The organism is Yokenella regensburgei ATCC 49455, assembly GCF_000735455.1.
In the GTDB taxonomy this organism is placed as follows: domain Bacteria; phylum Pseudomonadota; class Gammaproteobacteria; order Enterobacterales; family Enterobacteriaceae; genus Yokenella; species Yokenella regensburgei.
In genome coordinates, this window is record NZ_JMPS01000087.1 from 1 (window position 1) to 57,671 (window position 57,671).

At 53.9% G+C, this 57,671-nt stretch carries 50 protein-coding genes (1 of these 50 running past the window's edge); 23 read left to right on the forward strand and 27 right to left on the reverse strand.

Annotated elements, in window-relative coordinates:
• Positions 1-246: 246 nt before the first annotated feature.
• Genes GYRE_RS21875 through GYRE_RS24670 form a run of 3 tightly spaced genes read right to left on the reverse strand, consistent with a single transcriptional unit; the run spans position 247 to position 2,677 of the window.
• Positions 247-1,050: an abortive infection system antitoxin AbiGi family protein gene (locus GYRE_RS21875; protein WP_038258478.1), complete on the reverse strand. Its 804-nt coding sequence runs from the start codon at positions 1,048-1,050 to the stop codon at positions 247-249.
• A 12-nt stretch (positions 1,051-1,062) separates the two neighbouring features.
• Positions 1,063-1,773: a hypothetical protein gene (locus GYRE_RS21880; RefSeq protein WP_038258481.1), complete on the reverse strand. Its 711-nt coding sequence runs from the start codon at positions 1,771-1,773 to the stop codon at positions 1,063-1,065.
• 13 nt (positions 1,774-1,786) lie between these two features.
• A complete protein-coding gene (locus GYRE_RS24670) occupies positions 1,787-2,677 on the reverse strand; it encodes a RipA family octameric membrane protein (protein ID WP_146748679.1) in 891 nt (296 codons plus the stop codon).
• 362 nt (positions 2,678-3,039) lie between these two features.
• Here GYRE_RS24670 and GYRE_RS21890 point away from each other — a divergent pair, with 362 nt between their 5' ends.
• A complete protein-coding gene (locus GYRE_RS21890; RefSeq protein WP_038258486.1) occupies positions 3,040-3,612 on the forward strand; it encodes a recombinase family protein in 573 nt (190 codons plus the stop codon).
• Positions 3,613-3,717: 105 nt separating this feature from the next.
• On the opposite strand, the gene GYRE_RS21895 is transcribed toward GYRE_RS21890, so the two are convergent.
• Together GYRE_RS21895 and GYRE_RS21900 are read right to left on the reverse strand one after the other, a co-directional pair.
• The gene (locus GYRE_RS21895) at positions 3,718-4,446 is read right to left on the reverse strand and encodes an AraC family transcriptional regulator (RefSeq protein WP_050812375.1); all 729 of its coding nucleotides are present in this window, start codon (positions 4,444-4,446) and stop codon (positions 3,718-3,720) included.
• Positions 4,447-4,517: 71 nt separating this feature from the next.
• Complete coding sequence (locus GYRE_RS21900) at positions 4,518-5,075, reverse strand: kinase inhibitor (RefSeq protein WP_038258493.1); 558 nt, start codon at positions 5,073-5,075, stop codon at positions 4,518-4,520.
• 206 nt (positions 5,076-5,281) lie between these two features.
• Between GYRE_RS21900 and rlmI the strand changes: the two genes are divergently transcribed.
• Both rlmI and hspQ read left to right on the forward strand, forming a co-directional pair.
• Positions 5,282-6,493: a 23S rRNA (cytosine(1962)-C(5))-methyltransferase RlmI gene (gene rlmI, locus GYRE_RS21905; RefSeq protein WP_038258496.1), complete on the forward strand. Its 1,212-nt coding sequence runs from the start codon at positions 5,282-5,284 to the stop codon at positions 6,491-6,493.
• Between the two features lie 60 nt (positions 6,494-6,553).
• On the forward strand, positions 6,554-6,871 hold the full coding sequence (gene hspQ, locus GYRE_RS21910; RefSeq protein ID WP_006819366.1) for a heat shock protein HspQ: 318 nt from the start codon (positions 6,554-6,556) through the stop codon (positions 6,869-6,871).
• 29 nt (positions 6,872-6,900) lie between these two features.
• Here hspQ and GYRE_RS21915 read toward each other — a convergent pair whose 3' ends face one another.
• On the reverse strand, positions 6,901-7,314 hold the full coding sequence (locus GYRE_RS21915) for a CoA-binding protein (RefSeq protein ID WP_038258499.1): 414 nt from the start codon (positions 7,312-7,314) through the stop codon (positions 6,901-6,903).
• Between the two features lie 172 nt (positions 7,315-7,486).
• On the opposite strand from GYRE_RS21915, the gene csgI reads away from it, so the two are divergent.
• A complete protein-coding gene (gene csgI / locus GYRE_RS21920; RefSeq protein WP_006819364.1) occupies positions 7,487-8,146 on the forward strand; it encodes a curli synthesis inhibitor in 660 nt (219 codons plus the stop codon).
• Between the two features lie 91 nt (positions 8,147-8,237).
• Complete coding sequence (gene mgsA, locus GYRE_RS21925; protein ID WP_006819363.1) at positions 8,238-8,696, forward strand: methylglyoxal synthase; 459 nt, start codon at positions 8,238-8,240, stop codon at positions 8,694-8,696.
• A 35-nt stretch (positions 8,697-8,731) separates the two neighbouring features.
• Here mgsA and helD read toward each other — a convergent pair whose 3' ends face one another.
• Complete coding sequence (helD, locus tag GYRE_RS21930) at positions 8,732-10,786, reverse strand: DNA helicase IV (RefSeq protein WP_038258845.1); 2,055 nt, start codon at positions 10,784-10,786, stop codon at positions 8,732-8,734.
• Positions 10,787-10,908: 122 nt separating this feature from the next.
• Here helD and GYRE_RS21935 point away from each other — a divergent pair, with 122 nt between their 5' ends.
• Both GYRE_RS21935 and yccS read left to right on the forward strand, forming a co-directional pair.
• A complete protein-coding gene (locus GYRE_RS21935; RefSeq protein ID WP_006819361.1) occupies positions 10,909-11,355 on the forward strand; it encodes a YccF domain-containing protein in 447 nt (148 codons plus the stop codon).
• Positions 11,356-11,373: 18 nt separating this feature from the next.
• A complete protein-coding gene (gene yccS / locus GYRE_RS21940; protein ID WP_038258503.1) occupies positions 11,374-13,515 on the forward strand; it encodes a YccS family putative transporter in 2,142 nt (713 codons plus the stop codon).
• On the opposite strand, the gene GYRE_RS21945 is transcribed toward yccS, so the two are convergent.
• Entirely contained in the window at positions 13,451-14,116 is a 666-nt protein-coding gene (locus GYRE_RS21945) for a TfoX/Sxy family DNA transformation protein (RefSeq protein WP_038258847.1), read from the reverse strand. The genes yccS and GYRE_RS21945 overlap by 65 nt on opposite strands.
• 219 nt (positions 14,117-14,335) lie before the next feature.
• Here GYRE_RS21945 and sulA point away from each other — a divergent pair, with 219 nt between their 5' ends.
• Together sulA and ompA are read left to right on the forward strand one after the other, a co-directional pair.
• On the forward strand, positions 14,336-14,842 hold the full coding sequence (sulA, locus tag GYRE_RS21950; RefSeq protein ID WP_038258506.1) for an SOS-induced cell division inhibitor SulA: 507 nt from the start codon (positions 14,336-14,338) through the stop codon (positions 14,840-14,842).
• A 353-nt stretch (positions 14,843-15,195) separates the two neighbouring features.
• A complete protein-coding gene (ompA, locus tag GYRE_RS21955) occupies positions 15,196-16,248 on the forward strand; it encodes a porin OmpA (protein ID WP_087943298.1) in 1,053 nt (350 codons plus the stop codon).
• A 90-nt stretch (positions 16,249-16,338) separates the two neighbouring features.
• On the opposite strand, the gene matP is transcribed toward ompA, so the two are convergent.
• Positions 16,339-16,791 carry a macrodomain Ter protein MatP gene (gene matP, locus GYRE_RS21960; protein ID WP_006819355.1) on the reverse strand — a complete coding sequence of 151 codons (453 nt, stop codon included), beginning with the start codon at positions 16,789-16,791 and terminating at the stop codon, positions 16,339-16,341.
• Positions 16,792-16,975: 184 nt separating this feature from the next.
• Between matP and GYRE_RS21965 the strand changes: the two genes are divergently transcribed.
• Together GYRE_RS21965 and fabA are read left to right on the forward strand one after the other, a co-directional pair.
• Positions 16,976-18,736, forward strand: coding sequence for an AAA family ATPase (locus GYRE_RS21965; protein WP_038258510.1), 1,761 nt, complete (start codon positions 16,976-16,978; stop codon positions 18,734-18,736).
• A gap of 69 nt (positions 18,737-18,805) precedes the next feature.
• Positions 18,806-19,324, forward strand: a complete 519-nt coding sequence (fabA, locus tag GYRE_RS21970; RefSeq protein WP_006819353.1) for a bifunctional 3-hydroxydecanoyl-ACP dehydratase/trans-2-decenoyl-ACP isomerase — start codon at positions 18,806-18,808, stop codon at positions 19,322-19,324.
• 72 nt (positions 19,325-19,396) lie between these two features.
• On the opposite strand, the gene rmf is transcribed toward fabA, so the two are convergent.
• From rmf to rlmKL, 6 genes are all read right to left on the reverse strand, one after another.
• Complete coding sequence (gene rmf, locus GYRE_RS24100) at positions 19,397-19,564, reverse strand: ribosome modulation factor (protein ID WP_043084742.1); 168 nt, start codon at positions 19,562-19,564, stop codon at positions 19,397-19,399.
• A 256-nt stretch (positions 19,565-19,820) separates the two neighbouring features.
• On the reverse strand, positions 19,821-20,384 hold the full coding sequence (gene pqiC, locus GYRE_RS21975; RefSeq protein WP_006819351.1) for a membrane integrity-associated transporter subunit PqiC: 564 nt from the start codon (positions 20,382-20,384) through the stop codon (positions 19,821-19,823).
• Positions 20,381-22,021 carry an intermembrane transport protein PqiB gene (gene pqiB / locus GYRE_RS21980; protein WP_038258512.1) on the reverse strand — a complete coding sequence of 547 codons (1,641 nt, stop codon included), beginning with the start codon at positions 22,019-22,021 and terminating at the stop codon, positions 20,381-20,383. Before pqiB ends, pqiC begins: the two co-directional genes overlap by 4 nt.
• A complete protein-coding gene (pqiA, locus tag GYRE_RS21985) occupies positions 22,011-23,279 on the reverse strand; it encodes a membrane integrity-associated transporter subunit PqiA (RefSeq protein ID WP_038258515.1) in 1,269 nt (422 codons plus the stop codon). Before pqiA ends, pqiB begins: the two co-directional genes overlap by 11 nt.
• Before the next feature lie 12 nt (positions 23,280-23,291).
• Positions 23,292-25,199, reverse strand: coding sequence for an ABC transporter ATP-binding protein (locus tag GYRE_RS21990; protein WP_006819348.1), 1,908 nt, complete (start codon positions 25,197-25,199; stop codon positions 23,292-23,294).
• Positions 25,200-25,211: 12 nt separating this feature from the next.
• Entirely contained in the window at positions 25,212-27,320 is a 2,109-nt protein-coding gene (gene rlmKL / locus GYRE_RS21995; RefSeq protein WP_006819347.1) for a bifunctional 23S rRNA (guanine(2069)-N(7))-methyltransferase RlmK/23S rRNA (guanine(2445)-N(2))-methyltransferase RlmL, read from the reverse strand.
• Between the two features lie 99 nt (positions 27,321-27,419).
• Between rlmKL and GYRE_RS22000 the strand changes: the two genes are divergently transcribed.
• The gene (locus tag GYRE_RS22000) at positions 27,420-28,538 is read left to right on the forward strand and encodes a YcbX family protein (protein ID WP_038258517.1); all 1,119 of its coding nucleotides are present in this window, start codon (positions 27,420-27,422) and stop codon (positions 28,536-28,538) included.
• Here GYRE_RS22000 and zapC read toward each other — a convergent pair.
• Together zapC and pyrD are read right to left on the reverse strand one after the other, a co-directional pair.
• On the reverse strand, positions 28,526-29,068 hold the full coding sequence (gene zapC / locus GYRE_RS22005) for a cell division protein ZapC (RefSeq protein WP_038258520.1): 543 nt from the start codon (positions 29,066-29,068) through the stop codon (positions 28,526-28,528). The genes GYRE_RS22000 and zapC overlap by 13 nt on opposite strands.
• A 191-nt stretch (positions 29,069-29,259) precedes the next feature.
• Complete coding sequence (gene pyrD / locus GYRE_RS22010) at positions 29,260-30,270, reverse strand: quinone-dependent dihydroorotate dehydrogenase (protein ID WP_038258523.1); 1,011 nt, start codon at positions 30,268-30,270, stop codon at positions 29,260-29,262.
• A 227-nt stretch (positions 30,271-30,497) separates the two neighbouring features.
• Here pyrD and ssuE point away from each other — a divergent pair, with 227 nt between their 5' ends.
• The 5 genes from ssuE to ssuB are packed head-to-tail and all read left to right on the forward strand — an operon-like array spanning position 30,498 to position 34,751.
• Positions 30,498-31,073 (forward strand): NADPH-dependent FMN reductase, encoded by a 576-nt coding sequence (gene ssuE, locus GYRE_RS22015; protein WP_038258525.1) that lies wholly within the window; start codon positions 30,498-30,500, stop codon positions 31,071-31,073.
• The gene (locus GYRE_RS22020; RefSeq protein WP_038258527.1) at positions 31,066-32,040 is read left to right on the forward strand and encodes a sulfonate ABC transporter substrate-binding protein; all 975 of its coding nucleotides are present in this window, start codon (positions 31,066-31,068) and stop codon (positions 32,038-32,040) included. The genes ssuE and GYRE_RS22020 overlap by 8 nt, the downstream gene beginning before the upstream one ends.
• A complete protein-coding gene (gene ssuD, locus GYRE_RS22025; RefSeq protein WP_038258530.1) occupies positions 32,037-33,182 on the forward strand; it encodes an FMNH2-dependent alkanesulfonate monooxygenase in 1,146 nt (381 codons plus the stop codon). Before GYRE_RS22020 ends, ssuD begins: the two co-directional genes overlap by 4 nt.
• Before the next feature lie 10 nt (positions 33,183-33,192).
• Positions 33,193-33,984, forward strand: coding sequence for an aliphatic sulfonate ABC transporter permease SsuC (gene ssuC, locus GYRE_RS22030; protein WP_038258534.1), 792 nt, complete (start codon positions 33,193-33,195; stop codon positions 33,982-33,984).
• Positions 33,981-34,751, forward strand: coding sequence for an aliphatic sulfonates ABC transporter ATP-binding protein (gene ssuB, locus GYRE_RS22035; protein ID WP_038258537.1), 771 nt, complete (start codon positions 33,981-33,983; stop codon positions 34,749-34,751). The genes ssuC and ssuB overlap by 4 nt, the downstream gene beginning before the upstream one ends.
• Positions 34,752-34,842: 91 nt before the next feature.
• On the opposite strand, the gene pepN is transcribed toward ssuB, so the two are convergent.
• A complete protein-coding gene (pepN, locus tag GYRE_RS22040; RefSeq protein ID WP_038258540.1) occupies positions 34,843-37,455 on the reverse strand; it encodes an aminopeptidase N in 2,613 nt (870 codons plus the stop codon).
• A gap of 328 nt (positions 37,456-37,783) precedes the next feature.
• Between pepN and pncB the strand changes: the two genes are divergently transcribed.
• The 4 genes from pncB (at position 37,784) to GYRE_RS22060 (ending at position 43,621) form a co-directional block, all read left to right on the forward strand.
• On the forward strand, positions 37,784-38,986 hold the full coding sequence (pncB, locus tag GYRE_RS22045; RefSeq protein WP_038258543.1) for a nicotinate phosphoribosyltransferase: 1,203 nt from the start codon (positions 37,784-37,786) through the stop codon (positions 38,984-38,986).
• Positions 38,987-39,149: 163 nt separating this feature from the next.
• Entirely contained in the window at positions 39,150-40,550 is a 1,401-nt protein-coding gene (asnS, locus tag GYRE_RS22050) for an asparagine--tRNA ligase (RefSeq protein WP_038258545.1), read from the forward strand.
• 601 nt (positions 40,551-41,151) lie between these two features.
• Positions 41,152-42,246: a porin gene (locus GYRE_RS22055; RefSeq protein ID WP_006819333.1), complete on the forward strand. Its 1,095-nt coding sequence runs from the start codon at positions 41,152-41,154 to the stop codon at positions 42,244-42,246.
• A gap of 184 nt (positions 42,247-42,430) precedes the next feature.
• Positions 42,431-43,621 carry an amino acid aminotransferase gene (locus tag GYRE_RS22060; protein WP_006819332.1) on the forward strand — a complete coding sequence of 397 codons (1,191 nt, stop codon included), beginning with the start codon at positions 42,431-42,433 and terminating at the stop codon, positions 43,619-43,621.
• A 54-nt stretch (positions 43,622-43,675) separates the two neighbouring features.
• Here GYRE_RS22060 and GYRE_RS22065 read toward each other — a convergent pair whose 3' ends face one another.
• The 7 genes from GYRE_RS22065 to cmoM all read right to left on the reverse strand — a co-directional run bounded on the left by GYRE_RS22065 (position 43,676) and on the right by cmoM (position 54,296).
• Positions 43,676-44,323, reverse strand: a complete 648-nt coding sequence (locus GYRE_RS22065) for an MBL fold metallo-hydrolase (RefSeq protein ID WP_006819331.1) — start codon at positions 44,321-44,323, stop codon at positions 43,676-43,678.
• Between the two features lie 16 nt (positions 44,324-44,339).
• A complete protein-coding gene (gene mepK, locus GYRE_RS22070; protein ID WP_038258549.1) occupies positions 44,340-44,891 on the reverse strand; it encodes a peptidoglycan L,D-endopeptidase MepK in 552 nt (183 codons plus the stop codon).
• A 178-nt stretch (positions 44,892-45,069) separates the two neighbouring features.
• Positions 45,070-46,869: a L,D-transpeptidase gene (gene ldtD, locus GYRE_RS22075; protein WP_038258551.1), complete on the reverse strand. Its 1,800-nt coding sequence runs from the start codon at positions 46,867-46,869 to the stop codon at positions 45,070-45,072.
• Between the two features lie 184 nt (positions 46,870-47,053).
• Positions 47,054-51,502: a chromosome partition protein MukB gene (mukB, locus tag GYRE_RS22080; protein ID WP_038258554.1), complete on the reverse strand. Its 4,449-nt coding sequence runs from the start codon at positions 51,500-51,502 to the stop codon at positions 47,054-47,056.
• Positions 51,502-52,206: a chromosome partition protein MukE gene (gene mukE / locus GYRE_RS22085; RefSeq protein ID WP_038258557.1), complete on the reverse strand. Its 705-nt coding sequence runs from the start codon at positions 52,204-52,206 to the stop codon at positions 51,502-51,504. Before mukE ends, mukB begins: the two co-directional genes overlap by 1 nt.
• Complete coding sequence (mukF, locus tag GYRE_RS22090; RefSeq protein ID WP_006819326.1) at positions 52,187-53,509, reverse strand: chromosome partition protein MukF; 1,323 nt, start codon at positions 53,507-53,509, stop codon at positions 52,187-52,189. Before mukF ends, mukE begins: the two co-directional genes overlap by 20 nt.
• Positions 53,502-54,296, reverse strand: coding sequence for a tRNA uridine 5-oxyacetic acid(34) methyltransferase CmoM (gene cmoM, locus GYRE_RS22095; protein WP_038258560.1), 795 nt, complete (start codon positions 54,294-54,296; stop codon positions 53,502-53,504). Before cmoM ends, mukF begins: the two co-directional genes overlap by 8 nt.
• 121 nt (positions 54,297-54,417) lie before the next feature.
• Here cmoM and elyC point away from each other — a divergent pair, with 121 nt between their 5' ends.
• On the forward strand, positions 54,418-55,194 hold the full coding sequence (elyC, locus tag GYRE_RS22100; protein WP_038258563.1) for an envelope biogenesis factor ElyC: 777 nt from the start codon (positions 54,418-54,420) through the stop codon (positions 55,192-55,194).
• Here elyC and GYRE_RS22105 read toward each other — a convergent pair.
• A complete protein-coding gene (locus GYRE_RS22105) occupies positions 55,174-56,067 on the reverse strand; it encodes a YcbJ family phosphotransferase (protein WP_006819323.1) in 894 nt (297 codons plus the stop codon). The genes elyC and GYRE_RS22105 overlap by 21 nt on opposite strands.
• Positions 56,068-56,378: 311 nt before the next feature.
• Here GYRE_RS22105 and GYRE_RS22110 point away from each other — a divergent pair, with 311 nt between their 5' ends.
• Positions 56,379-57,140 (forward strand): class I SAM-dependent methyltransferase, encoded by a 762-nt coding sequence (locus GYRE_RS22110; protein WP_081874692.1) that lies wholly within the window; start codon positions 56,379-56,381, stop codon positions 57,138-57,140.
• On the opposite strand, the gene GYRE_RS22115 is transcribed toward GYRE_RS22110, so the two are convergent.
• A protein-coding gene (locus GYRE_RS22115; RefSeq protein ID WP_006819320.1) for an AbrB family transcriptional regulator crosses the window boundary here: on the reverse strand, positions 57,141-57,671 show its 3' portion. 495 nt of this gene lie beyond the right edge of the window; the window shows 531 of its 1,026 coding nt (coding positions 496-1,026); its start codon lies off the right edge, out of view; its stop codon occupies positions 57,141-57,143.

Consider the following 57,671-nt stretch of genomic DNA (forward strand, 5'->3'; position numbering starts at 1 on the left):
AGTATTTGGACTGACTTCAAGCATCGTGGTTTATATATTAATATCTCTCAAACCCAATTTATCTTTAGGTATCGCACAAATAATTTTTATTCATATTCTCTAACATTAGGTATTTTAGTGATAATATAGCTATTTATGACCTCAAGAATTCAAAGGCTAACTCCTGAGGTAGGAAATTTAATATTCTTGCATATATCTTAACAACGCCCGTATGCAATCACATCCAGGCGATGCTACCACTTCATCTCATAAATCATTAAAAATTTGTCGAGATATAAATAGCTTAGATATTAAATGAGTATAATCATCACCGCCCGCAACATCTCCAAAATATTCAATTAATTGAGAGGCATAATTCTCGTTAGGTACTAAAATGTATTTTATATCGCTTATTTCAAATTTTAACCGTGACGAGTCTGATTTCCACATTCTTTGGTTAGCTTTTGTTTTCCATTCCGGATCACTATCTCGTGCAATTTTTATTGGTACTATGTCTGCCTGAATGTCAGGAACATATCTCCATTCATTCTCATTAGCAAATCTATAATTTTCATTTACAAGCTCGCCTTTTCTTACAAGTGGCCCCTCATAATTCTTCATATATCGCAAAATATTTATAAGGTCGCGGTACTTTGCCTTCTCTAAAGAATAAACTTCCTCGTATGCTTTCAAACTGCGTAGTTCTCTATTCATTTCTCTAAGGCGTTCATTAAAGGCCGTGAACATAGAGCAATTTTTATTCAGATAGCTCACAGGGTTTAATCCATGTTTTATTGCCCACTCTTTTTTTAATCCAACCCCGAACCGCCCATACTTCTTAATATGCTCATACAGATGTGATAATCTAATATCACAGAATGAAACCATTGGTATACCAAACTCCCGTTTTGAATCAGGTCCTATAATAGATTCCTTCGCATAAGAGGCTCGAAAATAGCCACTGCTAAGTATACTTTTCAATGACTCGATCTCTTTAGTAAAATGTAATATTGTACTGGGATAAAGGCTTTTCTCGATCCGGCATGTTGTTTTCTTTGCTCTAAACTTCATAATAAACAACTCCTAAGTTACATCTTTACCAAATGAATAATCACAATCAATATTTCTTATTCCCAACTTCTTTTCGAAAATAGTGGCTATTTTCTTCTGTAGTTCAACAACTTGGGATTCAGCTTTTTTTACCTCGTCACACTCTATAAAATCTATATCTTTTGCAAGTAATAATAAGTATTCATAATGTGAATTTAAATAATCACTACGTAGTGATAATATTTCCATAATCACTTTATTAAATGAATCATTTACTGTAACATTAAATCGTCCTAAAAGGGTTCTTTCATTATATATCTCACTTAACTCATCGAGGTCAGAAGTTGTAATCTTGGCGATCTCAGAGATTATTTTTTCATTGACATCCACATTGGAACTCTTATTAATAATGTCATTAATAAGCTTTTTTCGAAACAATACATCAGCATAAAGGCGATGATTTATAGACCACAATTTCTTATCAAATTGAATTGCAATTTGATGTGCTGAGTCAAGAGTATTCATTCTTTTCTTCTGCTTTAACCAATTATTGGTGATACTCCCGGCCCAAAAGGCAGCACATAAAAGCCCTATATTGCATACTGCACTGACCCAATCACTAATTGATCCCCACTCTATTTCTTTTTCACCTGTAACCAGTACCTTCAACAACACCAATCCGGTCAAAGATAAGATGGCTACAGTTAACCCTAACAAACCACGATTCCAATACTTTAATTCCATATCATAACCTCTTTTAGAATAATGAAAATAAAAAATCGACGCTAAAAATGACATTACCTAATTTATAATACATAATGCTTAAGAATATTATTAAACCGTAAGTAGAGGTGAACAAGGAAATAACGAGAAATTTATTTATGAATTTCTTGAGAGAACCACTTATATTATCTTTATGTGTTATACGAACAAAATAAGATGTGACAAACACATCTTGAGTTTTATTTTTAGAGAAAGTAAAAATAACTATATATACTACGGATGCTATCAAAATAACGAACAATGGGATGATGAAGTTTTCATTTTCTTTTAGAACAAAGCCTAAAATAACTAACCAGCATACATATATAGCCATAAAGAAAAGAAGTAACATTCTTGAAATGGATGTTCTGTTTTCGGATGAGACCAGATGTGTAGAATATATCCTTCCTGAAAAAAGTGGTTCCAGCATTGAGATATGAAGTTCCCAATTTCTTTTCCAGTACTCGCCACTAACCATCATTAAATGTGACATTATAGTAAAAACCACACCAAGGAAAGATATGAAAGCTATGAGTAACAGAAGATTGTGATCACGTTCACTTATATTTGGTTTAAAATATGTTGATGCAAGTACACCGCATAGTGTTATTAACGCCGCAATTATAGTGAAGCAATAACTTGCCCTCTTCCAAAAAAGTTCTATTTCAAAGTTTCTTATCGAATGAGCTTTATCATATGCTTCCTTAAGAATGGCAATATCAGATAACGTTACTTTTGATTTTCCACTTAATCGGGAACCTAATAGTTTGTTAAAGTAGATTCTGTTCTGGTCAATATATTCTTGATGGTAGGGGTCAACATCACTGGTCTCTTGATATGTAGAGCTTGCTGTCTGGACAGAATGAGGCTTAATACATTTCCACAAAACATGCGACTTCCTATCTGATAGTTATGTTCCTAATACTTTACTACTGTGTCCGATAAAACTCACTAAAAACAAGTCTCTAATCAGTAACATCATACTATGGGTATAATTGCATCCAGGATGATGAAACTTGTAATCGTAAAAGTTCAAGCAAAGACATTGCGTTATGGGAATCACAATTTTAAAGAAAATATCCATATTTGATGTGTAGCGATTAAGCATCCTTAATCGCTACACATCAAACCTCCCTTTAAACTTGATAAAACGTAGCGATTTGCCTTGAATTTCCATCGCTACACGCTACACGCTACACGCTACAATAAATCGCAACATACATATCGAAACAACGCAGAGATTTTGACATGGCACACGTCGCTTATATTCGCGTTTCGAGCTTGCAACAAAACAGCGATCGACAATTAGCAGATACAGGGGTCAGCTTTGACAAAGTATTCACTGAGAAAGTAAGTGCGAAAGATACCAATCGTGAAGCATTCTTAGCGATGATGGAGTACTTACGCGAAGGTGATACATTACATGTGCATGACATCAGCCGCCTTGCTCGTAATACAGCAGACCTTCTATCTACCGTAGATACATTGACTAAACGAGGTGTCGCAATCCAGTTTCATCATAAAGGTATTAAGACGGGAGATAGCTCACCAACAGGTAAACTGGTTTTAACTCTGTTAAGTGGAATCAGCCAAATGGAACGTGAGCAAATGCTACTGCGACAACGTGAAGGTTATGAAGCGGCTAAAGCCGCTGGTCGTATTTCCGGACGTGGAAATGGCAGGAACATCCCTCGTAATGAGATAGTAGCAGCATTAGCTTCTGGTGGCAGTGTCCGCTATGTGGCTTCTGAATTCGGTGTGAGTACCAACACCATTAGCCGAATCAAGAAAGAAGCAGTGCAACGTCTTAAGTTACAATAAGAAAATGATTTCTTTCACCCAAGCAGAAAAGATTTTGCACGACCTAATGCACCCACGCAAGGGTGCAGACGTTTGCCATCATAGTTCTCCTCTGACCGTTGACTATCAGCGCACCGTTTTAGGCAGGCAGCCGTAGTGCTGGCGAAACCGTGCGGTGAAACGAGAACTGGAAAGATACCCACAACGCACCGCAATTTCACCAATGGGTAATCGGGTCGACTGCAGCTGGGACAGCGCCGCCGCCATGCGCACTTCTTCAACGATTTGCCGAAAGCTCTGGGATTCCAGCTGTAATCGTCGCCGCAGGGTCGACGCGCTGACCGCGAGGGTTGCCGCGATATCCTGCGCGGTCCATGCCTTCGCCGGTGACAGCATAACCATCTGCCGTACCTGCTCAGTCAAATTAAGCCGGGGCTCAATCAGTAATGGCCCTGCCACACCGTCATGCAGCAGCGCCAGCAAAAGCCCAAAGGCCTGGTGTTTTTGCAGCGCCTCAGGTAAATCATGACGAACAGCATGCAGCAAACTTTCCCACATAAATGCCAGGCTCTCGCTGTAAGGAGCACACAGTGAAGAGGCATTTGCCGGGGGATAAGCCTGAACGTAATGCGCTTTAAATTCCGCCATCACGTCCGCTGATAATAATAGCAAATCGGAACGAAACGTCCCTCGCGCTGGCTGGTTAATAATCTCAAGCGAGGTATTCGCCGGGATGATAATTATGTCTCCGGGCGTGGCAACCAGGCGATTATCCTGCTGGATAATCACCTTGCTTCCCTGAGTGATATGGCAAATCGCGGCGCTAAAAAGCTTAACACGGTGCAGACGATGCATCTGGCCAGAAGTGACCTCCGCCGCCGTCAGATGTTTATGTTGCAACTGAACTTTCTGCACCCTGTCACCTTCTATCTTCCGTAAGTGGCAATTAACTGCGTTTTCGCAATCACATGGCTGTTAAGCATAAACCCAACCAGCGCGCCGCTGGCCTGGTTATCAATAGGCAGTTTATCCGTATTCAACGCCCAGACGGTAAATTGATACCTGTGCGGTTTATCCCCCTCTGGTGGACAAGCCCCGCCGAACCCCGCATAGCCGAAATCATTTCGTCCCTGGACCGCCCCCGCCGGCAGCTTGCTGTTATTCGCGTTCCCGGCATCTGAATCGAGACGATGCGTCTGCACCGGGATATTCACCAGGGTCCAGTGCCACCATCCGCTGCCGGTCGGCGCATCCGGGTCGTAGACCGTTATAGCAAAGCTTTTACTGCCTGCCGGTGGATTTTTCCAGCTCAGCTGCGGCGATATATTACCGCCTGCACAACCGAAACCGGCAAAAACCTGCTGCTGGGCTAAACGGTGGTTTGCGGGAATATCCGCGCTCGTAAGGCTAAAAGTTTCACTCGCCAGGGCGTTAAAGCTCATGACCGTCAGGATCCCGGCGATCAGGGTTACACGTTTTTTCATTGTATGTCCTCGCTGGTGTAGAGAAATACAATGTAAGGCACAACCTGTTTTCGTAATGTGCCTGTACGATTTGATTTTGTGCCGAAACGCGCAACATCACACGCTGATGATTGCGAATGGCTTCTGTGCTACTCTACGCGCCATTTTATTTTTAACAATGCAGGCGCTGGCGCAGTTATTCCCCCCGGTGCCAGAGGTTATCCGGAATGACTGAATCTACTTTTACAAACCTTCCCCGTTTAGTGCTGGCCAAAGGACGTGAGAAATCGTTACTCCGCCGTCATCCCTGGGTCTTCTCCGGTGCCGTTACGCGTGTGGAAGGTAAACCCCGTCTCGGTGAGACCATCGATATTTTTGATAGCCAGGGGAAATGGCTGGCTCGCGGTGCTTACTCACCGGCCTCGCAAATTCGCGCCCGCGTCTGGAGCTTTGACGCAAACGAAAGCATCGATACTGAATTCTTTATTCGCCGCCTGCAGCAGGCCCAGCAGTGGCGCAGCTGGCTTGCTGAGAAAGACGGTTTAGACAGCTATCGCCTGATTGCCGGCGAGTCAGACGGTATGCCGGGTGTGACCATCGATCGTTTCGGCAACTTCCTGGTTCTCCAGCTGCTGAGCGCCGGAGCGGAGTATCAGCGCGCCGCGCTTATCACCGCGCTGCAAGCGCTGTACCCGGAGTGCGCCATCTACGACCGCAGCGACGTCGCAGTACGTAAAAAAGAAGGGATGGAGCTGACCCAGGGCCCGGTCACCGGCGAACTGCCGCCTGCCCTGCTGCCGATTGAAGAGCACGGCATGAAGCTGCTGGTGGATATCCAGGGCGGACACAAAACCGGCTACTACCTCGATCAGCGCGACAGCCGCCTCGCAACGCGTCGCTATGTTGCCGACAAACGCGTGCTGAACTGCTTCTCCTACACCGGCGGCTTCGCGGTTTCTGCGCTGATGGGCGGCTGCCGTCAGGTAGTGAGCGTGGATACCTCTCAGGAAGCGCTGGACGTCGCAAAGCAGAACGTCGAGCTGAATAAACTCGATCTCAGCAAAGCAGAATTTGTCCGCGATGACGTCTTCAAGCTGCTACGCAAATATCGCGACCAGGGCGAGAAATTTGACGTTATCGTCATGGATCCGCCGAAGTTCGTCGAAAACAAAAACCAGCTGCAGGGCGCCTGCCGTGGCTACAAAGATATCAACATGCTGGCTATCCAGCTGCTGAATCCAGGCGGTGTGTTGCTGACTTTCTCCTGCTCCGGACTGATGACCACCGATTTATTTCAGAAAATCATCGCCGATGCCGCTGTAGATGCTGGTCGTGATGTACAATTTATAGAGCAGTTCCGTCAGGCGGCCGATCATCCGGTGATCGCTACCTACCCGGAAGGGCTGTATCTGAAAGGGTTTGCCTGTCGCGTCATGTAACTTGAAAAGTGAGACATTGCCCTCATATCTGAGGCATGAAATGTTTCCCGGGAGGTGACTATGATTGCCAGCAAATTCGGTATCGGCCAGCAGGTCCGCCACTCCCTGTTGGGCTATCTGGGCGTTATCGTCGATATCGACCCGGAATATTCGCTTGAAGAGCCGTCTGCCGATGAAATTGCGGTAAACCCAGAGCTGCGTGCTGCCCCGTGGTATCACGTCGTGATGGAAGATGATGAAGGTCAGCCGGTGCACACCTATCTGGCCGAAGCTCAGCTGAGCGGTGAACTCACCGATGAGCACCCTGAGCAGCCGTCGATGGATGAACTGGCGCAAACCATTCGCCGCCAGCTTCAGGCGCCACGCCTGCGAAATTAATAAAAACCCCGCCGAGGCGGGGTTTTTTGTTACTTCGCGAGCCCAAGACGGGGGATTTCAATCGCCGGGCAACGGTCCATTACCACGTTCAGACCCGCATCGCGCGCCAGCACGGCGGCCTGATCGTTAATCACCCCTAGCTGCATCCACAATGTCTTCGCCCCGATGGCGATGGCCTCTTGTGCTACACCCCACGCGGCCTCTGAATTGCGGAATACGTCAACCATATCAACCTTCTCTGGGACGTCGGCGAGAGTGCCATAGCCCTGCTGGCCGAGTAGCGTTTTACCGGCAACCTTTGGCGAGACCGGAATGACGTGGTATCCCTGGTCGAGAAGGTATTTCATTACCCGGTAGCTCGGACGATCGGGTTTATCACTTGCCCCCACCAGCGCGATGGTGCGGGTCGATGTCAAAATGCCTGCAATATCGTTCTCTTTCATCATTTTCCTCCGGATGCTTTAGCCAAGTGTACGCCATTGTCGTCACAGCAACCATTGATCCATACAGAAGCATGAGGGCAGGACCGGGCACAGTGGCTATATGTTAATAAAATTGCGATTAGTAAAATTTTGATACATTCTCAATGTAAACCCACTTTTTCAGGAGAAGATCATGAAAGCCGGGAGCCTGCTACTGAGCGCTATTCTCCTGTTACCGGGTATGCTTCACGCGACCACGCTACGCCTGTCCAGTGATATCGACCTACTGGTGCTCGACGGTAAAAAGGTTTCCAGTACGCTGCTGCGCGGTGCCGACAGCATTGAGCTGGATAATGGCCCGCACCAGATGGTTTTTCGGGTGGATAAAAGCCTCCCCCAGAGCAGCAATTATCAACATTATATTTCGCCGCCGATTATCGTCAGCTTCGATACCCGTTTAATCAGCCAGGTTAATATCAACCTTCCCCCGCTGGACAGCCCTGAGCAAACCCGCAAGTTCGACGTTTTTCCAGAAATCACCCTGGTCGATGGCAACGCGCTGCCTATCCCGCTTCGGCTGGATATTCTGACCACCAACGCCACGCCTTCAGGCATTGATTACGAGCAGGCGGCGGCAGCCTACAATCAGACAAGTAAAACGGCATCGCCCACAAAACCGAGCCTGCCGCTCCCGGATGATAGCGCCCTGCTGTCGAAAAAAAGTGAGCTTGATTTTCCTGTTGCACAGGCACAAAACCTGACCGAGCAGCGCCTGAAATACTGGTTTTTACAGGCCGATCCGGAGACCCGCCGTCGTTTTCTGCAGTGGGCGCATCAACAACCCTCCTCCTGAATCATTCATTTGCCATTTATTTGCGCTGGCTGCTTGCAGCGGCGAACGCATTCAGTAATCTGTCAGCATCATAAAAATTCGGAATATCATTATGGAACTGACCACACGCACACTCCCGGCGCGCAAGCACATTGCGCTGGTGGCACACGATCACTGCAAAGAGATGCTGTTGAAATGGGTGGAGCGTCACCGCGCACTGCTCGAAAAGCACGAGCTGTCTGCCACCGGTACCACCGGCAACTTGATTCAGCGCGCCACCGGCCTGAACGTGAACGCCATGCTGAGCGGCCCGATGGGTGGAGACCAGCAGGTCGGTGCGAAAATTTCGGAAGGGAAAATTGATGTGCTGATTTTCTTCTGGGATCCGCTGAACGCGGTGCCGCACGATCCGGATGTAAAAGCGCTTCTGCGTCTGGCAACCGTCTGGAATATTCCGGTCGCTACTAACCTCTCCACCGCCGATTTCATTATCCAGGCGCCAAACTTCAACGATCCGGTCGATATCCTGATCCCGGATTACCCGCGTTATCTCGCCGAGCGACTGAAATAGTCATGGCGCTGACGCCCGCGGGCGTCAGCGCTGCGCTAGGGTTTACGTACCACCGGTACTGAAAGATCTTTTAAAATCTCCACGAACGAAGATGGCTCCTCTTTGTTGTAAAGCAGCCAGACTCGCTGACGGGCGCGGGTTAATGCGACATACAGCAGACGACGCTCTTCGGCGTCCGGGAAGTCTTCCGGTTGCGGCAATAACGCCTGCTCCATCACCGATTCACGCGCCGGTGCCGGGAACGCATCCTGCCCCTCTTTCAGCCCAACAATAATCACGTAATCCGCCTGCTGCCCTTTACTGGCGTGAATAGTCATGAAATCTAACTGCAGCTTCGGCCAGCGGGTGGCCGCTTTTTCAAGACTTGCGGGCTTCAGGTGGTGATAGCGTGCCAGCACCAGAATTCGCTCATCCGGGGTGGCATAGCCGCTGAGCTTATCAAGCAGCGCGTCGAGCTGGTCGTCCGCCATCAGCGTGACGGCCTTTTTATCCCCGGCGCTCAGGCTGTTCAACGGCTTCGCCAGCTGGTGCGGGTTCTGCTGCACAAAGCGGTTAGCGATTTCGCCAATCCGCCCGTTGAAGCGGTAGGTGGTATCCAGCGCGCAGCTATCGCCTTCACCAAAGTAATGGTTGAAGGCGGTCGTCAGCGAGAGCTGAGCCCCGCTGAAACGGTAAATAGCCTGCCAGTCATCACCCACGGCAAACAGCGTGGTGCGCGAGTTCTGCTTACGCAGTGCCGCCAGCAGTGCCGCACGCTGCGGTGAAATATCCTGGAACTCATCCACCAGGATGTGCTTCCACGGGCTGACAAAGCGCCCTTTCTCCAGCACGCTTATCGCCTGATGAATTAGGCCGGAGAAATCGACGGCGTTTTCTGTTTTCAGCGCCGTTTTCCATGCTTTCAATAGCGGTGCCATGAGCTTAACGCGTTTACCGAACAGCGTTTTCACCTCTTCAGGTGCGCCCTCAATCATTTCCGCCTGCGAGCCACCGTGCATACGCATCAGGCTCACCCAACGATCGAGCCGCCCCCCCATGCGCCGAGCCAGCTTCTCGTCCTGCCAGTACTGGCCTTCAGGCAGGTTCCAGCCCATCTCTTCCTCAAGCCACAGGCGCCAGCCGTTAGCCTGAGCTTTTTTCTCACCGCACTGTTGCTGCCAGGTTTTTACCAGCAGCGCCTGGCGGGCTTTACTGTCGTTTTCAAGCTTACTGATAGCAGGGACTTTTTTGCTACCCTGCTGAATAATGTGCAGCGCCAGCGAATGGAACGTTCTGGCGCTGATGGCATCGGTATTCAGGCGCTCGCGAATACGATCGTCCATCTCTTGCGCTGCCTGGCGGCCAAACGCCAGCAGGAGGATTTGATCGGCGGCAGCTTCCCCCCGCGTCAGTAGCCAACCAGCGCGAGCGACCAGCACCGATGTTTTACCGCTACCCGCCCCCGCCAGTACCAGCACCGACTGCTCGCCGTTTACCACCGCCCGCGCCTGCGCCGGATTCAGCGGTGAAGATTCAATGTTGGCGAAAAACGCCGAGTATTGCGTCAGCATTGCATCGGTAAAGGCCTGGTTATGCTTCAGGCGGCTGCGTTCAATATCTTTAAGCCATCCCTGACACTGCTGCCACAGCTCGCGGCAGTTGTCGAAGTCATTCAGCCTGCCAACCGGGATCGGCAGCGCCTGCAGGGCCAGCAAAATTTTTTCGCGGATCCCCTGCAACGCCTGGCGAGTAAGCCATTTACCTTCGGCGCTAAAGCGAGAAATCTCCGCTAATTGCTGCTCCAGTACGCCGGCCGCAATGCCACTCATCTCTTCTCCCCACTGTTCCCAGAGAGAATTAAGATGATGATGGAAGCGTTGGGTTTCTGCCCATTCGGTGCCGTGCAGGCGGACGACTTTATTTTCCGGCAGGACGAACTCCAGTTCGCCCCATACCAGCCCGCGTTTGCACTGAATCGACAGCAATTGATTAAAAGGAATGAGAAATTCGTGGCGATCGCCAGAGACTTTCACCCCAGCATTGAGGATTTCGACCCGATCGTAAGGGTGCTGCGCCATGCGCTTGCCCAGTGTTGTTGCTTTTAGTTCCATGTCTTGCCAAATCCCGGCCATATTGGTTATTACCAGTTTAACCGCCAGATACCAGGTGCTCCAGCGCAAAAAAACGTTACAATTGCCGTGTCTGAATAATTTTAAGGAAGAACAGAGGGTTTATGCGTACCGTTCTGAATATTTTGAATTTTATCCTGGGTGGTTTCGCGACGACGCTCGGCTGGCTGCTGGCGACGGTGGTCAGTATTGTGCTCATCGTCACACTCCCCCTGACCCGTTCCTGCTGGGAAATTACCAAACTGTCGCTTCTGCCGTACGGCAATGAAGCTATCCACGTCGACGAACTGAACCCGGAGAGCAAGAGCAGCCTGATGAACGCAGGTGGAACATTGTTGAACATCTTCTGGTTCGTCATCTTCGGCTGGTGGCTGTGCATCATGCATATTTTTGCCGGTATCGCCCAGTGCCTGACCATCATTGGTATCCCGGTGGGTATCGCCAATTTCAAAATTGCCGCGATTGCCTTGTGGCCGGTGGGCCGCCGCGTCGTGACCGTTGAAACAGCCCGCGCCGCGCGTGAAGCCAACGCACGTCGTCGTTTCCAATAATCTGGACTGATTACCAATATGCTAAGCCCGTTGCTTCGCCGCTATACATGGAACAGTTCATGGCTGTACAACGTCCGGATTTTCATCGCCCTGTGCGGCACCACCGCGCTACCGTGGTGGCTCGGTGAGGTCAAGCTGACCATACCACTGACCCTCGGCGTGGTGGCTGCGGCGCTGGCCGATCTTGACGATCGTCTGGCTGGTCGTTTGCGTAACCTGGTCATCACCCTGATCTGCTTTTTTATTGCCTCGGCCTCGGTAGAGCTGCTCTTTCCCTGGCCATGGTTGTTCGCCCTCGGCCTCACCCTTTCAACCAGCGGATTTATTCTGCTTGGTGGTCTTGGCCAGCGCTACGCCACCATCGCCTTTGGTGCGTTACTGATTGCCATTTACACCATGCTCGGCGTATCGCTCTATGAGCACTGGTATCAACAACCTTTATATCTGTTGGCCGGTGCGGTCTGGTATAACGTGCTGACGCTGACCGGGCACCTCATCTTTCCCATTCGTCCGCTGCAGGACAACCTCGCCCGCAGCTATGAACAGCTCGCACACTATCTGGAGCTTAAATCCCGTCTGTTCGACCCGGATATTGAAACCGAAAGCGAAGCACCGGTGTACGAACTGGCGCTGGCAAACGGCCAGGTGATGGCCACGCTCCACCAGACCAAGGCGTCGCTGCTCACCCGTCTGCGCGGCGATCGTGGCCAGCGTGGTACCCGGCGAACCCTGCACTATTACTTTGTCGCCCAGGATATTCACGAGCGGGCCAGCTCCGCGCATATTCAGTACCAGACGCTGCGCGATAGCTTCCGCTACAGCGACGTGATGTTCCGATTCCAGCGGCTTCTCTCCATGCAGTCTCAGGCCTGCCAGCAGCTGTCACGCTCAATCCTTTTGCGTACCCACTACCAGCATGACTCCCGCTTTGAGCGCGTGTTTGCCCACCTGGATTCCGCGCTCGACAGAGCACGGGCGAACGGGGTATCGGCTGAGCAGGTCAATGCCCTCGGCTATCTGCTCAATAACCTGCGGGCCATAGATGCTCAGCTGGCAACCATCGAATCTGAACAGGCACAGAACCAGCCGCGCAGTGAGACGGAAAACCTGCTCGCCGACGACCGACTGCACGGATTCAGTGATATCCGTTCGCGCCTGGGCCGTAACATGGCCCCGGAATCCGCGCTGTTCCGCCATGCGGTGCGCATGTCGCTGGTGCTGTGCGCGGGTTATGCCATCATCCAGTTTACCGGGATGCATCATGGCTACTGGATCCTGCTGACCAGCCTGTTTGTCTGTCAGCCGAACTACAACGCCACTCGTCACCGCCTGGCGCTGCGTATTATCGGGACGCTGGTCGGGATCGCGATTGGTCTGCCGGTGTTACTGCTGGTGCCGTCCGTTGAGGGACAACTGCTGCTGATAGTGGTGACCGGGGTACTATTTTTTGCCTTCCGTAACGTGCAGTACGCCCATGCAACCATGTTCATTACCCTGCTGGTGCTGCTGTGCTTTAACCTGCTGGGGGAAGGTTTCGAAGTGGCGCTGCCGCGGGTGGTTGATACGCTCATCGGCTGTGCTATCGCCTGGGCGGCGGTCAGCTTTATCTGGCCCGACTGGCGATTCCGCAATCTGCCACGCGTACTGGCGAGAGCGGTTGATGCTAACTGTCGCTACCTGGATGCGATTCTTGAACAGTACCATCAGGGGCGGGACAATCGCCTGTCCTATCGCATTGCGCGCCGTGACGCCTGGAATCGCGACGCGGAGCTGGCCTCGGTTATCTCGAATATGTCGACAGAGCCAAAAGTCACTCCAGAAATGAAAGAGACGGCATTTCGTCTGCTGTGTCTGAACCACACCTTTACCAGCTACATCTCTGCCCTCGGAGCACACCGGGAACAACTGACGAATCCCGAAATCCTGGCGCTGCTGGACGACGCCGTATGCTATGTCGATGATGCTTTTCATCATATGCCGGCTGACGAAGCGCGAGTACAGCAGGCCCTTGCAGGCCTGATGCAGCGTATCCATCACCTGGAGCCACACGCGGACAGTAAAGAGCCGCTGGTACTCCAGCAAGTTGGGCTACTGGTTACTCTTCTGCCTGAAATATGTCGTCTTCAGCAGCAGGTGGCTCCTCTGGAGCCGGGTATTTAATCCCCGGTAATGCATGTACCCAATCCATCAGCTCCTGGCGCCTTTGCGCCGGGAGCGCCGCGGCATGCAGTCCATGAATTGCACCTTCCAGCGCAAACAGCAAACTGATACTGATCCCCTTTCTCCGTTCCCGCAGCTTAAGCCAGCACAGTTGTGCACCAAGCGAACACAGCATTCGCTGATCCTCTATCCCGGCATCCAGCAGCATTAGCTCCGTATGGAACGAGATATTGGGCAAATGCCGCAGCTGCCGCTTGTCCTGACGCTTTTGTTTCTCTCGCTGTGCATCGCGCAGTGAGTGACCCGATAAATGCAGCAGAAGCCCGGTATTACGCCATAGCGCTTCGCCAACGTGGAAATAGTTGAGCAGGATGGGCCTTCCTCGCTTAACCAGTGTGAGTAGCGGTGAAGGATTTTCGACCTGATAGGTCGCACTTTGCTCACATACCCGCAGATATAGTTCCCCCTCCGCGACCATGGCAAAAACGGTATCCTCAATAGCCAGGCTATAGCCGCCAAACAGCGCCCGATATTCAATCACCCCCAGTGGCGACAGGTATTCCTGCGACTGATGGATCTTCTTATATGTCATATCTTTCATGATTATTCCTTTGTTAATCATGCCGTTAACTGATGAATGGTGAATAGCGGATCCGTTAATCAGGAAAATAGGTAACTTCACTGCGGGCAGCAAGATGATTTTCATCCTGAGGAGGACTTCGGTGTAATTTTGCGAGACGCTTTCAGAAAATGAGGTTGATCTTTGTACTCAGTGGTAGTACTGTATATTCATACAGTAACCCACAGGGCGGGATTCACTATGTATACTTCTGGATATGCAAATCATTCATCACGGGCTTCTACTTCTGCCGTTCGATCCACACGTACCACGGCGGAACCGGCTTCCGGGCTGATTAGCGAAATAGTCTACCGGGAAGACCAACCGATGATGACACAGCTACTGTTGCTTCCTTTGCTGCAACAACTCGGTCAGCAATCTCGCTGGCAGCTGTGGCTGACACCGCAGCAAAAGCTGAGCCGTGATTGGGTTCAGGCTGCCGGGTTACCGCTGACTAAAGTTATGCAGATTAGCCAGATGTCACCGTGCCATACGCTGGAGTCGATGATCCGTGCATTACGCACCGGTAACTATAGTGTAGTGATTGGCTGGCTGAGCGACGAATTAACAGAAGAAGAACATTCCCGCCTGGTTTTAGCTGCCGAAGAAGGGAACGCGATGGGCTTTATCATGCGACCGGTGAGTGCAAGTCCTACAGCCACGAGACAGCTAAATGGTCTAAAAATTCACTCAAACTTGTATCATTGAGTGAAATTAAGATTATTCCTGGAAAATTTTTTCGCTTTTTATTGACCAGACACCGCTCCGACCAGATCGGGCGGCGAGGCTTGTGCGGCGCGGTTTCCGGCATTTTATGCTGAACAAAAAAGCAACATAAATGTTAATTTTTGTGTACACAACCTCTTTTTTTTCATATGCCTGACAGAGTTCACACTTGTAAGTTTCCAACTACGTTGTAGACTTTACATCGCCAGGGGTGACCGGCTTACGCCGCTATTAACGGCATAGTTATTAACAAGTCACGCTCCCGGTGTAAGGATTTAACCGTGAATTTCGATGTATCTTCATGGCGATTTTTGGATGATAACGAGGCGCAAAAAATGAAAAAGACAGCTATCGCGATTGCAGTGGCACTGGCTGGCTTCGCTACCGTAGCGCAGGCCGCTCCGAAAGATAACACCTGGTATGCAGGTGGTAAGCTGGGTTGGTCCCAGTTCCATGACACTGGCTGGTACAACAGCAACCTGAACAACGACGGTCCGACCCACTCAAGCCAACTGGGCGCTGGTGCGTTCGGTGGTTACCAGGTTAACCCGTACGTTGGTTTCGAAATGGGTTACGACTGGCTGGGCCGTATGCCTTACAAAGGCGACACCGTTAACGGCGCATTCAAAGCTCAGGGCGTTCAGCTGACCGCTAAACTGGGTTACCCGATCACTGACGATCTGGACATCTACACCCGTCTGGGTGGTATGGTATGGCGCGCTGACTCCAGCAACAACATTGCTGGCGACAACCACGACACCGGCGTTTCTCCGGTATTCGCTGGTGGTGTTGAGTGGGCTGTTACCCGTGACATCGCTACCCGTCTGGAATACCAGTGGGTTAACAACATCGGCGACGCAGGCACCACTGGTGTTCGTCCGGACAACGGCATGCTGAGCGTAGGTGTTTCCTACCGCTTTGGCCAGGGCGAGCCAGCTCCAGTAGTTGCTCCGGCTCCGGCTCCAGCTCCGGAAGTACAGACCAAGCACTTCACTCTGAAGTCTGACGTTCTGTTCAACTTCAACAAAGCGACCCTGAAGCCGGAAGGCCAGCAGGCGCTGGATCAGCTGTACACCCAGCTGAGCAACCTGGATCCGAAAGACGGTTCCGTAGTGGTTCTGGGCTACACTGACCGTATCGGTTCAGAGCAGTACAACCAGAAACTGTCTGAGAAACGCGCTCAGTCTGTTGTCGATTACCTGATCTCTAAAGGTATCCCGGCTAACAAGATCTCCCCGCGTGGCATGGGCGAAGCTAACCCGGTTACTGGCAGCACCTGTAACAACGTGAAAGCTCGCGCTGCACTGATCGACTGCCTGGCTCCGGATCGTCGTGTTGAGATCGAAGTTAAAGGCATCAAAGACGTTGTAACTCAGCCAGCGGCTTAAGTTTTACGTCTATAAAAAAACCCCGCCATGGCGGGGTTTTTTATTATCTGAATATCGGGAAAATCAGCCAGGGCTGAGTAACGCGCAGTTTTACTCTTTACCCAGCAGTGCCTGCAGGTCGTTCTTCAGGCTGGACATCTTGCTGGCGTACTTCTCTTTGTTTTCAGCATCCTCGATGAGTTGCACTATCGTTTCCGACAGCGTTTTCCCGCGGCGCTGTGCAAGCCCCGCCAGCCGCTGCCAGACGATAAACTCAAGATCGATAGACTTCTTCCGCGTGTGCTGATGCTCCGCATTAAAGTGGCGCTTTCGCCTGGCGCGAATCGTCTGCTTCATGCGGTTTGCCAGCGCCGGATTCATATGCCCGGCAATCCACTCGTTCACCCGTACGGGCTCGTTTTCCAGGGTCAGCAACGTATCCACCGCTTCTTGCGCAGCGCTGGCTTCGATGTAGCGGGTGATCAGCTCACCTTCCCGGTGCTTCTTCACCAGGTACTTCCACTTCCACCCGCTTTCAAGGTTTTCTAGTTGTTGATATTTCATCGCGATCTCAGGGTGACCGTGTAACTCATTTCAGGATATCAGTTTTTTCATCTTCTGCTGAGAAGAAATCGCTTTCAGTGACGAGATGTGCGCTTGGTCATGGGATGCAACTGCAATCTCCGTGTGATAGCGGCCAGCATGAGGTATAATCTCGCGCTTTACATCTGACTAAAAAACATCGACTTTGACCATCAATAAACTTTCCGGACATGAGCTGGCCCCCGATACCGGTGCATGGCAGACGCTGTTTGCGCAGCCAGAGCTCAATTTAAAATCCGATGACGTCCTTCGTGACACTCAGGCGCGTCTTCATTACGCGCTGGAGCAGTTTTTATTTCCACAGGCCATCTCTCCCCTGCTGCTGGTGAAAGCCCCTGAGGAGCCGGAATACCTGCAATTACTGACCCGTGTCGCAGAAGGTCTGCGCAGTGAGAAGCCTGCGCTGTGTGGCGTGCAATACGAGGTAAATCAGGGCAAGGTAACGCAACGTCCGGCAACTTCAGCTGAAGATAATTTTGCCAGCCAGGGTGCCATCATACAGGCCGACTGGGTGGAGGCAGAGCAGCTGTTTGGCTGTGTGCGTCAGTTTAATGGTGAAATTACTCTGCAGCCAGGCCTGGTGCATCAGGCTAACGGCGGCGTGCTGGTGCTTTCGCTGCGGGCGCTGCTGACTCAGCCGCTGTTATGGATGCGTCTTAAAAACATCATCACCCTGCAGCGTTTCGACTGGGTAAGTTTCGATGAATCGCGCCCACTGCCGGTCTCTGTGCCGTCTATGCCGCTGTCGCTTAAAGTACTGCTGGTCGGTGAGCGTGACTCCCTGGCTGATTTCCAGGAGATGGAGCCTGAGTTTAGCGCCAGTGCTATCTACTCTGAGTTTGAAGAGAATCTGCAGATTGCCGATGAAGAGACTCTACAGCAGTGGTGTCAGTGGATCTGGCAGGTCGCGCATCTGAAGGCGCTCCCTGGTCCTGCAGCAGACGCCTGGCCGCTACTCATTCGTGAAGGGGCACGTTATACCGGCGATCAGGAAACCCTGCCGCTGTGCCCACTGTGGATTGGTCGCCAGCTACGCGAAGCGGCCGCCTTCACGGAAGGAGAAACCTTCAACGCCGAACAGTTAACGACGATGCTCGACCAGCGTCAGTGGCGTGAAGGCTTCCTTGCGGAGCGCATGCAGGATGAGATTCTGTTGGATCAAATTCTCATTGAAACCGAAGGGGAGCGGATTGGTCAGATTAACGCCCTGTCGGTTATCGATTTTCCGGGCCATCCACGTGCCTTTGGTGAACCTTCACGCATTAGCTGCGTCGTACACGTGGGCGATGGTGAATTCACCGATATCGAGCGCAAAGCCGAGCTGGGTGGAAATATTCATGCCAAAGGCATGATGATTATGCAGTCGTTCCTGATGGCAGAGCTGGGTCTTGAGCAGCAAATCCCCTTCTCAGCCTCGTTAACCTTCGAGCAGTCGTACAGTGAAGTCGACGGCGATAGCGCCTCTATGGCCGAGCTGTGTGCGCTTATCAGCGCCCTTTCCGGCGCACCAATCAACCAGAACATTGCCATTACCGGTTCCGTTGACCAGTTTGGTCGTGCTCAACCGGTTGGCGGCCTTAACGAGAAAATCGAAGGTTTCTTTGCCATCTGCCAGCAGCGCGGCCTGACCGGCAAACAGGGCGTTATTATTCCCTCTGCGAACGTTCGTCATCTGAGCCTTGCTCGTGACGTGCAGCAGGCGGTAGAGAGTGAGCAGTTCTTCATCTGGGCGGTGGATGACGTGACCGATGCGTTACCCCTACTGACTCAGTTACTCTGGGATGGCGAGGGGCAGACAACGCTGCTACAAACTATTCAGGAACGTATTGCGCAGGCGACACAGCCGGATGCTCGTCACCGTTATCCGTGGCCGCTTCGCTGGTTAGGTTGGTTCGGTAGCAACTGATCGGACTTGTTCAGCGTACACGTGTTAGCTATCCTGCGTCCCGAACTCATATTAAGGCTTACTGAAAACATGGTAGATAAACGCGAATCCTATACGAAAGAAGACCTTCTTGCTTCTGGTCGCGGTGAACTGTTCGGCGCTAAAGGCCCACAGTTACCGGCCCCTAACATGCTGATGATGGATCGTGTCGTCAAGATGACCGAAACCGGCGGCAACTTTGATAAGGGTTATGTTGAAGCAGAGCTCGATATCAATCCAGACCTGTGGTTCTTTGGTTGCCACTTTATTGGCGATCCGGTCATGCCTGGCTGCCTGGGTCTTGATGCAATGTGGCAGCTGGTTGGCTTCTATCTGGGCTGGCTTGGCGGCGAAGGTAAAGGCCGTGCGCTGGGCGTAGGTGAAGTGAAATTCACCGGTCAGATTCTGCCGACCGCGAAGAAAGTCACCTACCGTATCCACTTCAAACGTATCGTTAACCGTCGCCTGATCATGGGCCTTGCGGATGGCGAAGTGCTGGTCGACGGTCGTCTGATCTACAGCGCAAGCGATCTGAAAGTGGGTCTGTTCCAGGACACTTCTGCGTTCTAATCTACCGTTTAGTTTCCGCTATAAACGGCGAAGCCACCGCATTGCGGTGGCTTCTGGTCTAAAGAGACAGCATCAGGCGATTACTGCCCTGTCCTCCATGGCTTCTCGCCAGCCTCCTAGCCAGTGCGACCGTTGATTAATGGTCTGATAGGGACAGATTTCTTTTGATTTGCCAGCGATGCCAGCCTGGTACCCACGTTGATGTGCCCGTTCCAGGCGATCTCGTTTTTGTCTCTTCATGCCTCGTTTCCCTCATTTCTTGGATCTGGTGGAAAAGAAAACAGTGGTCACGAAATGTGCAACCACACATAACGAATACCGCGAAATCCGCCGATCGTCAATGCGCAAAATTCACGCCAGTGTCATATTTGTGAGCTACGCGAAGAATCATTTGTACAAAAACTGTGAGGCCGTACGGGTAATTTGCTGAAGGGGCAAACAAAAAAGCCGCAGCAGATACAGGATCTGATGCGGCGTTCTTTACGATTAATTTACCTTATGGTAACTGGTTTACCGCCCTGGCAATCGCGCTGGCTTCCTGGCTCCATGCCTGCCCCAGAACCTTCACCATCTCATCGTAGCCGTCTTTATTCTGCTTAAGCTCAATGTAGAACGGACGCTTAATCAGCTGGCCCTGGTGGTTCAGCAGCCACTCACCGCTAACGATAACCCGACCATCATAGCGACCGTGGAAACCGGTCACCGAGACGTTCAGCGTATCCTGACTGCTGCCAAGCGGCTGTGAAGCGACCACCCAACCCGGCAGCTGGCTGCTCAGGTTCGCCACCAGCGTTGTGCGCAGCTGCTGGTCGAGCGGGCTGGCCCACAGGTTGTTATTAGCGATAGTGTACTGCACGTCGCTGGTCTGATAGGCCACCCCGTTGCCGGCGAGAAAATCAGGGATCGAGACCTGCTCGACCCATAGCAGCCGGTTACCCTGACTGGTGGCGCTCTGCGCGCCACTCTGTGCCAACGGTAGCTGGTAGTAGGTTTTGTTTTCAACACTACTGCTGCAAGCCGTTAAGGCCAGAGCCAGCATGAAAATTAGCCCTTTTTTCATTGTTTCGCCCTCTTCGGCTCTGGATCTTTTTTGTCCTTCGCTTCAAACACCAGCGCGTTGCTCTTCTCGTTCAGCGTTTTCAGAACCGGCTGCAGCTCGCGCAGTACCTGGTCAAGACGTTGCATATCGCCCACCATCTTGTTGTACGCCGCCGATCCAGGCTGGAAGCCCTTCATGCTGCGATTCAGTTCCACCAGAGTCTGCTGCATGTTCTGCGGCAGCTGCTGCATCGACTGGCTGGAAGTTATCTTGTTGAGGCTATCAAGCGTCGTCTGCAGGTTACGCATCGTCCGCTGGCTTTCCGACAAGGTATTCGTCGCCTGCTCGATCATCGGGTTAAGCGGTAGATTGTTGATCTTGTCGAGCGTCTCCATCAGCTTCTGCTGGATCTGCGCCAGACCACCGCTTACCGCCGGTACAATCTTATAGCCACCAAATTCACGCATACCGGTCACCGCTGGCGCATTCGGGTAGAAGTCGAGATCGACATACAACGCGCCGGTGATGATATTCCCGGTTTTCAGCGAACCACGCAGACCGCGTTTGATAAGTTCGTTGATATGCCCCGGTACATCCGGATTTTCACCCAGTTCGCTTGCCAGTCGCTCCGGCTCGATGCGAATCAGCACCGGAATGCGGTAGTCATCGTTCAACGCCTGACGCAGACCCGGCACGAAGAACGGCACCTGGCTAACGGTCCCCAGACGAATACCGCGGAATTCAACCGGTGCGCCCGGCTGCAGGCCACGAACGGAATCTTTAAAGAACATCAGGTAATCGATGTGATCGGTATAGAGCGAGTCCTGAATACTTTTCTGATCGTCATACAGGGCGAAGGCGGTTTTTTCCACCACCGGCTGCCCCTGCTCCCACCCTTCCGGCACGTCAAAACTCACACCACCGCCAAACAGCGTGGTCAGAGAACCCATCTCGACGCGCATCCCGGCAGAGGTCAGATCGACCGCGATCCCGCTGTCTTTCCAGAAGCGAACGTTGCTGGTTACCAGCCTGTCATACGGCGCGCTGATAAAGAGCTGATAGCGGATGGAACGCTTATCGGAATCAAAGGTGCTGGTTTCCACAGAGCCCACGCGATAACCACGGAACAGCACCGGGTCACCCGGGCTCAGCTGCCCTGCACGCTTACTGTCGAGGATAATGCGCACCCCTTTGGCATCCGGTGGCGCCAGCGGGGGGGCATCCAGCAGCTGATAGTTCGCCGCCTTGCCGCCCTGTTTGCCAGGCTGTAGCTCAATGTAGGCACCGGAAAGCAGCGTGCTAAGCCCGCTGACGCCTTCGCGGCCAATCTGTGGCTTCACCACCCAGAATACGGAGTCTTTGTGCAGCAGCTTTTCCATGCCGGAATTGAGCCGCGCTTTGATCTGTACGTGTTTTAAGTCATCCGAGAGCGTTGCTGTTTCTACCACCCCCACGTTGACGCTTCGGCTTTTGATGGTGGTTTTGCCACCTTCAATGCCATCCGCGCTGGTCGTAATCAGCGTGACCTCAGGCCCCTGATGGCTGTAATGGTAGAACAGGATCCATGCGCCAATCAGCACGGTCACGATTGGAAAAATCCAGACGGGAGACCAGTTTTTCACTTTTTGCACTTTTGCCTCCCCGCGGTTAGTTTCCATGCTTGTACGACTCCTCATCGCTAGAATCTGGCTCGCGATCCCAGGTTAACCGGGGATCGAAGGTCATGGCTGAAAACATGGTCATGATAACGACCAGGGCGAACATCAGCGCACCGATATCAGGGTAAATATTCATAAGCCCTCCCATCCGCACGAGGGCAGAGAGCACCGCAATGACAAATACATCGATCATCGACCAGCGGCCGACGAACTCTACGACTTCATAAATCAGATGCATCCGCTCGCAGTCGCGCTTACCGTGGCCTTTGGCATCCCAGCAAAGCCAGGTAATCGCGATCATTTTAAGCGTCGGCACCATGATACTGGCGATGAAAATAACCGCCGCCACCGGGTAAGACCCTTCACTCCAGATAAGCACCACCCCGGCCATGATGGTCGACGGCATTTTGTCGCCCAGCAGGTCGGTAATCATGATTGGCAGCACGTTAGCGGGAATATAGAGAAACACCGACGTTATCAGCAGCGCCATCGTCCACTGCAGGCTATTTTTCCGCCGTGGATGCGCTACAGTCTGGCAGCGCGAGCAGGTTTCCTCATCGGCGGGCATAATCGCGGTACAGCACGGGCAAGAGCGCAGGCCCTGACGCAGGCCGGTCGTCCCGACCTTCAGCGGCTGCGCCACCGGCGGCATTGGGGCAATGTCGTCCCACAGCCAGCGGCGGTCCACGCACTGAAACGCCCGCAGTTGCAGCACGCAGAACAGACACCAGGGAATAAAGCTGCTGCCGATACCGATTTCGCCATAGGCCATCAGCTTAACGAAGCTCACCAGGACGCCGGCAAGGAAAATCTCCGCCATCCCCCAGGTTTTCAGCTGGAACAGAATTTTGGCAAGGTACACCTGCAGCTTTAACGGCATTCTCACCCGATTAACCAGCAGCATGATCGTCACCAGGCAAAACGCTGGCACTAGCTGGACAAAGAGAATGAAGAAGGTGCCGAGGCTGGCGTAGTCTTCCGAGAACAGCACGCGCGGAATTTGCAGCAGCTCAATTTCACTGCTGATCCCGGCAACGTTCATGCTCACAAAGGGAAACAGGTTGGCCAGCAGCAGCATAAACAGCGCCGCCAGCGCATAGGCAGAGGGACGCTGCCGGGGCGCGTCCCATAGGGTAGTCAGCGTGGTGCCGCAGCGCGGACACCCTGCTTTATGTCGATGCTCAAGATGCGGCAACGCCACCAGCAGGTCGCATTGCGGGCACAAAATGTGCCGTGCAGCATGATGTTGTTCGCACATCCGGAGCCTCTCTTACGCGCCGTTTTTCAACGATTCCAGATATTCCCAACGCTCGAAAGCGGCTTCCAGAGCCTGTTCAGCCAACGCCAGGTCTGCAAGAACCTTTTGCGTATGGTCATGAGCCTGGCTGAAAAATGTCGCATCGGCAACCTGAGCCTGGAGTGATCCCAGCTCGGCTTCCAGTTGCTCAAGCTGCTGTGGCAACTGCTCCAGTTCGCGTTGCAGTTTATAGCTTAGTTTGCTGCTGCCGCGTTTTGCAATTTCTGCTTTTGGCGCAGCGACATCCGTCACTTTCTTCTCAACCGACGATTTCTGCGCCAGCGACTGTGCCTGCTGCCCACGAGCGTCATGATAACCGCCAACATACTGGCCAATGCGCCCTTCGCCTTCGAAGATCCAGCAGTCGGTGACGGTGTTATCAACGAACTGACGATCGTGGCTCACCAGCAACACGGTGCCCTGATAGCCGTCGATAAGTTCTTCCAGCAGCTCAAGCGTTTCCACATCGAGGTCGTTGGTCGGTTCATCGAGGATCATCAGGTTGCTTGGCTTAAGGAACAAACGCGCCAGCAGCAGACGGTTACGCTCCCCGCCGGATAATGCGCGCACGGGTGTCATCGCACGTTTCGGGTGGAACAGGAAGTCCTGCAGGTAGCCAAGGATATGACGCGGCTTGCCGTTAACCATCACCTCCTGCTTACCTTCGGCGAGGTTATCCATCACCGTTTTTTCCGGATCCAGCTCGGCGCGATGCTGATCGAAATAGGCTACTTCAAGCTTGGTTCCAACGTGGATGCGCCCGCTGTCCGCCTGCAGTTGACCGAGCATCAGCTTCAGCAGCGTAGTTTTACCGCAGCCGTTCGGGCCAATCAGCGCAATTTTGTCGCCGCGCTGAACCTGAGCGGAGAAATCTCTCACCAGCACTTTGCCATCGATCTGGTAGTTAACGTCTTCCATCTCGAAGACAATCTTGCCAGAGCGGGTGGCTTCTTCCACCTGCATCTTCGCGCTGCCCATCACCTCACGGCGTTCGCTACGTTCGCGGCGCATGGCTTTCAGAGCGCGGACGCGGCCTTCGTTACGGGTACGACGGGCTTTGATCCCCTGACGGATCCACACCTCTTCCTGCGCCAGCTTGCGGTCAAATTCGGCGTTCTGCAGCTCTTCAACGCGCAGCGCTTCTTCTTTCTCGAGCAGGTACTGATCGTAGCTACCCGGATAGGTCACGAGCTTACCGCGATCGAGATCGACAATACGGGTTGCCATATTGCGGATGAAAGAACGGTCGTGCGAGATAAAGATGATGGTGCCTTTGAACTGCTTCAGGAACCCTTCCAGCCAGTCAATCGTTTCAATATCGAGGTGGTTCGTCGGTTCATCGAGCAGCAGCACGCGCGGTCCGCTGACCAGCGCGCGGCCCAGCGCCGCTTTACGCAGCCAGCCACCGGAGAGCGAGGCCAGCGCCACGTTCGGATCCAGATTCAGCTGTGCCAGCACTTCATTGATGCGGTTTTCCAGCTGCCACAGCCCGTGGTGATCGAGCTGCTCCTGAATGCGCGCCATCTCATTAAGATTTTTATCGCTCGGATCGGTCATCACCAGGCGCGAGATATCGTGATACTGCTTCAGGTATTCGGCCTGTTCGGCAATCCCCTCGGCGACGAAATCATAAACGCTGCCTTCCACGTTGCGCGGCGGATCCTGCTGCAGACGAGCCACAACCAGATCCTGCTCATAAATGATGCGCCCATCGTCAAGTCCCTGCTCGCGATTGAGGATCTTCATCAGCGTGGATTTACCAGCACCGTTACGCCCGACGAGACAGACGCGTTCGTTGTCTTCGATATGCAGTTCCGCATTATCGAGAAGCGGCGCATCGCTGAACGACAGCCAGGCGCCATGCATACTAATCAGTGACATTTTCTATTTCCTTCAGGCTTCGGTTATCAACCAGCAATTGTGGATCTGGCGGTTGCGGCCAAAGTCCTGAGACTGCGTTTTTTGTGTAATATCCTGCGCTTTCAGCCCCAGTGCCGCCAGGCCTTCGTGGTCCATACGGAAACCGCGCTTGTTGTTAGAGAACATAATCGTGCCACCTTTGCGCAGCAGACGTTTCAGATCTTTCATCAGACGCAGATGATCGCGCTGTACGTCAAAGGTGTCTTCCATCCGCTTCGAGTTAGAGAACGTTGGCGGATCGATAAAGATAAGATCGAACTGCTCGTCAGCGTCGCGCAGCCAGCCCAGCACGTCAGCCTGCAGCAGGCGGTGTGGACGACCGGTGAGGCCGTTCAGGCGCAGGTTCCGCTCGGCCCACTCAAGATAGGTACGTGACATATCAACGGTAGTGGTGCTTCGCGCACCGCCAAGACCCGCATGCACGCTGGCGCTACCGGTGTAAGAGAACAGGTTGAGGAAATCTTTGCCTTTACTCATCTGGCCGAGCATGCGGCGGGCGATACGGTGATCGAGGAACAGGCCGGTGTCCAGATAATCGGTCAGGTTCACCCACAGGCGCGCGTTGTATTCGCTCACCTGCATGAATTCGCCCTTCTCGTTCATCTTCTGATACTGATTCGTCCCTTTCTGACGCTCACGGGTTTTCAGCACCAGCTTGTTCGGCGCAATGCCCAGCACGCCGATGGTGGCAGCGATGATATCAAACAGACGCTGACGCGCTTTATTGGCATCAACGGTCTTCGGCGGGGCATATTCCTGTACCACTACCCAGTCGGCGTAGCGGTCGATTGCCACGTTATATTCCGGAAGATCGGCGTCATAGATGCGGTAGCATTCGATGCCTTCCTGACGCGCCCATTTGTCGAGCTTCTTCAGGTTTTTCTTCAGACGGTTAGCAAAGTCATCGCCCATGCTGCTGACCGGCGCATCACCGGTCGTTTCCGCCAGATGATAGTTCTTCTGTACGCAGTCCAGCGGGCCGTTCTTGGCTTTGAACTGGCGCTCGGCGCGCAGCTGCAGGCAGCTCAGGAGATCCGGCGAGGCGCTGAACATAGAGAGGTTCCAGCCGCCAAACTGGCTCTTCAACAAACGACCCAGCATGCTGTGCAGCGCAATCAGCGCCGGTTCGCTGTCGAGACGTTCACCGTACGGCGGGTTGCTGATAACGGTACCGTACGGCCCTTTTGGCAGTGGATTGATAAGCTTCGCCGCGTCCTGTACTTCAAAGGTGATGAGCTCACCGATCCCGGCGCGACGGGCGTTGCTACGCGCACGCTCGATGACGCGACCATCGATATCAGAGCCGTAGAAGCGCGAACCATAGGCCGCCAGCCCCGCGCGAGCACGCGTCTGGGCTTCGGCTTTCACTTCCTGCCACACGGCATCATCATGCTGCGCCCAACCGCTGAAGCCCCAGTGACCACGATGCAGGCCTGGTGCACGATCGGTCGCCCACATGGCGGCTTCAATCAGCAGCGTCCCGGAACCGCACATCGGGTCCAGCAGCGGCGTGCCCTGCTGCCAGCCGGAGCGCATCACGATGGCCGCCGCGAGGTTTTCTTTAATCGGCGCCACGCCGGTGCGATCGCGGTAGCCGCGCAGGTGCAGACCTTCACCGCTGAGATCGAGGGCAATGCTCGCCACTTCTTTATTTAGACGCACGTTGATGCGCAGATCCGGGCTGTCGCGATCGACGCTCGGACGCGGTAAATTTTTGCGGGTAAAGGCATCGACGATGGCATCTTTCACCTTCATCGCCCCGTACTGGCTATTACGGATCTCATCGTTCAGGCCGTTAAAGCTGACGGCAAACGTAGCATCCGGGGTGAAGATCTGCGTCCAGTCGATGGCCTGCACGCCCAGATAGAGATCAAGGTCGCTGTAAACTTTGCATTCGCCCAAAGGCAGAATGATGCGCGAAGCCAGGCGGCTCCACATAAGGCTCTGATAAACCAGCCGCGTGTCGCCCTGGAAATGGACACCACCCTGAACAATCTGGCAGGCGCTCGCACCCAACCCTTCGAGTTCAGTTTTTAACAGCTCTTCCAGCCCACGGGCCGTACTGGCAAACAGAGATTTCATATCGTCACTTTTCTCAAACAAAATTGTTGCGCATTATAGCCAATCTGCGCCCTATGTCATAAAGTTAAGGGCTTATTTTTTGACTTCAGGGATTGCACCATGGTGACCTTATCGCGGCTTTTTATTCATCCGGTAAAATCGATGCGCGGCATCGGCCTGACGCATGCCTTCGCCGATATCAGCGGAATGGCGTTTGACCGGATTTTTATGGTCACCGAGCCCGATGGCACTTTTATTACGGCGCGACAGTTCCCGCAGATGGTGAAGTTCACCCCCGCCCCATTGCACGACGGCCTGCATCTCACCGCACCGGACGGCAGCAGCACCATTATTCGCTTTGCCGATTTTGCCCCGCAGGCGCAGCCCACTGAAGTCTGGGGCAACCATTTTACCGCGCTCATTGCGCCAGAAGAAATCAATCACTGGCTAAGCGGCTTTTTTAAACGCGACGTTCAGCTGCGCTGGGTCGGACCAGAGCTTACCCGCCGGGTTAAAAAGCACGACACGGTACCGCTCTCTTTTGCAGATGGTTATCCGTACCTGCTGACCAACGAAGCCTCGCTGCGCGATCTGCAGCAGCGCTGCAGCGCCAGCGTGCGGATGGAACAGTTCCGTCCCAATCTGGTCGTCACCGGCGCCAAAGCCTGGGATGAAGATACCTGGAAGGTTATTCGCATCGGCGAAGTCACCTTTGACGTTGCTAAACCCTGCAGCCGCTGTATTTTCACCACCGTCAGTCCGGAGCGTGGCCAAAAACACCCCTCGGGCGAACCGCTCAGCACGCTTCAGGGCTTTCGCACGGCGCTCGACAACGGCGACGTGGATTTCGGCCAGAACCTGATTGCCCGCAACAGCGGCGTTGTCCGGGTTGGCGACAGCGTGGAAGTGCTGGCAACGAAACCAGCCCGTGTTTACGGTGCAGGAAAAACCGAAGCGTCAGTCAGCGTAGAAACCCAGCCAGAGGCGCTGGTTGATATAGAGTGGCAGGGTGAAACGTTCAGCGGCAATAACCAGCAAATTTTACTGGAGCAGCTTGAGCAGCAGGGAATTCGGGTGCCCTACTCGTGCCGGGCGGGGATCTGCGGAAGCTGTCGGATCACGCTTGTTGAAGGGGAAGTCAGCGCGCTTAAGAAAAATGCGGTCAGCGAGGATGGAACCATTCTGTGCTGCAGTTGCGTACCCAAAACCGCGCTGCGTTTACGTTTTCACACAGCCTGACCGAAGCTATAGCTTTCGACGACGGGTTGCGGCTGCAGCCTGTCGTTCATCACCTTAATCGCATCGCCAAGCTGCATCGTGCGCCCGGCCAGTACCAGTCCAGGCTGAGCCAGCAGGCACAGTGCCGCATTCTCACCCGGTTCAACCACCAGCAGATTGACGGCTTCACCGCTGTCGCTGAGCCATACACAGGCGGCGTCGCCGGTGGCAGGCTGCCAGCTTTCGCTGTGAGTGGTGAAATGCCAGCTTTTTGGCATCTGCGGTTTAAGATAACGAATCGCCACCAGCGCGTTGAGCGTTAACTCTGCACGGTGTTCTTTCGATAAATCCAGCTGGCGGCATTTCTCTTCAAAAGAGAAATAAAGTGCCGCGTCATCAACGCAAAAGCCGGAGGGGCAAAAGGCATCGGGAGTCAGCATCCTGCGGGCAAAACGCGACCGAAACAACATACCATTGGCTAAATCGAGCATCATTCGATCATGCTCTTCATCAAAATACCAACGCCAGTTATCATCAGGTTTAATTCGCATATTTGTTCCCCTCCTTTCCTGCATCCTTGCTAACCATGCCAACTTTGCCAGCGACATTTAGCTTTACCGCTTCGCTTTACTTTTCGTCTGAATTAATAAAAGACCAAAATGTTTAAATAAGCAACAATGAAGGAATATAAAACAACCAGGGCTGGAAATAAAGCCCTGGAGGAGATTAAGAAGCAAAAAGGTTAGATATGGGTAACAATTTCTTTAATCAGCGGTGGGCCTTTAAAAATAAAGCCAGAATAAATCTGTACCAGCGTCGCCCCGGCAGCCAGTTTTTCGCGCGCGGCAATCACCGAATCAATGCCACCGACGCCAATAATTGGCAACCGACCGTTTAATTCAGCGGACAGCATACGGATAATTTCTGTGCTTTTTAATTGCAGCGGACGACCGCTCAAACCACCCATTTCGTCGCAGTGCTTCATTCCCTGAACCAGGGATCTGTCGAGCGTTGTATTGGTGGCAATTACCCCATCAATATTATGACGCACCAAACTATCGGCCACCTGGATCAATTCTTCAACGGAAAGATCCGGTGCGATCTTCACCGCCAGCGGAACATATTTATGATGCTTCGCCTGGAGTTCAGCTTGCTTATTTTTAATACTGGAAAGCAGATCGTCGAGCGCTTCACCATATTGCAGCGTACGTAACCCTGGGGTATTCGGTGAGGAGATATTAATCGCGATATAACCGGCATAGGCATAAACTTTCTCCATACAAATCAGATAGTCATCTTTGCCCTGCTCTACCGGAGTATCTTTATTTTTACCAATATTAATGCCGAGAATACCGTCAAAATGCGCTTTTTTGACGTTCTCAACCAGGTTATCCACCCCGAGGTTATTGAAGCCCATGCGGTTGATAAGCCCCTCGGCATCAACCAGGCGGAAGATCCTCGGCTTGTCGTTACCAGGCTGCGGACGTGGGGTTACGGTACCAATTTCTACCGAACCAAAACCCATCGCGCCCAGGGCATCGATGCACTCGCCATTTTTGTCGAGACCTGCCGCAAGGCCCAGCGGGTTCTTAAAGGTCAGCCCCATACAGGTTACCGGTTTTGCCGGCACTTTCTGGCGCACAAGTGCTTCCAGCGGGGTTCCCGTCACACGACGTAATTGTTGGAATGTAAATTCATGAGCGCGCTCAGGATCGAGCTGGAAAAGGGCTTTTCGAACGAAGGGGTAGTACATGAACTCTCCTGGATTCCCGGTTGCAAACCGGGGGCGTATTATGTTCGATCTTGCTACGAAAGGGAATTGACCTACGGCAAAAAATACGAAGTAAAACGCAATCGGTTTCCTTATTGCCGCTTTCCGGCAATCCACTCCCGGATAAATCATTTAGCAAACCCTCCTCGCTCTGCGATAAATGTTATCAATGTTAGATAAAAGCGAACATTTAGTTATAAGGAGGGATTATGCGAGTCATCACCCTGGCGGGAAGTCCACGCTTTCCATCACGATCCAGCGCGCTGCTGGAATATGCGCGGGAAAAACTTTCCCGCGTTGATGTCGAAGTCTGTCACTGGCACCTGCAAAATTTTGCGCCAGAAGATCTCCTCTACGCCCGCTTCGACAGCCCTGCTTTGCTGGCGCTGAAAGAACAGCTGGCCGATGCGGATGGGCTTATCGTCGCCACCCCGGTGTATAAAGCCTCTTTCTCAGGCGCCCTAAAAACGCTGCTCGACCTCCTTCCTGAACGGGCACTGGAAGGCAAAGTGGTGCTCCCGCTGGCAACCGGCGGGACCGTGGCACATTTACTTGCTGTCGATTACGCCCTGAAACCGGTACTCAATGCCCTGAAGGCACAGGAAATTCTGCACGGGGTGTTCGCTGACGATAGCCAGGTGCTCGACTATCAGCACCAGCCACGGTTTAGCCCCAACCTGCAGCACCGTCTGGACAGCGCGCTGGAAACCTTCTGGCAGGCGCTGCACCGCCGGGATATTCCCGCCCCCGTATTCCATCTGCCGCAAGGAGCTGCTCATGTTTAATGGTTATAAATGGCGGCTGCGGTCGCTGGCGCTGAGCGGGCTGCTCACCCTTTCTGCCTGGAGCCATGCCGCAACCCAGGTGCCCGATACTCTGCGCATTGGTTATCAGAAAGGCAGCGTCAGTATGGTGCTGGCAAAAAGTTATCAGCTGCTTGAGAAGCGTTATCCGCAGAGCAAAATCTCGTGGGTGGAGTTCCCGGCCGGGCCGCAAATGCTGGAGGCGCTGAACGTCGGTAGTATCGATCTTGGAAGTACCGGCGATATTCCCCCGATCTTCGCCCAGGCCGCCGGAGCGGATCTGTTGTACGTTGGCGTTGAACCGGCGAAGCCGAAGGCGGAAGTCATTCTGGTACCGGACAGCAGCGCGATCAAAACCGTCGCCGATCTGAAAGGCCATAAGGTGGCGTTCCAGAAAGGCTCCAGCTCGCACAACCTGCTGCTGCGTGCGCTACAGGAGGCGGGTCTCAGCTTTAAAGATATTCAGCCTGTTTACTTAACCCCGGCTGATGCCCGCGCGGCGTTCCAGCAGGGCAATGTCGATGCCTGGGCCATCTGGGATCCCTACTATTCAGCGGCCTTATTGCAGGGCGGCGTTCGGGTGTTGAAAGATGGCGAAACGCTGAAGCAAACCGGATCGTTCTATCTTGCCGCCCGACCGTATGCAGAAAAATACGGTGAGTTTGTGCAGGAGGTGCTGGCCACTTTCAGCCAGGCCGACGCGCTGACCCAGAGCCAGCGTCCACAAAGCATTACGCTGCTCGCGAAAACCATGGGGCTGCCGGAGCCCGTCATCGCCAGCTATCTCGATCATCGCCCCCCTACCGCTATCTCCGCGGTGAGCGATGCCGTCGCCGCGCTGCAGCAGCAAACTGCCGATCTGTTCTATGACAATCATCTGGTACCGAAAAAAATCGATGTGCGCAGCCGCATCTGGCACCCCGCAACTTCCCAGGGAGCAACGTTATGAGTCTGAATATTTTCTGGTTTTTACCGACCCACGGCGACGGTCACTATCTTGGCAGCGATGAGGGAGCCCGTCCTGTCGACCACGCCTACCTGCAACAAATCGCCCAGACCGCCGACCGGTTGGGCTTCAGCGGGGTGCTTATCCCTACCGGGCGCTCCTGTGAAGACGCATGGCTGGTGGCGGCTTCGCTGATCCCGGTAACCCAGCGGCTTAAATTTTTAGTTGCCCTGCGCCCGAGCGTAATTTCACCCACCGTCGCCGCCCGGCAGGCCGCTACGCTCGACAGGCTTTCGAACGGTCGCGCGCTGTTTAACCTGGTTACCGGCAGCGATCCGCAGGAGCTGGCTGGCGACGGCGTATTCCTCGATCATACCGCCCGCTATGAAGCCTCGGCGGAGTTTACCCATATCTGGCGGCGCCTGCTGGAAGGGGAAACCGTCGATTTTGAGGGAAAATATCAGCACGTTCGTGGGGCAAAACTGCTGTTCCCCCCAGTTCAGCAGCCGCGTCCGCCGCTCTATTTTGGCGGATCTTCCGACGTTGCTCAGGATCTGGCCGCCGAGCAGGTCGATCTGTACCTGACCTGGGGCGAACCACCGGAGCAGGTGAAAGAAAAAATAGCCCAGGTACGGGAGAAAGCGGCCCGCCATGGTCGGCAGGTGCGCTTTGGTATTCGTCTGCATGTGATCGTGCGCGAGAGTAATGCCGAGGCCTGGAAGGCGGCGGATCGCCTGATATCACATCTTGACGACGAGACTATCGCCCGCGCCCAGCAGGCATTTGCTCGCACCGATTCCGTGGGTCAGCAGCGGATGGCGGCGTTGCACGCAGGCCGTCGTGACAAGCTGGAAATCAGCCCGAATCTGTGGGCAGGCGTAGGTCTGGTACGCGGTGGCGCTGGTACTGCGCTGGTCGGCGACGGTCCAACCGTCGCGGCACGGATTAATGAGTATGCCGCCCTCGGCATCGACAGCTTTATCCTCTCCGGTTACCCGCATCTGGAAGAGGCATGGAAGGTGGGCGAACTGCTGTTCCCTCACCTTGATGTCACTGTTCCGGCGGTTCCACAGCCACAGACGCTTCAGCAGCAGGGTGAGGCCGTCGCTAACGAATTTATTCCACGTAAAGTGGCGCAAAGTTAAGGAGCCGCCAATGACCACGCCTGCAAATAAATGGCTGCTGCGCGCCGCGCCCTGGGTGCTGCCGATCGGGATTGTTGTTGTCTGGCAAATCGCCTCGTCCACCGGCTGGCTTTCCACGCGGATCCTGCCCTCTCCGGAAGGCGTTATTGAAGCTTTCTGGTCGCTCTCGGCAAGCGGTGAACTGTGGCAGCATCTGGCAATCAGCTCCTGGCGGGCGCTTATCGGCTTCTCCATTGGCGGTAGTCTCGGCCTGATACTGGGGCTTATCAGTGGGCTGTCGCGCTGGGGCGAACGCCTGCTCGACACCTCCATTCAAATGCTGCGCAACGTGCCACACCTGGCGCTGATCCCGCTGGTTATCCTGTGGTTCGGCATCGACGAGAGCGCGAAAATTTTCCTCGTCGCTCTGGGCACGCTGTTCCCGATTTATATCAACACCTGGCATGGTATCCGCAACATTGACAGAGGGCTGGTAGAGATGGCGCGCAGTTACGGGCTCTCTGGCGCGGCGTTATTCTGGCATGTGATCCTGCCCGGCGCGCTGCCTTCAATTATGGTTGGCGTTCGCTTCGCCCTTGGCCTGATGTGGCTGACATTGATTGTTGCCGAAACCATATCAGCCAACGCCGGGATCGGCTATCTGGCGATGAATGCCCGCGAATTCTTACAGACTGACGTGGTGGTGGTCGCCATCATCCTTTATGCCTTGTTGGGCAAACTGGCGGATCTCAGCGCACAGGGGCTGGAACGCCAGTGGCTGCGCTGGAACCCGGCCTACAACTCGCAGGAGAAAACTGCATGAATACCGCACGTCTGAACCCTGGCACACCGCTGCTGCTGAATAACATTCATAAGCGATATGGTAGTAATCAGGTGCTGAACGCGCTGGATCTCCATGTTCCCTCCGGGCAGTTTGTGGCGGTGGTGGGCCGCAGCGGCGGTGGCAAAAGTACGCTTTTGCGATTGCTTGCCGGCCTCGAACGTGCGGACGACGGCGAGCTGCTTGCCGGCACCACACCGCTTGCCAGCCTTCAGGATGATACGCGTATGATGTTTCAGGACGCCCGGCTACTGCCCTGGAACACGGTCATCGATAACGTCGGGCTGGGGCTTAAGGGCCGCTGGCGAGACGCGGCCCTGCAGGCGCTTGCCGCCGTGGGTCTGGAGAACCGCGCCGGGGAGTGGCCCGCCGCGCTGTCGGGCGGACAGAAACAGCGCGTGGCGTTGGCCCGCGCCCTGATTCATCGTCCTGGCCTGTTGCTGCTGGATGAGCCGCTGGGCGCGCTGGATGCCCTCACCCGCCTTGAAATGCAGGCGCTGATTGAGTCCCTTTGGCTGGATCAGGGCTTCACCGTACTGCTGGTGACCCATGACGTCAGCGAAGCGGTGATGATGGCCGATCGGGTATTGTTAATAGAAGAAGGAAAAATTGGTCTCGATCTGACGGTCGACATTGCCCGGCCACGTCGTTGGGGATCGTCAAGGCTGGCAGAACTGGAAGAAACGGTTTTGAACCGGGTCATGGGCCGCGACACAGAAGTTGTGCGACAAAAAAACCGCCAGGCGTAGTGCTGGCGGTTTTTATCGGATGCGGCTATGCCTTATCCGACCTACTGGTAAGGGTAGGCCCGGTAAGGCAACGCCGCACCGGGCAAATCCGTTACGCTAACGCTTTGGTGATTTTCTCGAACAGATCCCCGGAGAGATTCTCCAGCCCTTTCAACTGTTCAAGCGCCGCACGCATCTTCGCCTGACGGGCAGCATCGTAGCGTTTCAGGCGGATCAGCGGCTCAATCAGACGCGATGCCACCTGCGGGTTACGGCGGTTCAGCTCGCTCAGCATCTCCACCATAAACTGGTAACCGCTGCCGTCTTCAGCGTGGAACGCCGCCGGGTTGGCGCTGGCGAACGCACCAATCAGCGAACGCACACGGTTCGGGTTGCCGAGGGTAAACGAACGATGGTTCAGCAGGCCCCGCACGGTTTCCAGCACGTTATCGGCCGGACTTGTGGACTGCAGAATGAACCACTTGTCCATCACCAGACCATCCTGATGCCACTTGTCGTCGTACTCCTGCATCAGCTCATCGCGGCACGGCAGCTGTGCTGCTACCGCAGAAGCCAGCGCCGCCAGCGCATCGGTCATGTTATCGGCCTGATGGTACTGCGCTTTCACCAGCTTATCCGCCAGCGTAACTTCACCGAACGCCAGGTAACGCAGGCAGGTGTTACGCAGTGAACGCTTGCCAATATCGGCATGCTCAACGCGGTACTCGGCGAGTTTATTGGCGTTGTACACCACCAGGAACTCGTCCGCCAGCTCGTTGGCAAGGGTACGGGTCAGTGCTTCACGCACGGTGGTGATGGCTATCGGGTCGATAATCTCAAACAACTCGGCAATCTCACTCGCCGACGGCAGCGTGAGGATTTCCGCGGCCAGCGCCGGATCAATCTTCTCATCAAGCAAGATGCCGCGGAAGGCATCCGCAACGTGCACCGGAAGCGACAGCGGCTGCCCTTGCTGGTGACGAACGATATTGAGCTTGATGTAGGTGGCGAGCAGACTCTGCGCGGCATCCCAACGAGAGAAATCGTTGCGGGCGTGGCGCATCAGGAAGGTGAGCTGCTGATCGCTCCATTTGTATTCAAGCTTCACCGGCGCTGAGAATTCACAGAGCAGCGACGGAACCGGCTGGAAATAGACGTTATCAAAGACGAACGTCTGTTCTGCCTGGGTCACGTTCAGAACGTGGTGCACCGGGTGACCGCCCTTCTGCAGCGGGATCACCTTGCCTTCGTTATCGTACAGCGCCAGTTCAAACGGAATATGCAGCGGCTGCTTTTCCGGCTGGTCAGGCGTTGCCGGAGTACGCTGTTTGATGGTCAGCGTATACTGCTCGGTTTCCGGGTTGTAATCGTCATGCACGGTCAGGACAGGCGTACCGGACTGGCTGTACCAGCGGCGGAAGTGCGACAGATCGACGTTGGAAGCATCTTCCATCGCCTGCACAAAATCGTCGCAGGTGGCGGCGCTGCCGTCGTGACGCTCAACGTACAGCTGCATCCCTTTCTGGAAATTAGCTTCACCCAACAGAGTGTGCAGCATACGGATCACTTCTGCGCCCTTCTCATAGACGGTCAGGGTGTAGAAGTTGTTCATCTCGATAACCATGTCCGGGCGAATCGGGTGCGCCATCGGGCTCGCGTCTTCGGCAAACTGCATGCCACGCATGGTACGGACGTTGTTGATACGGTTCACCGCACGAGAGCCGAGATCGGAGCTGAACTCCTGATCGCGGAACACGGTCAGCCCCTCTTTCAGGCTCAGCTGGAACCAGTCACGGCAGGTGATGCGGTTGCCGGTCCAGTTGTGGAAATACTCATGGCCGATCACGCGTTCGATGTCGAGATAGTCTTTATCCGTCGCGGTGTCGGTGCGGGCCAGCACATATTTGGAGTTAAAGATGTTGAGGCCTTTGTTCTCCATGGCGCCCATATTGAAGAAGTCGACGGCCACAATCATATAGATGTCGAGATCGTATTCGAGGCCGAAACGCTCTTCGTCCCACTTCATGGAGTTTTTCAGCGAGGTCATCGCCCACGGTGCGCGATCAAGGTTGCCGCGGTCAACGTACAGTTCCAGCGCCACTTCACGCCCGGAACGGGTGGTGAAGGTATCGCGCAGGACGTCGAAATCACCGGCCACCAGCGCAAACAGGTAGCAGGGTTTCGGGAACGGATCCTGCCACTGAACCCAGTGACGACCATTCTCCAGCTCGCCCTGCGCTACACGGTTACCGTTGGAGAGCAGGAATGGGTATTTGCTCTTATCGGCGATAATTTTAGTGGTAAAGCGGGCCAGCACATCCGGCCTGTCCAGATACCAGGTAATATGACGGAAACCTTCCGCCTCGCACTGCGTACACAGCGCTTCTCCAGACTGGTAGAGCCCTTCCAGCGCAGTGTTGGCCGCCGGGCTTATCTCGTTTTTAATGCGTAAAGTAAAGGAAGCCGGCAGACCATCAATAATCAGCTGGTTATTTTCTTCTTTATATTGGGTCCACGGCTGGTCATTCACATGTACAGACACCAGCGTTAAATCTTCACCATCAAGATGTAACGGCACGGCAGATGCCGCGTGACGGGTGACTTTACTCTCCGCCGTCACGATGGTTTTTGTGGCATCCAGGTCAAACGTCAAGTCAATATCGCTAATCAGGTAATCCGGCGCACGGTAGTCGTGGCGGTATTTGGCTTGTGGCTGTTGTGTCATAAAAAACCTTTAGCATCCGGGTCAAAGTATCGACCTCAGTCTATTCCTGTTGCGCAATTCACGCTACGCAGAATGTTCATCTTTTCAGGGTCAAACGCCCAAAATGCTACATTCACATAACATTAGGGGCACAAAATGCTCTCGACCAGGTCAACTGCTTGTGGTGTGATCGCTGTTTAATATATTAAACTATGCCCAGAACGTGACCCCATTTCCCACACCGGGGTCATCGCAGGACATAGCCAGGTTATCAAGGTATACTCCTGCGTTTTTCATTCGCTGCTGATTTCGATAGAAACGCTCCTGTGAGAGGATGCTACTGCAAGCCATGACACAATTTGTTTCTCCTGTACTGCACACGTTGCTCGATACAGATGCTTATAAGCTGCATATGCAGCAGGCTGTGTTCCACCACTATTACGATGTTGAAGTGGCGGCGGAATTCCGTTGCCGTGGTGACGATCTGCTGGGCATTTACGCCGAGGCTATCCGTGAGCAGGTAGAGGCCATGCGCTCGCTGCGCCTGCAGGATGACGAGTACCAGTGGCTGACCGGCCTGCCTTTCTTTAAGCAGGACTATCTCGACTGGCTGCGTGATTTCCGCTACGACCCGCGCCAGGTCAGCATTCGCAACGACAACGGTAAGCTGAACATTCGCCTCTCCGGCCCGTGGCGTGAGGTGATCATGTGGGAAGTTCCGCTGCTGGCCGTCATCAGCGAACTGGTACACCGCTACCGTTCACCTGAAGTGGGTGTCGCCCAGGCACTGGAGACTCTTGAGCAGAAACTGGTCTCGTTCAAGGTGATGACCCAGGGTCTCGATATGTCGGCTTTCCGCCTGATGGATTTCGGCACCCGCCGTCGTTTCTCCCGTGAAGTGCAGCAGGCTATTGTTCAGCGTCTGCAGCAGGAACCGTGGTTTGTGGGTACCAGCAACTACGATCTCGCCCGCCGCCTGTCGTTAACCCCGATGGGTACCCAGGCGCATGAATGGTTCCAGGCGCATCAGCAAATCAGCCCCGATCTGGCAACCAGCCAACGCGCCGCGCTGGCGGCATGGCTTGACGAATATCCGGAACATCTGGGCATTGCGCTTACCGACTGCATCACCATGGATGCTTTCCTGCGAGATTTCGGCCCGGAGTTTGCGCATCACTATAAAGGCCTGCGCCACGATTCAGGCGATCCGGTTGAATGGGGTGAGAAAGCTATCGCGCATTACCAGAAACTGGGTATCGACCCGCTCAGTAAAGTGCTGGTGTTCTCCGACAATCTGGATTTAGCGAAAGCGGTAGACCTGTATCGCCACTTCTCAGCACGCGTGAACCTGAGCTTCGGAATCGGTACGCGCCTGACCTGCGATATCCCGCAGGTGAAACCACTAAATATTGTCATTAAACTGGTGGAATGTAACGGCAAGCCGGTGGCGAAACTCTCCGACAGCCCAGGTAAAACTATCTGCCATGACAAAGCGTTTGTCCGCGCACTGCGTGAAGCCTTCGACCTGCCACAGGTGAAAAAGGCCAGTTAAGCAACAAAGGGAGCCCGTTGGCTCCCTTCTTCTTTATTTATTTATCATTTCTCTGTTCTGCAGTGCGAAATCTGCTTGTCAGTCGGCGGATGACAGGTAACATAGAAAGTCCCCTTTTACGGGGGAATGACATTTCTATTGGACTACTAACAGAGAGACTATTATGAGCGTTGTGCCTGTAGCCGACGTACTCCAGGGCCGCGTAGCCGTTGACAGCGAAGTCACCGTGCGCGGATGGGTGCGTACCCGCCGAGATTCAAAAGCTGGCATCTCCTTCCTCGCCGTCTATGACGGTTCCTGCTTTGATCCTGTACAGGCCGTCGTCAATAATTCTCTGTCGAATTACAATGAAGAAGTGCTGCGCCTGACGACCGGCTGCTCGGTAGAAGTCACCGGTGTGGTTGTGGCCTCTCCGGGCCAGGGACAGAGCTTCGAAATTCAGGCAACCGACGTAAAAGTGGTTGGCTGGGTTGAAGATCCGGATACCTATCCGATGGCGGCGAAGCGCCACAGCATTGAATACCTGCGTGAAGTTGCGCATCTGCGTCCGCGCACCAACATGATCGGTGCCGTGGCCCGCGTTCGTCATACGCTGGCGCAGGCGCTGCATCGTTTCTTCCACGAGCAGGGCTTCTTCTGGGTATCTACCCCGCTTATCACCGCTTCCGATACCGAAGGCGCTGGCGAAATGTTCCGCGTTTCTACGCTGGATCTGGAAAACCTGCCGCGTAACGATCAGGGCAAAGTTGATTTCGATAAAGACTTCTTCGGGAAGGAATCTTTCCTGACCGTATCCGGTCAGCTGAACGGTGAAACCTACGCCTGTGCGCTGTCTAAGATCTACACCTTTGGCCCGACCTTCCGTGCGGAAAATTCCAACACCAGCCGTCACCTGGCTGAGTTCTGGATGCTGGAGCCGGAAGTGGCCTTTGCCGATCTGGAAGACAACGCCCGTCTGGCGGAAGCCATGCTGAAGTATGCCTTTAAAGCGGTGCTTGAAGAGCGTATGGACGACATGAAATTCTTCGCTGAGCGCGTGGATAAAGATGCGGTCGCACGTCTGGAACGTTTTGTGGCGGCCGATTTTGCTCAGGTAGACTACACCGACGCCATCACTATCCTGGAAAACTGCGGTCACACGTTTGAGAACCCGGTATTCTGGGGCGTGGATCTCTCCTCCGAGCACGAGCGCTACCTTGCCGAGCAGCACTTTAAAGCGCCGGTGGTGGTGAAGAACTACCCGAAAGACATCAAGGCGTTCTACATGCGCCTTAACGATGACGGCAAAACCGTTGCCGCAATGGACGTCCTCGCACCAGGCATTGGTGAAATCATCGGTGGTTCTCAGCGTGAAGAGCGTCTGGACGTGCTGGATGCCCGTATGGCTGAAATGGGTCTGAACAAAGAAGACTACTGGTGGTACCGCGATCTGCGTCGCTATGGCACCGTACCGCACGCTGGTTTCGGTCTTGGCTTCGAGCGTCTGATTGCCTATGTCACCGGCGTACAGAACGTTCGTGACGTTATTCCGTTCCCGCGTACCCCACGTAACGCCACATTCTGATTTTCAGAAATAATCGAGGCCAGCAGAAATGCTGGCCTTTTTTATACCCGCCAGAAATTGTTGCTGAACTTAAGCAAAGTTAAAGTGCAATAACCCATCTTATGCAAAATGTTGCGGATTCTATTCTGTAATATTTACGCACAAAAAATAATCAAAAAAAGCTTGCTATCACAATTCACAGCATGGCTTAGCACACTATTTAACCACCCTCAATGTAACTGGTCTTGAGATTTCTTGACATAAAGATTCGGGTGTTGCGAAGGCTTTTACCGTCACAAAATTGCCATTTCTGTATTTAATATAAGGTTTTCATATAGATAGATAACAACCTGAGTGATTAATGCGCAACCCACCAGGAAGTTTGAGGTGCTTCACAAAGTTCCCAAAAATACACAATTTATTACACATTATTTCTTTTGGTTACTCATTTACGATATTTGTAGCATTTTCAGGCTAGCGAAACGTTGTAATGAATGGAAATATTCGTTGCAGACACAGAAAGACACCAAACTTTCATCAATAGTTCCGTAAATATTTATTCACGGCATTTATTGGCGGCAGTGGCAGGTGTCACAAAAAAACCTAATGAGGGTAATAAATAATGATGAAGCGCAATATTCTGGCAGCGGTGATCCCTGCCCTGCTGGTAGCTGGTGCGGCAAACGCAGCAGAAATCTATAACAAAAGCGGCAACAAGCTGGACTTTTATGGCAAGGCAGTCGGTGAGCACGTTTGGACCACCAACGGCAACACCGATAGCTCCGACACCACTTACGTTCGTATCGGTTTCAAAGGCGAAACTCAGATCAACGATCAGCTGACCGGTTACGGCCAGTGGGAATACAACCTGGACGCGTCTAACGCTGAAGGTTCTCAGGGTACCAAAACCCGTCTGGGCTTCGCGGGCATCAAAGCTGGCGACTACGGCTCATTCGACTACGGTCGTAACTACGGTGCAATCTACGACGTAGAATCCGCAACCGATATGCTGGTTGAGTGGGGCGGCGACGGCTGGAACTACACCGACAACTACATGACCGGCCGTACCAACGGTGTTGCAACTTACCGTAACTCTGACTTCTTCGGTCTGGTTGATGGCCTGCGCTTCGCGCTGCAGTACCAGGGTAAAAACGACTCTACCTCTCGTGATGTTGTTAAACAGAACGGTGACGGCTTCAGCTCCTCTGTAAGCTACGACATCGGCGAAGGCTTCGGCGTGTCTGCGGGCTATGCTAACTCCAACCGTACCGTTGCTCAGAAAGCTGACGGTGCTGGCGATAAAGCAGAAGCCTTTGCAACTTCTGCTAAGTACGATGCGAACAACCTGTACGCAGCGGTAATGTACTCCCAGACCTACAACATGACCCCAGAAAACGATAAGACTTTTGCGAACAAAACGCAGAACTTCGAAGCTGTGGTTCAGTATCAGTTCGACTTCGGTCTGCGTCCGTCCATCGGTTACGTGCAGACTAAAGGTAAAGACCTGGCAGCCCGTACTGCTAACGGTTCTACCTTCAGCGGCGGCGACGCTGACCTGACCAAATACGTCGAAGTCGGTACCTGGTACTACTTCAACAAGAACATGAACGTTTATGCCGCGTACAAGTTCAACCTGCTGAACGACAACGACTACTCTAAAGCAACCGGTCTGGCCACTGACGACCAGGCTGCTGTAGGTATCGTTTACCAGTTCTAATCAGCACGCCACTTTGTTATATGCTTAATAAACAGGGCTTCGGCCCTGTTTTTTCATTTCTGGTAGTAAAAAATGGCGAGTTTTGAGAAGCCTCTCGCTTTTCGTGGCAAACGGTTGGCATTTTGTAAAACTCCCGTTAACCTGATAGCGGATTTCCCTTCTGTAATCACAATGGAACCTCGTCATGTTTGAGAACATTACCGCTGCTCCTGCCGACCCAATCCTGGGCCTGGCCGATCTGTTTCGTGCCGATGAACGTCCAACCAAAATCAACCTTGGGATTGGCGTCTATAAAGATGAAACGGGAAAAACTCCGGTTCTGACCAGCGTAAAAAAAGCAGAACAGTACCTGCTGGAAAATGAAACCACCAAAAACTACCTCGGCATCGACGGTATTCCGGAATTCGGTCGCTGCACTCAGGAGCTGCTGTTCGGTAAAGGCAGCGAGATTGTCAGCAGCAAGCGTGCACGTACCGCCCAGACCCCGGGTGGTACCGGTGCACTGCGCGTTGCCGCAGACTTCCTCGCGAAGAACACCAGCGCGAAACGCGTCTGGGTGAGCAACCCAAGCTGGCCGAACCACAAGAGCGTGTTTAATGCCGCTGGTCTGGAAGTGCGTGAATACGCCTACTATGATGCCGCCAATCACTCTCTCGACTTTGACGGCCTGCTGAACAGCCTGAAAGAAGCTCAGGCGGGCGACGTGGTGCTGTTCCACGGCTGCTGCCATAACCCAACCGGTATCGATCCTACGCTTGAGCAGTGGGAAACCCTGGCGAAGCTTTCCGTTGAGAAAGGCTGGCTGCCGCTGTTTGACTTCGCCTACCAGGGCTTTGCCCGTGGTCTGGAAGAAGATGCCGAAGGCCTGCGCGCGTTTGCTGCGCTGCACAAAGAGCTTATCGTCGCGAGCTCCTTCTCCAAAAACTTCGGCCTGTACAATGAGCGTGTAGGCGCCTGTACCCTGGTGACCAATGATGCCGACAACGCTGACCGCGCATTCAGCCAGATGAAGTCCGTTATTCGTGCCAACTACTCCAACCCGCCGGCACACGGCGCTTCCGTCGTGGCGACCATCCTCAGCAACGATGCGCTGCGCGCTATCTGGGAGCAGGAACTGACCGACATGCGCCAGCGCATTCAGCGCATGCGTCTGCTGTTCGTGAACACGCTGCAGGAGAAAGGCGCTAACCGCGATTTCAGCTTCATCATCAAGCAGAACGGTATGTTCTCGTTCAGCGGGCTGACCAAAGAGCAGGTAATGCGTTTACGTGACGAATTTGGTGTCTATGCCGTTGCTTCTGGCCGTGTCAACGTTGCCGGGATGACGCCGGACAATATGGCACCGCTGTGTGAAGCGATTGTCGCGGTACTGTAATTACAGTCATAACGTGAAAAGAAAAAAGGCCGCTTACGCGGCCTTTTTTATGACTTACCAGACAGGGAGTTCATCCTGCAGGAAAGGATTATGCAAACGCTCTTCACCCAGCGTCGATAACGGTCCATGTCCTGGAATAAACGTCACGTCATCGCCAAGCGGCAACAGTTTGTGTTTAATCGAATCGATAAGCTGATTGTGATTGCCACGAGGGAAATCACTGCGCCCTACTCCACCTTTGAAAATAACATCGCCGGAAATCAATAACCGGGAAGCGTCATCAAAGAACACGATGTGTCCGGGAGTATGCCCAGGACAGTGCAGCACCTGGAGAGTAATATTACCAACGCTGACCTTATCGCCTTCATTTAGCCAGCGATCCGGCGTCAGCGGCGGGCAGTCGCCCAGACCAAACATTTTGCTCTGAGCGGGAAGTCCCTGCAGCCAGAACTCATCTTCTTTTTCCGGACCAATCACCGGCACACCGTAGTGTTCCGCCAGCTCTGCCGCCGCACCCACGTGGTCGAGGTGACCGTGCGTCAGGAGGATTTGCATCAGGGTTACCCCAGCGGCAGCCACTTCCTGTTTGATACGCTCGGCGTCGCCGCCGGGATCGACCAGCGCGGCCAGTTTGGTTTGTTCACACCAGATTAACGAGCAGTTCTGGGCGAACGCGGTAACCGGAATAAGACGATAGTTCATGATTATCCTTGTTTTTTTACCAGGTCCGTACCGGACCGGTATCAATATGCACAAAGTTACTACGTGGGTAATATCCTACACCACCTGAGCGCATAGATAACGCCGCTTTGCGAATATTGTTTAAAGCAATACCTTCAATATGGAAATCCATTGCCTGACCTTTTGTGTGGTAACTCTGTTTTGCTACCCCACGGCTGTGCGCGCGCAGTTCATTATTGGTATCCAAAGAACGATATCCAGAAATAAGCTGAACGGGTTTATTTGTGCCAAGCAATCCCTGGAGGCGATAAAGCTGGTCGAATAAAGAAGGGTCGATGGATTTTATTTTATTCGCGCGGTAATCACGGAAAAAATGGTTAAGTCTTGCTAATTCATCCTGAATATAGCCTCTGCCATCGAAAAACTCCGCTTTTAATGATTCGCCGGTATGAAGATTGTTCAGCGTCAAAATCCGCGGTCGGGGGGTCGAGAGGGTGGCAAATGCTGGCGTCGGTAAGATGGCTGCGGCCCCAAGGGCAACACCACCCAGCGCCAGCAGTTTGCGGCGATTAGCGTCAAATTTGTCCATGATAATCAGGTCTACAAGTAAGGTTTATCGTAATTTATGCTTTTGCGCACAAAGGGCACCTTACCGGGCATTACCGCGGCCGTCAAGGCAACCCAATCCCAGGAATAGCGCCCCTTATAGCCTTCATAGGGGCGTTTTCCTGTTCTATACGACAACCGAATGGACAGAACTACTTCATTTACCTGATTAATTGTTCCGCTTTTGACAGAATTTGTGCGCCAGATCGCGCAGTGAGGTCATAATTGTAAATATCTGTTCGATATTGTGTCCGACCATCAGCGCCCACAAATGCGGTCAAATAATAGAGGTTAACCGGAATATTTTGTCGAATATTGACGTAACGTGTATCACCTTGTTTCAGCGCATCGGAAATGCGTGAATCATTCCAGCCAGCATCCTGCAACAGCATATTCGCCAGGTCAGAAGCTTTATTTACGCGCACGCAACCTGAGCTTAACGCCCTGACATCTTTCTGGAAAAGATTATGGTTTGGCGTATCGTGCAGATAAATCGCTTCTGAGCTCGGCATGTTGAACTTGTAACGCCCCAGCGAGTTAGTTGCCCCCGGAGCCTGCTGGAAGCGGAACGGCAGGTTGGATGGCGTGATAGTCGACCAGTCAACATGCCAGGGGTTAATCGTCTCTTTGCTGTTCCAGCCGCGCAGCACGGTGTAGTTGTGGCGCTCCAGGTATCCCGGATCGTTCCACACCTTCGGCAGAATATCTTTTTTCGCAAGCGTTGGCGGCACGTTCCACGGCGGGTTGACCACCACGTTGTTCAGCGCGCTGCTCATCATCGGCGTTTTACGATCGGGGCGACCGACAATCACCCGTGAAGCCAGCACCTGATCGCCGTTCTGGTAGTACTCCAGCGAAAATGCCGGAATGTTCACCATAATGGCTGTCGAGAGCTTGCCCGGCAGCAGACGCAGGCGCTGGATATTCAGCGCCAGCACCCCTGCCCGCTGTGCAGGCGTCACGTTCAGCCAGTCACGAGTGGACGGCCCTATCACGCCATCGGCGCCCAGCCCCTGACTTGCCTGAAAGCGTTTTACCGCCTCGACCAACTGGCGGTCATAGACCGGCGATTCCGATTTAGCGGTGTTATGTTTTTTCGCCGACGGACTCACCACCGGGCTATCGCCTGGCAGGGCGATATGCGGTGCGGGGTCCATCATGCCGGAACGACGCAGGATCTCCCGCAGCGCCAGCACGTCTTTGCCCGATTGCCCCGGGTTCAACTTACCGCTACCGGTCAGCTGCGGCCAGGGACGGGAGTCCGCCACCAGCGCCAGCAACGACTGGTGCATTGCCGCATACTGCGGATGCTGTGGCGCCAGCCCGGCAATAAATGTCGCCAGCGAACCGTTATCCAGCGCCAGCTGCCACTGGTTTATCACCGAAAGCGGTGGTGTAGCCAGCGTGTAAGGTTTTTCGCTATAGAGCCAGCGCGTACCCTGCATCGAGATATTGCTGAGGTAATGCAGATACCCCATCATCGCATCCGAGAGCACCACATCGCGGGCAACGCCGCTGACGTTTGGATCGGTCAACAGTTCTACCCAACGGATAAACTGCGGCTGGAAGCCAGCGATGGCGACCTCTGCAAGCTGCTGCTGAAACGCCTGTACGGCGTCACGATTTTCCCACATGGGTTTCATCGAACGCGCGGCATAAAGCCCGGTAAGCGCGTTCATGTAGACGGGGGTATATCCCGCAGGCAGGAGAGACAGGATCTCACTACGGGCTTTTGCTGCAGCACCTTCGGGCAGCGGCTGGATGCCAGCCATCATGGCGACGGAATTAGACTCACTACTCGCAGGTGCCATTGCCGTGGACGTCTCAGCCAGGGTGGCAGAGCTGTCGGTAGGCACCATTTCAGGCTCATCGGCCTGGACGCTGAACAGTGGAGCAATGGTGAATGTCAGGCAAACACTCAGCGCTGACAGTCGACGTAATCTGGCTTTATTAAGCAACATCCCTTGCCCCCTGTTAACATTGCCGGCCTCTCAGAACGGGCCTTTTTCTCAGTATATGAAGACAAAAAATCTTTTGCCTCTCTAAATGTAAAGAAGTTTAAAGATAATACTACAATCGCCGCTCAATACTGATAACAAAAAGGGCGACACGCCGGTCGCCCTTTATTTTCAGTCAATTTCTTGCCTACGAGGCATCTGCCGTTCCGGGCAGCGTCTCCGGCAACTGTGCCGCAAATCCGCGCAGTCCCACCACGTGAACGTGTTCGTGGTTGTGCACCACTTTACGTACCAGCTTGTAGGTTGTGCCTTTTTCCGGACTGATATTTTCCGGGGCCGCGATGATGAGCTGCATCTCGAGGCGTTCGCAGAGCTCAAACAACGTGGCGATAGAGCGGGCATCCAGACGGGCCGCTTCATCAAGGAACAGCAGACGGCATGGCGAAATGTCTTTCCCACGCAGGCGACGCGCTTCGTCTTCCCAGCTCTGGACCACCATAACCAGAATCGACATCCCGGTACCGATAGCTTCACCGGTCGACAGCGCACCGGATTCCGCACGCAGCCAGCCGTCGGAACCACGGTTAACTTCCACCTCCATTTCGAGGTAGCTACGATAATCCAGCAGCTCCTCGCCGATGGTTTGCGGGGTACGCTGCCCCATATCAATCTGCGGGTTCAGGCGCTGATACAGTTTCGCCAGCGCTTCAGAGAAGGTCAGGCGGTTGCTGTTGAACAGATCCTGATGCTGTTCGTGCTGTTCGGAAAGCACTTCCAGCAGCGTGGAGTGCGTTTCACGGACGTTAACGTTCAGACGGACGCTGTTAACCTGACCGAAGGAGACGCTCTGCAGACCCTGGTTAAGCATACGAATACGGTTCTGCTCGCGCTGAATGGTTTTGCGAATGATGTTCGCTACGCTTCGGGAGCTGATAGCCAGCTTCTGCTCGCGGGAGGTCAGCTCTTCCGTCAGACGACCCAGTTCGATTTCCATCTGTTCGATGGCTTCCACCGGATCGTCGGTGCGGATGATGTCCTGGCGGATACGCTCGCGCAGGTGCTGATACACCGCCACGAAGAACTGGATTTTACGCTCCGGACGCTTCGGATCTTCCGACATACGCAGCACATCGCGCAGGTGTTCGTTATCCGCCACCGCCAGACGCAGCGCACCGAGCGCCTTATCCGACATCGAACGCAGCTCGTCGCCGGAGAGATAGGCCAGCTCGCGACGATGCAGACGGCGCTCTACGCCATTGTCTTTCACCAGACGCATGACCGCACACCAACCCGCCTTCGCGCTCACCACCTGTTCGCGCATCTCAAGATAATCACGTTCCAGCTTGCGCAGCTTACGGGTCAGGTTATCCATCTCCGCTTCGCAGAAGGTCAGTGCTTTCTCAAGCTGATTGCGGCGTGAACGGTTGTTGCTGAGCTGAGTATGCAGCTCATCGCGGCGCTGACGCGCGCGCTCTTCCGCCCCGGCGTCGGCACGCACGCCGATGTCCTGCAGCTCGCGCTGCAGATCGCCCAGCAGCTCTTTCTTGGTTTCCCAGGAGCTTTTCAGCGATGCCAGCACCTGGCTGAACTGACTCAGTTGGGCGGCGTGATTACGCATCGTTTCACGCGCGCGGGCACGCTCGGCTTCCGCCTGCTCCAGACGCTGGCGCAGTTTTTCGTTCAGATCGCTGTTGCCGCTCAGCATTTCTGCCGAGTCGGAATAGCTAAAGTGGGCCCGGCGCTGAACCACTTCCGTCAGGGCAAACGCCTGCTGACGTGCGTCACGCTGGACTTGCTGAGAATACGTGTAATCTTCGCGCAGCTGTTCGAACTGCTCAGGATCGCTTTGCAGAACGGAGGCAATCGGCTCAAGCTTCGCCAACTGGTTGCCGTGCTGCTGGATAAAGCGCGCGGCTTCCTGTGCGTCGTCGAGGCGCTCCTGAATTTCATCCACACGGTCGGCCAGCGTTTCGTCCGCCAGCAGATTCAGACGTGGCAGCAGGCGGTTAAGCTGGGCGACCCCTTCTTTCGCCTGTTCGTACTGCGCGCGGCTCTGCTGGTTATCGCTCTCGTGGGTGCTGAGGGCGCGTTCCAGTTCGTTGCGACGGCCGTTCAGTTTGCGGATTTCTGCTTCCGGATCCACCTCGAAGGCAACGGCCAGGTGGCTACCGATAAAGCGGCTGAAGGACTGGTGCAGCCGCTGGGTTTTCTGTACGTCGAACGACAGGGTCGCAAAGCGCTCTGAGAGAGTTTCACGCTCAGCGTGCAGACTCTCAATACGGTTTTCACGCGCCGCGCGGCCAAACAGCGGCAGCGACGGGAAGCGCGAGTAGCGCCACTGGCGATCTGCGACTTTGACCACCACCGCTTTTTCCAGCTCGTCGACGCTGAACACGCTGTCATCAAAGGACTGCGGATCCCCTTCGATCAGGTAGAGATCTTCCGGGCAATCTTCCAGCCCTTCCAGCTGTTCGGCAACGAGAGACAGATCCGGCACCACGATAGCGTGACGCGACGGGCCATACAGCGCCGAGAAGTACGGTGCATCTTCGAGGCTAACGTCGTCATAGATTTCTGACAGCAGTACGCCGCCAAAACGTTCTGCCAGCGCATTCAGGCGCGGATCTTCAGATCCCCCCGGCTGGCTTAAACGCTCGATTTCATCGTCAACCGCACGTTTACGCGCGCCGACTTCATCACGCTCAACAATCGCCTCACGCTCGCGTTCCAGCAGCTGTTGCAGATATTCGGTAACGTCCTGGCTTGATTCAAACTGCTCGCCGCTCTGCTCGCTCAGCTGGTTCAGGCTGCTTTGCGCCTGCAGCCAGACCGGCGCACGCTGCAGCAGGGTCTGAATACGCGCCTGCAGCTGTTCCATCTCCTGGCGCAGCTGCATGCGTTTTTCACTGGCGGAAGAGACGCTGTCGCTCAGCGAAGCAATACGCGCTTCCAGCTCGTGGTGCAGCGTTTCCAGTTCGTCGATCTCGTAGTGCTTGCCCTGACGCTTGCAGAATTCCGCCAGCAGACGCTCGGCTTCCTGCTGCTCGCGCAGGCGCTGTTCCAGCTCGTTCAGACGACCGCGCAGCGAAGGCACCTGCTCTGCCAGGTGACGCTGATTCACACCTTCACGCAGAAGGCTCCGCGCCACGTCCCAGGCTTCATCACGCGCCAGTGGACCATTGATGGCAGCCACCAGCTGGAAAGCCTGTTCGAACTGGCTGTGCGCGGTTTGCGCCACGCTCATTTTCTGTTCCAGCGACAGCAGACGCTCGGTAGCTTCCTGCTCTTTCGCCTGGAAAGTTTCCAGCCATTCGTCGGCGCTGTCTGCGGTCAGATCCGGCAGGTGACACAGCTCTTTCGCGCGGGCTAACGCCTGCAATGCCTGGTTGTACTGAATAGCGCGGGTTTGCTGTACGTCCAGCGCCTGCTGGTAGTCAGCAAGCTGGCTTTTCAGCTCATCCACTTCAAGCTCGGCGGCTTCCGCCCGGGCTTCGTTCTCTTCCTGCTGCTCGGTGGCTTCAGCCACCACTTCGTTCTGCTCTTCGAGACGGATCTGCAGCTCTTCCAGATCGGCATCATAGCGCTCGATCTTCTCCTGCTGGCGCAGCGCGGTTTGCACCAGGTTCAGGTGATCGCTGGCGGCCTGGTAATCGGCCTCCAGATCCCCTTCCGCCCCGTTGTGCTCCTGCAGCTCGCGGGCCATCTCGACGTGCTTATACTGTTCGGCGGCCAGCTGCTGGCGCGAGGTCAGCAGTTCACGACGAAACTCCAGCGCTTTATCCAGGTGGATACGACGCTCGTTGGCGTGACGCATGTAGTCTGCGGCCACATAGTCGGTCGCTTCGGAAATCAGATGTTTAAACAGGTCACGATCTGACTGGGTAACGCGAATCGCTTCCAGGGTCATGCGGTTTTCGCGCAGCGCCGCTTCCATATCCTGGAAGGCTTTACGTACACCGCTGTTTTCCGGCAACAGGTAGTCGCGCAGCGAGCGGGTAATGGCGCTGGAGATCCCGCCGTACAGCGAGGCCTCAATCAGGCGATAGAATTTGCTACGGTCAGAGGCGGAGCGCAGACGACGGGCAATCACCCCCAGATCGAACATCAGAGAGTGGTAGTCAGTGATGGAGTTGAACTGCTTGAACTGCACGCCTTCCATCTCGTCGAGCTTCTCTTTGAGCTCCTGCAGCGTCAGCACGCGCGCCTGGCGCTCGTTGAGCGTTTCGGTCAGCAGCTGCGTGGGCTGAATAGCGGTTGGCAGCCCCTGAATAGCGAACGGTTTGATGTCGACTTTACGGTCGCGACCGGCGACCTGCTGCAGACGCACCCCAACCACCACGCGCTGGTGACGGGAGTTGATGACGTCCAGCACCGAATAGCAGACACCGGCTTTCAGTTTACCGTGCAGGCCTTTATCGCGTGAACCGCTGGTTGCGCCCGCTTCCGTGGTGTTACGGAAGTGCAGCAGCGTCAGGTCGGGGATCAGCGCCGTAACGAACGCTGCCATGGTGGTGGACTTCCCTGCTCCGTTACCGCCCGAGAGCGTAGTCACCAGCTCATCAAGGTCAAAGGTACGGGCAAAGAAACCATTCCAGTTAATCAGCGTCAGCGAGCGAAACTTACCACGTTCAATCATTACTCTTCCTCCCCGCTATCCGGCTGATTCTCATCATTCTCATCATTCAGTTGCAGATGGTTTTCAATCGCCATCGCTTCGCCGTCGCGGATCATACGCAGCTGTGCTTCACGGGCGTCATCACCTGAACGCACGTCGGCGCCAAAGCGGAACACCGACTCGGTGATGCGGAATTTGCTGCTGTCGTGGCCCATGAACCACACCATGCCGAGACGACGCAGGCGGTTAAGCGACGAGCGCACTTTTTCCTGCAGTTTCTGCCGGTCGAGGTCAGAGCCGGTCGAGCGGTTATTCACAAGCTTCAGCAGTTTGCTTTCATCGGCAAGGGTCAGCAGCTCGTCGTAGAGCTCCTGCTGAGTGAAGATCCCTTCGTTAGCCAGACGCTCCGGGCTCAGGTAGAGATAACAGAGGATCTTACCCACCATCATGTCGAGCTCGGAGAGCACTGAACGCGGAATCAGCGTAGTGGAACGCGGACGCAGGTAGAAGAACCCTTCCGGCGCGCGGATGAGCTCAACGTTATAGCGGGCGTAAAACTCTTCCAGGTATTCCTGAAAATCCATCAAAAACGCATGATTATCCAGCTCGTCGAGACCGATATGACGGCCCGCACGCAGCGCGCTATCGAGCGCCGGGAAAATCGGGTTGGCCAGCGCCTGCGCCAGTTTAACTGGCATCACTTGTTCAATATTTGTCAATGACATGCGCCTGTACCTTGGCTCCGTAATCATTAATCGGCTGCCACTTCGGCGGCAGTCCGGTGAAATCTGCTTGTGCGATACCCAGGCGTACCGCCTGGTCGACAACAATACGCGCGACGTCAAAGTGGCGCGCACGCGGGTATTGCACGAGGTATTCGCGCACCACCAGACCCAGATCCAGCGGCAGCGACTTGTCCTTGTAGATGACCAGCTGCTGTTCAATCAGCGCGGCAAGCTGCTCGCGGATCTCGTTAAACTCTTCGTACTCTAGATCAACCGGCAGTTCCCCGGTTACTTCTTCGTCACGCAGCGTCATCTCTTCATCGCGCATATCCAGCAGACGATCGGCGCTGGCGTAGGTTAATGCCCACGGCGCATCGAAATAACTCTGTACGGACTGGCGGAGACGCTGGGCAAAGACGCGGTTTTTGTCCATGTCGATGGCGGTACGAATAAACTTGTGTACGTGTCTGTCGTAACCGATCCACAAGTCGATTGCCTGCTGGCCCCAGCTGACGATACGGTCAAGTTTGCTCTGCAGGTCAAATACCAGGCGGTCAACAAAGTGCAGATCGTCATGAGCAAGGGTCGCATCCTGAATGCGCAGCAGGTTAGCCTGTAGCTTATCACCCGCAGCATCCAGCGTGTCCTGCAGCTCGCGCAGCGTACCCGAGGTTTCTGACAGCAGCAGTTCGCAGCTTGAAATCGCCGCGCGCCAGTCTTTATTCAGCAACTGGGCAATGTCGTCTTTCACCAGCTGCTGCTGTTCATCCATCACCCGCTGGGTGAGGTCGATACTGTCGAAAATTTCTGCGACCGAATATTTCAGCGGCGCATAGACGTTGCGGTGCCAGTGGAATTCATCCCCACCTTCGTCGGCGGCGTCAGCGGCGCGCTTCAGTTCACCCGCCACGATAGACAGCTGCATAGACAGGCGCAGCGTAGAAAACTCACGCTGGCGAATGTAGTAATCGGTGATGCCAATCCCTAATGGCGTCAGACGATAAATCGCATTCCCTTCCGTCAGCTCGCTGGTAAAGCGGTTCAGCAGACGTTGACGAACCATATCGTTGATCGCGTTGTTGGCGCGAACGCCGATCGTTTCACTGGTTTGCTCAAACGCATCACTCACGTGACGAAACGCATCCACCAGCTCACCTTCGGTCATTTCCCCTTCCAGACGCTCGCCGTTTAATGTGGCGACCGCCAGCAGGAACGAGAGTCTGTCGACCGGCAGCGAGATGGAGAAATCGTTTTTTCGAGCCCAGGCAACCAGTTCAGGGACTGTCTGGGAAAATTCACTCATCGTTTTTCCTTGTATCTACCCACGGCTTGCGCGCGGTAACATGAATGTAACGGCCCAGACTAATGTACGGTTCCAGACGGCAGTAGCGCGTTTCCAGTTCGAGCAAAATAGCGAAACTGTCGCGTTGCTTATGTTTTTCGCGCAGGTAGTCATGAAACACCCGCACCCCGGTTTTCCCGGTAATTTGCCAGCCAATCTCTTCCAGCCAGCCGTAGACCTGCTCTGGCTCGCGCGGATAATCTGGTGAAAGCGTACGCTTTTTCTTTTTCGGCATGCCGAGCTGCACGTAATCAAAATTTCCGGCAACCATGTTATGCATCAGCAGACCGTTAGCATTGTAGAACATTAACGACAATGCGCCGTCAGGACGCAGTACTGACCACAGCGTTTGCAAAACCGCCTGCGGTGCTGCAACCCATTCCAGCACGGCATGAAACAATATCAGATCAACCGGGCTTTCCAAATGTTCTGCAACGTCCTGCACCGCGCATTGTACAAAATGCATGCTGCCGCTCACACCTTTCTCTTCTGCCGCCTGACGAGCGCGGGCAATCATCTCACCGGAGAGATCGCACAGCGTCACATGGTGGCCAAGCTCTGCCATTTTGATCGCCGTCTGCCCTTCTCCACCCCCGGCGTCCAGAACGCGCAGCGGCGCGTTGCCGAATGTCTCGAGCAGTACGGAGAGATCCTGCCACAGGATCGCCTGACGCAGCTGGCCCTTGGTGGTGCCATAGATATTGCGCGCAAACTTTTCTGCGATGTCATCAAAATTGCGATCCTGCATCAACTTCTCCGCGAGCGTGGCAAAAGTCGTATTTTGTCACAGACGCGACAAGGAATGGAGCAGTCTGGTGTAATATCCCTGCATTCTCCCCGCTGTATGGTTAAAAAAGGAACCATCAAGGATGCTTTTTACGCTAAAAAAGGTCATTGGCGGCATGTTGTTACCGCTTCCGCTGCTGCTACTGTTGATGGGCTTAGGATTGTTCCTGGTATGGTGTAGTCGTTTCCAGAAAACCGGGAAAAGCTTCATTAGCGTCGCCTGGATCCTTTTACTGGCCTTGAGCCTGCAACCCGTCGCTGACTGGTTACTCAAACCAATAGAAAATACCTACCCGACCTGGCGCGGCGAAACGAAGGTGCAATATGTTGCCGTGTTAGGCGGCGGCTATACCTGGAACCCCGACTGGGCGCCCAGCTCTAACCTTATCAATAACAGTCTGCCACGGGTAACGGAAGGGATCCGCCTATGGCTTGCCAATCCAGGAGCGAAGATGATTTTCACCGGTGCACCGGCACCTGGCAACCCGGTCAGCACCGCCGAGGCGGGGGCCCGCGTGGCGGAAAGCCTTGGCGTGCCGCGCAGCGATATCCTGGTGCTGGATAAACCGAAAGATACCGAGGAAGAGGCAAGTGCGATTAAAGCTGCCATCGGCGATGCCCCGCTCCTGGTGGTGACGTCAGCCTCACATCTTCCACGGGCGATGATCTTCTTCCAGCACGCCGGGCTGCACCCGCTGCCGGCACCGGCAAACCAGATGGCCATCGACTCTCCGTTGAATCCCTGGGAACGGGCTATCCCCTCGCCGCTGTGGCTGATGCACAGCGACAGAGTCGGTTACGAGACGCTCGGGCGTATCTGGCAGTGGCTTAAAGGCTCGTCAGGCGAGCCAGGGGAGTAGCGCTTTTGTCGCTAAATCGAAGTTCGCGCGGTTGAAGCGTCCGGTATTGACCAACTGCGAGACTTCATCCCACAGCAAATACAGCCAGCGCCGCCAGAGGAAAGATTCCGACACCGGCGCGCGCTGGAGGTAGTGCCAGAGCAGCCCTTCCGCAAGCCCGCTATCCGCCAGACGAAACAGCTCATACTCACGCGGCGCCCACAGCATAGTGCCTGGGTTTACCATTGCCAGCAGCTGATCGCTTCGCGACTCTTTCAGCATACTGCGCAGGCTAAAGTTACCGTGCACCATCACACAGTTATCGTTAAACCCTTCGAACAGGGCCGGGAGGCATTCACGGGTACGAAACAGGATGCGCTTATCCTGCATAGTGAGCCCGGTATTGTGATAGAGGTTGAGGGTACTCCACAGCATTTCAACGCGCTGGCGGTACCAGTTAGTCCACAGATTTTCCTGGGTGTTGTCTACCTGACCGACGCAGCCGCGGCTGTCGTGGCGGTGCCAGGCAAGCAGCCCTTCCACAATCTGGTCTTTGAGGTGTTCCCACCGTTCAGGGGTCCTGGCGGGGGCTTCGACCGAGACGCCACGCAGGCGTTCGATGAGCAAAACGTCCGGCCCGGGATGCTCTTCGTGGGTCATGACGCCGTAGACCACCGGCATTCTGATGGTGCCGCTGCGCGCCAGCATGCCTATTTTCCAGGCCAGTTGCTGCGCAAGACCGGGGGTGGAGAAGCTTTTTGCCAGCAACGGCATGGCGTTTCCCTGCGCGTCATACAGCGACCACAACGCGGAGTCGACTTTCTCACTCACGCATTCCACCCGACTCAGCGATTCGCCCAGCAGGTGACTCAGTTCAGCGCGCAGTTGTTCCATCTCAGATTACCCCCACAATGGCTGGAGCTTTCATAATGAGCGTCCTGACGGAAGAAGTCACCCGGATAAGATCAAAGTCGCGGCTGAAAAATGATAAAAAATGAATGTTTTTTGTAAACCTATACTCAATACGTTCCAATTAACCTTCTGTCACTATTTATCCGTGCCCGGATATATTATCCCCTGCCGTTTAAAATCCGCTGCACAAGGATAGCAAATTCAGTAATCCTTATTAAACTTAATGCGTACTCTGCATTATTAACAGAAATTAACCTCGTTCATTCCTTACCTCAGATAAAATATCAGGAGCCATGATGACTCTCGTTACACTCTCTCCCGCAGATTTTTTTGCGCTAGATGATTTTATGTATTTTCAGCAGGACCGCTTAGATGATACCGTTACCGAGCAAGAAATTAATAGTATTATCGATATCACAGCTATGCCGGGTAAACTGCATATTCTGGACACGCCCTGTGGCTATGGACGCCATAGCAAAGCACTGATGCAGCGAGGTCATCAAGTGACCGGGATTGACCTTTCCCCCCGTTTTATCGATCAGGCTCAAACCTATCCCCCTGGTCAGCAAGGAACCTTTATTCTCGGCGAAATGGATACCCAGGTCGGTGAGGCGTTATTTGATCTGGTGCTGATTCTTTTTAATTCATTCGGCTATTACCCGCATCCCCGTAACGTTAATTTTCTGGAACGTTGTGCGCTGCAATTAAAACCTTCTGGGAAAATTGTTATTGATACAATTAATGGAGCCACTCTGCAAACTTCAGGTTTTATGCAACCCGTGGTAATAGGCAAAGGAGAAGAAAGTCTGAGAATAGAAAAACAGATCGCAGACATTCAGTATGAGGAAGGCATCAACCTGCATTACACCATTACTTCACAACGAAAAACGCAGACCACCCGGACGGCGCTGGATGTGGTGTTTTACCGCCCTGAAGAGCTGGACGCCATTTTGAAACGTAGCGGCTTCAGGCAGACCACTTTTTACTCCGGCCTGCTGGGTGAGAAAAGTTGGGATCCGCAGAGTAAAAAAATGGTCGTCGTCGCACAGAAGTAATCACCCTGCCTCTTCCTGCTTCTGGCGATGCAGAGCCAGCGCAGGAAGAGTATGAATAAGCAGCATTCTAATAATATGGTTTGCCATTACAAAACCGGCATCAGCCTTCAGCGCCAGCGCCGCAAACGACATTGACTCCACGCTGCCGGGTACCCAGGAGAGAATAAGCAGATAGAAAGGGTAATCAAGCAGACGTGATGCCCCCAACGCCATCACGACGGTCACGCCCAGGCTTAGCGCAATCAGCTGTACCGATGACGCCAGGTGACGCACAAATTCCGTCAGTGAAAACGACGTAAAATGGTGCCCAATCAATATGCCCATCAGCACCATGCTCAGTTGATTAAGAATATCCGGAAAATGTAACGGCTCAGGTGCCAACGAGTGAAGCAGCGCGGAACACAGCAGCGAAGTCATCATATAAGGCGCAGGAAGGTGCCAGCGCTCCAGTAGCCGTCCCGTGATAAATCCGGCAACCCCAATCCCCAACAACCACAATGCGTTTACTGGCGAACTGAGTTCGGGCCACGC

What these genes read in the sequence shown, in the direction of transcription:
- GYRE_RS21990 (WP_006819348.1), bottom strand. Translation starts at nt 25,199, where the DNA reads ATGTCACTGATTAGTATGCATGGCGCCTGGCTGTCGTTCAGCGATGCG.
- GYRE_RS22055 (WP_006819333.1), top strand. Translation starts at nt 41,152, where the DNA reads ATGATGAAGCGCAATATTCTGGCAGCGGTGATCCCTGCCCTGCTGGTA.
- GYRE_RS21945 (WP_038258847.1), bottom strand. Translation starts at nt 14,116, where the DNA reads ATGAAAGATATGACATATAAGAAGATCCATCAGTCGCAGGAATACCTG.
- GYRE_RS22110 (WP_081874692.1), top strand. Translation starts at nt 56,379, where the DNA reads ATGATGACTCTCGTTACACTCTCTCCCGCAGATTTTTTTGCGCTAGAT.
- ssuE (WP_038258525.1), top strand. Translation starts at nt 30,498, where the DNA reads ATGCGAGTCATCACCCTGGCGGGAAGTCCACGCTTTCCATCACGATCC.
- mgsA (WP_006819363.1), top strand. Translation starts at nt 8,238, where the DNA reads ATGGAACTGACCACACGCACACTCCCGGCGCGCAAGCACATTGCGCTG.
- GYRE_RS22105 (WP_006819323.1), bottom strand. Translation starts at nt 56,067, where the DNA reads ATGGAACAACTGCGCGCTGAACTGAGTCACCTGCTGGGCGAATCGCTG.
- mukE (WP_038258557.1), bottom strand. Translation starts at nt 52,206, where the DNA reads ATGTCATTGACAAATATTGAACAAGTGATGCCAGTTAAACTGGCGCAG.
- GYRE_RS22000 (WP_038258517.1), top strand. Translation starts at nt 27,420, where the DNA reads ATGGTGACCTTATCGCGGCTTTTTATTCATCCGGTAAAATCGATGCGC.
- sulA (WP_038258506.1), top strand. Translation starts at nt 14,336, where the DNA reads ATGTATACTTCTGGATATGCAAATCATTCATCACGGGCTTCTACTTCT.
- pyrD (WP_038258523.1), bottom strand. Translation starts at nt 30,270, where the DNA reads ATGTACTACCCCTTCGTTCGAAAAGCCCTTTTCCAGCTCGATCCTGAG.
- ldtD (WP_038258551.1), bottom strand. Translation starts at nt 46,869, where the DNA reads ATGTTGCTTAATAAAGCCAGATTACGTCGACTGTCAGCGCTGAGTGTT.
- pepN (WP_038258540.1), bottom strand. Translation starts at nt 37,455, where the DNA reads ATGACACAACAGCCACAAGCCAAATACCGCCACGACTACCGTGCGCCG.
- GYRE_RS21875 (WP_038258478.1), bottom strand. Translation starts at nt 1,050, where the DNA reads ATGAAGTTTAGAGCAAAGAAAACAACATGCCGGATCGAGAAAAGCCTT.
- mukF (WP_006819326.1), bottom strand. Translation starts at nt 53,509, where the DNA reads ATGAGTGAATTTTCCCAGACAGTCCCTGAACTGGTTGCCTGGGCTCGA.
- fabA (WP_006819353.1), top strand. Translation starts at nt 18,806, where the DNA reads ATGGTAGATAAACGCGAATCCTATACGAAAGAAGACCTTCTTGCTTCT.
- csgI (WP_006819364.1), top strand. Translation starts at nt 7,487, where the DNA reads ATGAAAGCCGGGAGCCTGCTACTGAGCGCTATTCTCCTGTTACCGGGT.
- pncB (WP_038258543.1), top strand. Translation starts at nt 37,784, where the DNA reads ATGACACAATTTGTTTCTCCTGTACTGCACACGTTGCTCGATACAGAT.
- GYRE_RS21915 (WP_038258499.1), bottom strand. Translation starts at nt 7,314, where the DNA reads ATGAAAGAGAACGATATTGCAGGCATTTTGACATCGACCCGCACCATC.
- elyC (WP_038258563.1), top strand. Translation starts at nt 54,418, where the DNA reads ATGCTTTTTACGCTAAAAAAGGTCATTGGCGGCATGTTGTTACCGCTT.
- rlmI (WP_038258496.1), top strand. Translation starts at nt 5,282, where the DNA reads ATGACTGAATCTACTTTTACAAACCTTCCCCGTTTAGTGCTGGCCAAA.
- ompA (WP_087943298.1), top strand. Translation starts at nt 15,196, where the DNA reads ATGAAAAAGACAGCTATCGCGATTGCAGTGGCACTGGCTGGCTTCGCT.
- GYRE_RS21880 (WP_038258481.1), bottom strand. Translation starts at nt 1,773, where the DNA reads ATGGAATTAAAGTATTGGAATCGTGGTTTGTTAGGGTTAACTGTAGCC.
- ssuC (WP_038258534.1), top strand. Translation starts at nt 33,193, where the DNA reads ATGACCACGCCTGCAAATAAATGGCTGCTGCGCGCCGCGCCCTGGGTG.
- GYRE_RS21890 (WP_038258486.1), top strand. Translation starts at nt 3,040, where the DNA reads ATGGCACACGTCGCTTATATTCGCGTTTCGAGCTTGCAACAAAACAGC.
- mukB (WP_038258554.1), bottom strand. Translation starts at nt 51,502, where the DNA reads ATGATTGAACGTGGTAAGTTTCGCTCGCTGACGCTGATTAACTGGAAT.
- helD (WP_038258845.1), bottom strand. Translation starts at nt 10,786, where the DNA reads ATGGAACTAAAAGCAACAACACTGGGCAAGCGCATGGCGCAGCACCCT.
- pqiA (WP_038258515.1), bottom strand. Translation starts at nt 23,279, where the DNA reads ATGTGCGAACAACATCATGCTGCACGGCACATTTTGTGCCCGCAATGC.
- yccS (WP_038258503.1), top strand. Translation starts at nt 11,374, where the DNA reads ATGCTAAGCCCGTTGCTTCGCCGCTATACATGGAACAGTTCATGGCTG.
- asnS (WP_038258545.1), top strand. Translation starts at nt 39,150, where the DNA reads ATGAGCGTTGTGCCTGTAGCCGACGTACTCCAGGGCCGCGTAGCCGTT.
- rmf (WP_043084742.1), bottom strand. Translation starts at nt 19,564, where the DNA reads ATGAAGAGACAAAAACGAGATCGCCTGGAACGGGCACATCAACGTGGG.
- GYRE_RS22060 (WP_006819332.1), top strand. Translation starts at nt 42,431, where the DNA reads ATGTTTGAGAACATTACCGCTGCTCCTGCCGACCCAATCCTGGGCCTG.
- pqiC (WP_006819351.1), bottom strand. Translation starts at nt 20,384, where the DNA reads ATGAAAAAAGGGCTAATTTTCATGCTGGCTCTGGCCTTAACGGCTTGC.
- ssuB (WP_038258537.1), top strand. Translation starts at nt 33,981, where the DNA reads ATGAATACCGCACGTCTGAACCCTGGCACACCGCTGCTGCTGAATAAC.
- GYRE_RS21900 (WP_038258493.1), bottom strand. Translation starts at nt 5,075, where the DNA reads ATGAAAAAACGTGTAACCCTGATCGCCGGGATCCTGACGGTCATGAGC.
- GYRE_RS21895 (WP_050812375.1), bottom strand. Translation starts at nt 4,446, where the DNA reads ATGCATCGTCTGCACCGTGTTAAGCTTTTTAGCGCCGCGATTTGCCAT.
- pqiB (WP_038258512.1), bottom strand. Translation starts at nt 22,021, where the DNA reads ATGGAAACTAACCGCGGGGAGGCAAAAGTGCAAAAAGTGAAAAACTGG.
- hspQ (WP_006819366.1), top strand. Translation starts at nt 6,554, where the DNA reads ATGATTGCCAGCAAATTCGGTATCGGCCAGCAGGTCCGCCACTCCCTG.
- GYRE_RS22020 (WP_038258527.1), top strand. Translation starts at nt 31,066, where the DNA reads ATGTTTAATGGTTATAAATGGCGGCTGCGGTCGCTGGCGCTGAGCGGG.
- cmoM (WP_038258560.1), bottom strand. Translation starts at nt 54,296, where the DNA reads ATGCAGGATCGCAATTTTGATGACATCGCAGAAAAGTTTGCGCGCAAT.
- GYRE_RS22065 (WP_006819331.1), bottom strand. Translation starts at nt 44,323, where the DNA reads ATGAACTATCGTCTTATTCCGGTTACCGCGTTCGCCCAGAACTGCTCG.
- matP (WP_006819355.1), bottom strand. Translation starts at nt 16,791, where the DNA reads ATGAAATATCAACAACTAGAAAACCTTGAAAGCGGGTGGAAGTGGAAG.
- zapC (WP_038258520.1), bottom strand. Translation starts at nt 29,068, where the DNA reads ATGCGAATTAAACCTGATGATAACTGGCGTTGGTATTTTGATGAAGAG.
- ssuD (WP_038258530.1), top strand. Translation starts at nt 32,037, where the DNA reads ATGAGTCTGAATATTTTCTGGTTTTTACCGACCCACGGCGACGGTCAC.
- GYRE_RS21935 (WP_006819361.1), top strand. Translation starts at nt 10,909, where the DNA reads ATGCGTACCGTTCTGAATATTTTGAATTTTATCCTGGGTGGTTTCGCG.
- mepK (WP_038258549.1), bottom strand. Translation starts at nt 44,891, where the DNA reads ATGGACAAATTTGACGCTAATCGCCGCAAACTGCTGGCGCTGGGTGGT.
- rlmKL (WP_006819347.1), bottom strand. Translation starts at nt 27,320, where the DNA reads ATGAAATCTCTGTTTGCCAGTACGGCCCGTGGGCTGGAAGAGCTGTTA.